52 protein-coding genes and 1 riboswitch (2 of these 53 only partly in view) are annotated in these 57,671 nt (G+C 60.1%); of the genes, 30 read left to right on the top strand and 22 right to left on the bottom strand.

Annotated features, from left to right (window positions below; translation table 11 throughout):
• Both HGP17_RS14160 and HGP17_RS14155 read left to right on the top strand, forming a co-directional pair.
• Positions 1 to 149: the 3' portion of a sensor histidine kinase gene (locus tag HGP17_RS14160; protein ID WP_168809925.1), read on the top strand. Its footprint begins 1,729 nt before the window's first position; the window shows 149 of its 1,878 coding nt (coding positions 1,730–1,878); its start codon lies off the left edge, out of view; it ends in the stop codon at positions 147 to 149.
• The gene (locus HGP17_RS14155) at positions 146 to 1,522 is read left to right on the top strand and encodes a sigma-54 dependent transcriptional regulator (RefSeq protein ID WP_168809923.1); all 1,377 of its coding nucleotides are present in this window, start codon (positions 146 to 148) and stop codon (positions 1,520 to 1,522) included. Before HGP17_RS14160 ends, HGP17_RS14155 begins: the two co-directional genes overlap by 4 nt.
• 16 nt (positions 1,523 to 1,538) lie before the next feature.
• Here the strand turns inward: HGP17_RS14155 and HGP17_RS14150 are convergent, their stop codons facing one another.
• The 3 genes from HGP17_RS14150 to HGP17_RS14140 form a co-directional block, all read right to left on the bottom strand.
• Positions 1,539 to 3,131, bottom strand: coding sequence for a hypothetical protein (locus HGP17_RS14150; protein WP_168809922.1), 1,593 nt, complete (start codon positions 3,129 to 3,131; stop codon positions 1,539 to 1,541).
• 210 nt (positions 3,132 to 3,341) lie between these two features.
• Positions 3,342 to 4,217, bottom strand: a complete 876-nt coding sequence (gene yghU / locus HGP17_RS14145; RefSeq protein ID WP_168809920.1) for a glutathione-dependent disulfide-bond oxidoreductase — start codon at positions 4,215 to 4,217, stop codon at positions 3,342 to 3,344.
• 498 nt (positions 4,218 to 4,715) lie between these two features.
• Positions 4,716 to 4,862, bottom strand: a complete 147-nt coding sequence (locus tag HGP17_RS14140) for a DUF1127 domain-containing protein (protein WP_168809918.1) — start codon at positions 4,860 to 4,862, stop codon at positions 4,716 to 4,718.
• A gap of 232 nt (positions 4,863 to 5,094) precedes the next feature.
• Positions 5,095 to 5,191, top strand: a riboswitch (TPP riboswitch).
• A 46-nt stretch (positions 5,192 to 5,237) separates the two neighbouring features.
• On the opposite strand from HGP17_RS14140, the gene thiM reads away from it, so the two are divergent.
• From thiM to HGP17_RS14120, 4 genes are read left to right on the top strand one after another with little or no spacing between them, the layout of a single operon-like run.
• Positions 5,238 to 6,041, top strand: coding sequence for a hydroxyethylthiazole kinase (gene thiM / locus HGP17_RS14135; protein ID WP_168809916.1), 804 nt, complete (start codon positions 5,238 to 5,240; stop codon positions 6,039 to 6,041).
• Positions 6,038 to 6,673: a thiamine phosphate synthase gene (gene thiE / locus HGP17_RS14130; RefSeq protein WP_168809914.1), complete on the top strand. Its 636-nt coding sequence runs from the start codon at positions 6,038 to 6,040 to the stop codon at positions 6,671 to 6,673. The genes thiM and thiE overlap by 4 nt, the downstream gene beginning before the upstream one ends.
• A complete protein-coding gene (thiD, locus tag HGP17_RS14125; RefSeq protein ID WP_168809912.1) occupies positions 6,670 to 7,491 on the top strand; it encodes a bifunctional hydroxymethylpyrimidine kinase/phosphomethylpyrimidine kinase in 822 nt (273 codons plus the stop codon). Before thiE ends, thiD begins: the two co-directional genes overlap by 4 nt.
• Positions 7,488 to 8,252: a 3-oxoacyl-ACP reductase gene (locus HGP17_RS14120; RefSeq protein ID WP_168809909.1), complete on the top strand. Its 765-nt coding sequence runs from the start codon at positions 7,488 to 7,490 to the stop codon at positions 8,250 to 8,252. The genes thiD and HGP17_RS14120 overlap by 4 nt, the downstream gene beginning before the upstream one ends.
• Positions 8,253 to 8,313: 61 nt before the next feature.
• Here the strand turns inward: HGP17_RS14120 and HGP17_RS14115 are convergent, their stop codons facing one another.
• The 3 genes from HGP17_RS14115 to HGP17_RS14105 all read right to left on the bottom strand — a co-directional run bounded on the left by HGP17_RS14115 (position 8,314) and on the right by HGP17_RS14105 (position 10,412).
• Positions 8,314 to 9,186, bottom strand: coding sequence for an undecaprenyl-diphosphate phosphatase (locus HGP17_RS14115; protein WP_168809907.1), 873 nt, complete (start codon positions 9,184 to 9,186; stop codon positions 8,314 to 8,316).
• Positions 9,187 to 9,388: 202 nt separating this feature from the next.
• Positions 9,389 to 9,601: a hypothetical protein gene (locus tag HGP17_RS14110; RefSeq protein ID WP_168809905.1), complete on the bottom strand. Its 213-nt coding sequence runs from the start codon at positions 9,599 to 9,601 to the stop codon at positions 9,389 to 9,391.
• A 106-nt stretch (positions 9,602 to 9,707) separates the two neighbouring features.
• The gene (locus tag HGP17_RS14105) at positions 9,708 to 10,412 is read right to left on the bottom strand and encodes a transcriptional regulator NanR (protein ID WP_168809903.1); all 705 of its coding nucleotides are present in this window, start codon (positions 10,410 to 10,412) and stop codon (positions 9,708 to 9,710) included.
• A 186-nt stretch (positions 10,413 to 10,598) separates the two neighbouring features.
• Between HGP17_RS14105 and oiaX the strand changes: the two genes are divergently transcribed.
• The 12 genes from oiaX (at position 10,599) to ugpC (ending at position 24,766) form a co-directional block, all read left to right on the top strand.
• Entirely contained in the window at positions 10,599 to 11,858 is a 1,260-nt protein-coding gene (oiaX, locus tag HGP17_RS14100) for a 3-oxo-isoapionate-4-phosphate decarboxylase OiaX (RefSeq protein ID WP_168809901.1), read from the top strand.
• A gap of 5 nt (positions 11,859 to 11,863) precedes the next feature.
• Positions 11,864 to 13,198, top strand: a complete 1,335-nt coding sequence (locus HGP17_RS14095; RefSeq protein WP_168809899.1) for a four-carbon acid sugar kinase family protein — start codon at positions 11,864 to 11,866, stop codon at positions 13,196 to 13,198.
• Between the two features lie 92 nt (positions 13,199 to 13,290).
• Complete coding sequence (locus tag HGP17_RS14090) at positions 13,291 to 14,118, top strand: phosphogluconate dehydrogenase C-terminal domain-containing protein (RefSeq protein WP_168809897.1); 828 nt, start codon at positions 13,291 to 13,293, stop codon at positions 14,116 to 14,118.
• Positions 14,119 to 14,284: 166 nt separating this feature from the next.
• A complete protein-coding gene (locus tag HGP17_RS14085; protein WP_168809895.1) occupies positions 14,285 to 15,319 on the top strand; it encodes a Gfo/Idh/MocA family oxidoreductase in 1,035 nt (344 codons plus the stop codon).
• Complete coding sequence (locus HGP17_RS14080) at positions 15,316 to 17,199, top strand: hypothetical protein (RefSeq protein ID WP_168809893.1); 1,884 nt, start codon at positions 15,316 to 15,318, stop codon at positions 17,197 to 17,199. The genes HGP17_RS14085 and HGP17_RS14080 overlap by 4 nt, the downstream gene beginning before the upstream one ends.
• Before the next feature lie 59 nt (positions 17,200 to 17,258).
• Positions 17,259 to 18,278, top strand: coding sequence for a dihydroxyacetone kinase subunit DhaK (locus tag HGP17_RS14075; protein WP_168809891.1), 1,020 nt, complete (start codon positions 17,259 to 17,261; stop codon positions 18,276 to 18,278).
• Positions 18,275 to 18,916: a dihydroxyacetone kinase subunit DhaL gene (gene dhaL / locus HGP17_RS14070; protein ID WP_168809889.1), complete on the top strand. Its 642-nt coding sequence runs from the start codon at positions 18,275 to 18,277 to the stop codon at positions 18,914 to 18,916. Before HGP17_RS14075 ends, dhaL begins: the two co-directional genes overlap by 4 nt.
• An 81-nt stretch (positions 18,917 to 18,997) precedes the next feature.
• Positions 18,998 to 20,251, top strand: a complete 1,254-nt coding sequence (locus tag HGP17_RS14065) for an extracellular solute-binding protein (RefSeq protein ID WP_168809887.1) — start codon at positions 18,998 to 19,000, stop codon at positions 20,249 to 20,251.
• 96 nt (positions 20,252 to 20,347) lie between these two features.
• Positions 20,348 to 21,247: a sugar ABC transporter permease gene (locus tag HGP17_RS14060; protein WP_168809885.1), complete on the top strand. Its 900-nt coding sequence runs from the start codon at positions 20,348 to 20,350 to the stop codon at positions 21,245 to 21,247.
• Between the two features lie 20 nt (positions 21,248 to 21,267).
• Complete coding sequence (locus tag HGP17_RS14055) at positions 21,268 to 22,131, top strand: carbohydrate ABC transporter permease (protein ID WP_205925984.1); 864 nt, start codon at positions 21,268 to 21,270, stop codon at positions 22,129 to 22,131.
• Between the two features lie 38 nt (positions 22,132 to 22,169).
• The gene (locus HGP17_RS14050; protein ID WP_168809881.1) at positions 22,170 to 23,684 is read left to right on the top strand and encodes a DUF5060 domain-containing protein; all 1,515 of its coding nucleotides are present in this window, start codon (positions 22,170 to 22,172) and stop codon (positions 23,682 to 23,684) included.
• A 17-nt stretch (positions 23,685 to 23,701) separates the two neighbouring features.
• Entirely contained in the window at positions 23,702 to 24,766 is a 1,065-nt protein-coding gene (gene ugpC / locus HGP17_RS14045; protein ID WP_168809879.1) for a sn-glycerol-3-phosphate ABC transporter ATP-binding protein UgpC, read from the top strand.
• A 30-nt stretch (positions 24,767 to 24,796) separates the two neighbouring features.
• Here the strand turns inward: ugpC and HGP17_RS14040 are convergent, their stop codons facing one another.
• From HGP17_RS14040 to HGP17_RS14025, 4 genes are all read right to left on the bottom strand, one after another.
• The gene (locus tag HGP17_RS14040) at positions 24,797 to 25,159 is read right to left on the bottom strand and encodes a hypothetical protein (RefSeq protein WP_168809877.1); all 363 of its coding nucleotides are present in this window, start codon (positions 25,157 to 25,159) and stop codon (positions 24,797 to 24,799) included.
• A gap of 211 nt (positions 25,160 to 25,370) precedes the next feature.
• On the bottom strand, positions 25,371 to 26,498 hold the full coding sequence (locus HGP17_RS14035; RefSeq protein ID WP_168809875.1) for an FAD-binding oxidoreductase: 1,128 nt from the start codon (positions 26,496 to 26,498) through the stop codon (positions 25,371 to 25,373).
• Between the two features lie 69 nt (positions 26,499 to 26,567).
• Positions 26,568 to 28,088, bottom strand: coding sequence for an amino acid ABC transporter permease/ATP-binding protein (locus tag HGP17_RS33925; protein ID WP_168809873.1), 1,521 nt, complete (start codon positions 28,086 to 28,088; stop codon positions 26,568 to 26,570).
• 69 nt (positions 28,089 to 28,157) lie between these two features.
• Entirely contained in the window at positions 28,158 to 28,985 is an 828-nt protein-coding gene (locus HGP17_RS14025; protein ID WP_168809871.1) for an ABC transporter substrate-binding protein, read from the bottom strand.
• Positions 28,986 to 29,170: 185 nt separating this feature from the next.
• Here HGP17_RS14025 and HGP17_RS14020 point away from each other — a divergent pair, with 185 nt between their 5' ends.
• Complete coding sequence (locus HGP17_RS14020; protein WP_168809869.1) at positions 29,171 to 30,250, top strand: LacI family DNA-binding transcriptional regulator; 1,080 nt, start codon at positions 29,171 to 29,173, stop codon at positions 30,248 to 30,250.
• 44 nt (positions 30,251 to 30,294) lie between these two features.
• Here the strand turns inward: HGP17_RS14020 and HGP17_RS14015 are convergent, their stop codons facing one another.
• A complete protein-coding gene (locus tag HGP17_RS14015; protein WP_168809867.1) occupies positions 30,295 to 31,203 on the bottom strand; it encodes a DMT family transporter in 909 nt (302 codons plus the stop codon).
• Positions 31,204 to 31,307: 104 nt separating this feature from the next.
• Between HGP17_RS14015 and HGP17_RS14010 the strand changes: the two genes are divergently transcribed.
• The gene (locus HGP17_RS14010; protein WP_168809865.1) at positions 31,308 to 32,183 is read left to right on the top strand and encodes a LysR substrate-binding domain-containing protein; all 876 of its coding nucleotides are present in this window, start codon (positions 31,308 to 31,310) and stop codon (positions 32,181 to 32,183) included.
• Here HGP17_RS14010 and HGP17_RS14005 read toward each other — a convergent pair.
• The gene (locus HGP17_RS14005) at positions 32,158 to 33,150 is read right to left on the bottom strand and encodes a GlxA family transcriptional regulator (RefSeq protein ID WP_168809863.1); all 993 of its coding nucleotides are present in this window, start codon (positions 33,148 to 33,150) and stop codon (positions 32,158 to 32,160) included. The genes HGP17_RS14010 and HGP17_RS14005 overlap by 26 nt on opposite strands.
• A gap of 106 nt (positions 33,151 to 33,256) precedes the next feature.
• On the opposite strand from HGP17_RS14005, the gene HGP17_RS14000 reads away from it, so the two are divergent.
• The 10 genes from HGP17_RS14000 (at position 33,257) to HGP17_RS13955 (ending at position 47,182) form a co-directional block, all read left to right on the top strand.
• Positions 33,257 to 34,159 carry a 3-keto-5-aminohexanoate cleavage protein gene (locus HGP17_RS14000; protein WP_168809861.1) on the top strand — a complete coding sequence of 301 codons (903 nt, stop codon included), beginning with the start codon at positions 33,257 to 33,259 and terminating at the stop codon, positions 34,157 to 34,159.
• A gap of 7 nt (positions 34,160 to 34,166) precedes the next feature.
• Positions 34,167 to 35,657, top strand: coding sequence for a carnitine 3-dehydrogenase (locus HGP17_RS13995; protein ID WP_168809859.1), 1,491 nt, complete (start codon positions 34,167 to 34,169; stop codon positions 35,655 to 35,657).
• Positions 35,658 to 35,669: 12 nt separating this feature from the next.
• Positions 35,670 to 36,830: an acyl-CoA dehydrogenase family protein gene (locus HGP17_RS13990; protein WP_168809857.1), complete on the top strand. Its 1,161-nt coding sequence runs from the start codon at positions 35,670 to 35,672 to the stop codon at positions 36,828 to 36,830.
• 4 nt (positions 36,831 to 36,834) lie between these two features.
• Positions 36,835 to 38,892 (top strand): acetate--CoA ligase family protein, encoded by a 2,058-nt coding sequence (locus tag HGP17_RS13985; protein WP_168809856.1) that lies wholly within the window; start codon positions 36,835 to 36,837, stop codon positions 38,890 to 38,892.
• Positions 38,893 to 38,898: 6 nt separating this feature from the next.
• A complete protein-coding gene (locus tag HGP17_RS13980; protein WP_168809854.1) occupies positions 38,899 to 39,681 on the top strand; it encodes a carnitinyl-CoA dehydratase in 783 nt (260 codons plus the stop codon).
• A 127-nt stretch (positions 39,682 to 39,808) separates the two neighbouring features.
• A complete protein-coding gene (locus HGP17_RS13975; protein ID WP_168809852.1) occupies positions 39,809 to 41,398 on the top strand; it encodes an ABC transporter substrate-binding protein in 1,590 nt (529 codons plus the stop codon).
• A 156-nt stretch (positions 41,399 to 41,554) separates the two neighbouring features.
• Positions 41,555 to 42,562, top strand: coding sequence for an ABC transporter permease (locus HGP17_RS13970; RefSeq protein ID WP_168809850.1), 1,008 nt, complete (start codon positions 41,555 to 41,557; stop codon positions 42,560 to 42,562).
• Positions 42,559 to 43,386, top strand: a complete 828-nt coding sequence (locus HGP17_RS13965; RefSeq protein ID WP_168809848.1) for an ABC transporter permease — start codon at positions 42,559 to 42,561, stop codon at positions 43,384 to 43,386. The genes HGP17_RS13970 and HGP17_RS13965 overlap by 4 nt, the downstream gene beginning before the upstream one ends.
• The gene (locus tag HGP17_RS13960; RefSeq protein WP_168809846.1) at positions 43,379 to 45,010 is read left to right on the top strand and encodes an ABC transporter ATP-binding protein; all 1,632 of its coding nucleotides are present in this window, start codon (positions 43,379 to 43,381) and stop codon (positions 45,008 to 45,010) included. Before HGP17_RS13965 ends, HGP17_RS13960 begins: the two co-directional genes overlap by 8 nt.
• Positions 45,011 to 45,178: 168 nt before the next feature.
• The gene (locus HGP17_RS13955; RefSeq protein ID WP_168809844.1) at positions 45,179 to 47,182 is read left to right on the top strand and encodes a CocE/NonD family hydrolase; all 2,004 of its coding nucleotides are present in this window, start codon (positions 45,179 to 45,181) and stop codon (positions 47,180 to 47,182) included.
• Position 47,183: 1 nt separating this feature from the next.
• Here HGP17_RS13955 and HGP17_RS13950 read toward each other — a convergent pair whose 3' ends face one another.
• The 10 genes from HGP17_RS13950 to HGP17_RS13905 all read right to left on the bottom strand — a co-directional run.
• Positions 47,184 to 48,104, bottom strand: a complete 921-nt coding sequence (locus tag HGP17_RS13950; RefSeq protein WP_168809842.1) for an alpha/beta hydrolase — start codon at positions 48,102 to 48,104, stop codon at positions 47,184 to 47,186.
• Between the two features lie 424 nt (positions 48,105 to 48,528).
• Positions 48,529 to 48,927, bottom strand: a complete 399-nt coding sequence (locus tag HGP17_RS13945) for a cupin domain-containing protein (RefSeq protein ID WP_168809840.1) — start codon at positions 48,925 to 48,927, stop codon at positions 48,529 to 48,531.
• A gap of 242 nt (positions 48,928 to 49,169) precedes the next feature.
• Entirely contained in the window at positions 49,170 to 50,801 is a 1,632-nt protein-coding gene (locus tag HGP17_RS13940) for an FGGY-family carbohydrate kinase (protein ID WP_168809838.1), read from the bottom strand.
• The gene (locus HGP17_RS13935; protein WP_168809836.1) at positions 50,801 to 51,529 is read right to left on the bottom strand and encodes an SDR family oxidoreductase; all 729 of its coding nucleotides are present in this window, start codon (positions 51,527 to 51,529) and stop codon (positions 50,801 to 50,803) included. The genes HGP17_RS13940 and HGP17_RS13935 overlap by 1 nt, the downstream gene beginning before the upstream one ends.
• Positions 51,530 to 51,554: 25 nt before the next feature.
• A complete protein-coding gene (locus HGP17_RS13930; protein ID WP_168809834.1) occupies positions 51,555 to 52,805 on the bottom strand; it encodes a sugar ABC transporter permease in 1,251 nt (416 codons plus the stop codon).
• Entirely contained in the window at positions 52,802 to 53,623 is an 822-nt protein-coding gene (locus tag HGP17_RS13925) for an ATP-binding cassette domain-containing protein (protein ID WP_168809832.1), read from the bottom strand. The genes HGP17_RS13930 and HGP17_RS13925 overlap by 4 nt, the downstream gene beginning before the upstream one ends.
• A gap of 71 nt (positions 53,624 to 53,694) precedes the next feature.
• Complete coding sequence (locus HGP17_RS13920; RefSeq protein ID WP_168809830.1) at positions 53,695 to 54,780, bottom strand: sugar ABC transporter substrate-binding protein; 1,086 nt, start codon at positions 54,778 to 54,780, stop codon at positions 53,695 to 53,697.
• A gap of 205 nt (positions 54,781 to 54,985) precedes the next feature.
• Positions 54,986 to 55,870 (bottom strand): AraC family transcriptional regulator, encoded by an 885-nt coding sequence (locus tag HGP17_RS13915; RefSeq protein WP_168809828.1) that lies wholly within the window; start codon positions 55,868 to 55,870, stop codon positions 54,986 to 54,988.
• A gap of 610 nt (positions 55,871 to 56,480) precedes the next feature.
• Positions 56,481 to 56,885: a DUF983 domain-containing protein gene (locus tag HGP17_RS13910; RefSeq protein ID WP_168809825.1), complete on the bottom strand. Its 405-nt coding sequence runs from the start codon at positions 56,883 to 56,885 to the stop codon at positions 56,481 to 56,483.
• A gap of 195 nt (positions 56,886 to 57,080) precedes the next feature.
• A protein-coding gene (locus HGP17_RS13905) for a PLP-dependent aminotransferase family protein (RefSeq protein WP_168809823.1) crosses the window boundary here: on the bottom strand, positions 57,081 to 57,671 show its 3' end. The gene runs 813 nt beyond the window's last position; 591 of the gene's 1,404 nt are visible here — the last part of the coding sequence; the start codon falls outside the window, past its right edge — the gene reads right to left on this strand; its stop codon occupies positions 57,081 to 57,083.

The following is a 57,671-nucleotide window of genomic DNA, read 5'->3' as shown; positions in this document are numbered from 1 at the left end:
CCCCCTTCAACACCTCCAAGGAAAAGGGGTTGGGCCTTGGCCTGGTCATTTCCAAGGACATCGTCGTCGATTATGGCGGGCGTATCGAAGTTGAAAGCAGCGGTCTCGGCACCCGCTTCACCGTTTACTTGCGCAAGGCCAAACCATGAGTGATAGCTCCCCCGTCTTTCTCATCGACGATGACAAGGATCTGCTGAAAGCAACGAAGCAAACGCTAGAACTCGCGGGCTTTGCCGTCTCTGCCTTTTCCGCCGCGGGCGAAGCGCTCGCCGCGCTCACTCCCAGCTTTGCGGGGGTCATCGTCTCCGACATCCGCATGCCGCAGATGGACGGCCAACAGCTTTTTGCCCATATCAAGGCGCTCGATGCCGATCTCCCTGTCATTCTGGTCACCGGTCACGGCGATATTCCGATGGCGGTCCAGGCCATTCAGGACGGCGCCTATGATTTCATTGCCAAACCCTTTGCGACCGACAGGCTTGTGCAAAGCGTGCGGCGTGGCGCCGAGAAGCGGCGGCTTGTTCTTGAAAACCGTTCGCTTCGCCTGTCTGCCGAGCAGGCACAAGGCGATCTGCCGCTCATCGGTCAGACGCCGGCCATCGAGCGCCTGCGGCACACATTGCGCCAGATTGCCGACACCGACGTCGATGTGCTCGTTACCGGCGAAACGGGAAGCGGCAAGGAAGTCGTCGCCAGTCTCCTGCATCGCTGGAGCCGCCGAGCGAAAGGCAATTTCGTTGCGCTCAATTGCGGGGCGCTGCCGGAGACCGTGATCGAGAGCGAACTATTCGGCCATGAGCCCGGTGCCTTTACCGGCGCTCAGAAAAAGCGCGTGGGGCGCATCGAGCATGCAAGTGCAGGCACCTTGTTTCTCGACGAGATCGAAAGCATGCCGCCGGCCATTCAGGTGCAGATGCTGCGTGTTCTTGAAATGCGGGAGGTGACGCCGCTCGGCACGAATGAGATCCGCCCCGTCGATCTGCGGGTGGTTGCGGCCGCCAAGGTCGATCTCGGCAACCCCGCACAACGGAAGGACTTTCGCGAGGATCTCTACTATCGCCTCAATGTCGTAACATTATCGATCCCGCCATTGCGCGAGCGCCGTGACGATATCCCCCTGCTCTTCGGCTATTTCGCCGAGCGAGCCGCGAGCCGTTTCAAACGCGATGTTCCCGATATATCCACCGCAGCCCGCCGTCACCTGCAGCAGCACGACTGGCCGGGCAACGTTCGGGAACTCTCGCATTTCGCCGAGCGCTTCGTTCTTGGACTTGAGAGCGCGGCAATGCCGCAAACTGCGGATGCACCTTCATCGGACGCCAGTCTTCCCCTACCCGTCCGGGTCGAGCGCTACGAGGCAGACGTCATTCGGAAAACCCTGTCGCAAAATAACGGCGATGTCCGGCGCACGATCGAAGCTCTCGGCATTCCAAGAAAGACGTTTTACGACAAGCTTCAGCGGCACGGCATCGTCCGAGGCGAATTCGCCGGTTTTGACGGCGACGATCGCAAGAGCTCCTGACGTCAGACGACGGCGCCTAAGCGCTTGCGCGCATTGCCGTCCGCGCAGATAGCCGGGCAGCCATGTCAGCTGTTCGATCAAGCACGACCATTGCCTGCTCGATCAGACCAGACAGTCCATCGGAACTTTCACAGGCCGCAACGACGAGCGGTGCGCTCAGACATATTCTCAGCGCCGCCGCCGGCATGTCGCCGAAATCGGCACAACGAACGGGTTGACCGATACGCACGGCTTCTTCGTCGCCGGCCATTGCCAATTGCTTGTAAACGGTCGCCATTTCCGTCGCCGTCAGCAAACGGCTGTCGTTGAGATCGCGCAGATAGAACGAGAAGATCGAGGGGATCTCATCCCAACAGACGGAAGGTGATGCTTTTTGTAGCCTCTGCCGATCGAGCGGGCGGCTTTCCAGCAGACGAAAGCCAGGATCATTCGAGAGCCTGGCGGTCATCGCCTCGGCGAAGGCGGAGAACACCGCATTCACCTTTTCTTCGGGTATGGCGGCAAAGCGTTCAAGCTCAAAGAGAGCCGCCTTCCAACGCAGCAAGAGACCGAAATTGTCGCGAGCGGGTAACGCCTCGCGCGCCAGCCAGCCTTCCGGCCATTCGGCCCGACCGCAATAATCGGCGAGCGCCGGCGGCACCGCGCGAGCGCGAAAACGGTTGGCCATGGCAGGGGGGCATAGAAGCGCGCCGCTGAAAATAGGCCCGGCCAGGAATTTCGATCCGGTGACCGCCACCATGAAGCCGTTTGAGATATAAGCGCGGATCGTTGCTGCGGCCAACCGGAATTGGCAGGCATCGATCATGATATCGAGCGTCGAGCCGAAGCGCTCCTTCAAACGCAGGGCCGTTTCCAGGCTGGGCGCCAGCAGACTGGTCTTGGACACATCCGTCACGACAAGCAGGCACCGAAGGCCGGCGGCACGGCCAAGCTCGATCAACCCACGCAGTTCTTCCTCGACATCCTGATCGCTGCGCAGGGAGCCATCCTTATTCCGCACGGCGATGGTGGCGTTCCGCGTCGCGTCGCCTGATCTCAGTTCCTCACCCTTGGCAACGGCCTGCTCGCTGCTGACGCGTCCCATGAAATGCCGTCCGGACGCCGCCATCATCACGCCACTGCCTGTCTCATTGCCCATCAGCGTGATGGTCATCAGCGGCCGGTCATCTTCGCGCGCCATCAGTGCCGCAGCGAAAAGATGGATGTCGGTTCCGGAAGTCGCCAATATGGCGTCGACGCGTTGTTGGTCCGCAGTATCTTCAAGGCCGAGCAGACGCAGCAGATCGGAGCGGACACGCCCGATTTCGCGCTCGTAAATTTCAACCGGCGAGATCGCATCCATCTCCGCAAGCAGATCCGCATAGTAGGAGCGAACCGCAGCGAAAGCGGCAGCGGAAATGGTCGATGCCGTAGAGGAGCCGAAAGCGAGGTCAAGCGGCCGAGGTGTCGGACCATAGCCATACATATTGAGGCCGGTCACGTCATCGCAATCCAGGCGCTCGTCACCACCCGAAATCAGCGCTTTAAGAAGAGCTTCCGTCACCTCCCGCGACACAGCACCGGCGGCTGCAGTCTTCTTCAGGGCAGTATCGTCAGCAATGTGCTGCATCGGGAAGCGTTCCTCTTCAATCCTGATCGAAAACGCCATGCGGCGCATCTATGAACCGACGATACAGGCCGGCAGTTGACCATAGGCCAAACAAGATGGAGCGAGGCTGACTTGGAGGAGATGCAGTGCGCGACGCGGTCGAAGCCGGCGGCAATAAAAACTCGCGGTCACAAGAACCGCGAGTCGATATTCATCGATCAAGCGATAAGATCAGCCGGCGGCCTCGATCTTGTCCTGCGTCTTCGTTTCGAAGTCACTGGCATCGTGACGCTCGCGCAGTTGTTCCGACGGATCGCCGGACATGCGATTGACCATCCGCCCGCGCTTGACGGTCGGACGCGCGAAGATCTGGTCAGCCCAGCGCTGTACGTTCTTGTAGTCCTGCACCTGTAGAAATTCGCCGGCGCCATATTGCCAGCCCTTGGCAAGACCGCCGTACCAGGGCCAGATGGCCATGTCGGCGATGGTGTACTCGCTGCCGGCGATATACTCGCTTTCGGCCAAACGGCGATCGAGCACATCAAGTTCGCGCTTCACTTCCATGGCAAAACGATCGATCGCATATTCGATCTTCGTCGGCGCATAGGCATAGAAATGGCCGAAACCGCCGCCCAGATAAGGCGCGCTGCCCATCTGCCAGAACAGCCAGGAGAGGCACTCGGCGCGGGCCGGCTGCTCGGTCGGCAGGAAGGCACCGAACTTCTCGGCAAGATACATCAGGATCGAGGCCGATTCGAAGACGCGCACGGGCTTCGGACCGCTGCGGTCGAGCAAGGCCGGGATCTTCGAATTCGGATTGACCTCGACGAAGCCGCTGCCGAACTGGTCGCCATCGCCGATCTTGATCAGCCAGGCATCATATTCCGCGCCAGTATGGCCGAGAGCCAGCAGCTCCTCGAGCATGATGGTCACTTTCACACCATTCGGCGTTCCAAGCGAATAAAGCTGAAGAGGATGACGACCGACGGGCAGTTCTTTCTCATGCGTCGGTCCGGCGATCGGACGATTGATATTGGCGAACTGGCCACCATTCGCCTTGTTCCAAGTCCAGATCTTCGGCGGCGTATATTCGGCAGAACCGGTCATGGGCATCCTCCTTTTCGGTGAATCAGATTGGGGGTGATCTTCGATGTAGCGCGCTAGGCTCGTCGCACATAGTGGCGCGGACCCAATTTTACGAGAGGGCCAGTCAGCGGTTTTCGGTCGAATACTCCCGGAAACAAAAAAGCCTGCCGCGGGAGGAGGTGCGGCAGGCTTTCTTCAAGAACCGAACAGCGGACGGGAGGAGGAGTGCCACTGTTCCAGCAGACGATCTTGGGAGGAGGAGAGGATCGTCTGCAAAGCGAAGGGATGCGGGAGGAGGTGCATCGCTTCGATGGATTTGAAGATACCAGACTTTTGCTCAGCGAATAGGCATTTCTTTGCAGAGCAGTTATGCGTTATGCGAAAAGCTTCAGTCCCGCTAAGAGCATTTTTTCGGCAAATCGCATCGAACGATCATGCCCTCCAGGCAAAACAAAAGCGCCTGCTCGGGAAGAGGCAGGCGCTTGGCATCAAGCAGTTTGTAAGGTGCCGTTTCGGCCGTTAGCGAGCGACGGCTGCGCGGGCGACAGTGCGGATTTCGCCGCGATCGATACCCAGATCGTGCAGTTCTCGCGTGGACATACGGCCCAGTTCGGCGACCGTCTGACGATACTTGCGCCAGTTATTAAAAGAGCGTGCTACGTTCATGATGATCCCCTTTCCTTGGGCTTTCGAAGCTGAGCTGCCGTGCTTGGCGCTCCCTGCGCTTCGATGAGGAATATATAGTCGAATCCCCCTGCATTTTGCATAGCCAAGCCTTCACTGCACCCATGCGCTTGGCGCATGGGTTATTCGAGGCATTGATGCGCGAATGCCACAGGATACGAAGCCCTTTCAGATTTTGCTGGTGACAGCATGATCCCTATCTGCGAAAAGAAGAGATGAGAGACAGGGGCGTCCGCTGCGAAGCGGGCTGAGAAGTACCCTTTGAACCTGAACCAGATCATGCTGGCGGAGGGAGTCGCTCGGGGCTTGGCAATCTCGTATGCAACCCCTCGCGTCTCGTCCGCCTGAAAGGGCGATATGCAAGACGAAACGAACCCAGCCATTCTTCTCGGTGCAATGCGTTCCAATCCGCCACTGGTGCAATGCATCACCAATTTCGTGGCCATGAATATTGCGGCGAATGTCATGCTCGCCGCCGGCGCCTCGCCGGCCATGGTGCATGCCGAGGAGGAAGCCGGCGAATTCGCCGGCATCTCCGGCGCTGTCACCATCAATATCGGCACACTCTCCGCCGGATGGCTCAAAGGCATGCTCGCGGCTGCGGGCTCGGCAAACAAGGCTGGCAAGCCCTGGGTGCTCGATCCCGTCGCCCACTATGCCACCGCATTCCGTCGGAATGCCGTAGCGGACCTGCTGGAGCTGAGACCGACGATCATTCGCGGTAACGCCTCGGAAATCATCGCGCTTGCCGGCGGCGCAAGCCGCGGCCAGGGCGTGGACAGCCGCGATCCCGTCGAATTGGCCGAGGATGCGGCAAGGCAGCTGGCCAAACGACATGGCTGCGTGGTTGCCGTGACCGGCGCCGTCGATTTCGTGACGGATGGACTTAAGGCGCAACGCATCGAAGGCGGCTCGCCGTTCATGCCGCAGGTAACGGCCCTCGGCTGCTCCCTGACCTGCCTTGTCGGCGCCTTCGCGGCTACCGCTCCGGACAATCCTTTCGATGCGACGGTCGCAGCCCTCGCCGTCTTTGCCGTTGCCGGAGAACAGGCCGGCGCAAGCGCCGATGGTCCCGGCTCGTTCTCCTGGCGCTTTCTTGATGCGCTGCAGGCTCTCGACCCGACAACACTTGCCGCCAAAGCCAGGATCATGCCCGCATGAAAAACTTCGACCTTTCGCTTTATCTGGTTCTCGATCCCGTCCTCTGCGCTCAGATCGGCATGGTCGAGACGGCGCGCGCGGCAGTCGCCGGCGGCGCCACCATCGTTCAGCTGCGCGACAAACACGCTTCGACGTCAGCGCTGATCGAGACCGGTTTCGCCCTCAAGGAAGCATTGTACGGGACCGGGGCTCTTCTCATTGTCAACGACGATGTCGAGGCGGCCATCGCCATTGGCGCCGACGGCCTGCACATCGGTCAGGACGATCGCGACATCCATGAGGCTCGGAGAATGATCGGCCCCGATATGATCCTCGGTCTTTCCGTGGAAACGGAGGCGCTGGCTTCGGCAATCGATGCCGGTATCGTCGACTACGCGGGCGTCGGGCCCGTTTTCGCCACACCCACCAAGCCCGATCACAAACAGCCGATCGGCTTTGACGGTCTTGCCGGCATCATCCGGCTTTGCCCGGTTCCAACCGTCGCCATCGGCGGCCTCAAGGCGGAGCACGCCGCTGACGTCTTCAAAGCGGGCGCGGACGGAATTGCGGTCGTCTCGGCCATCTGCGGCACACCCGATCCCGCCGCAGCGACGGCCCTTATCGCCGATGCCATCAAGGAGGTCCGCAAATGATCCGCAACGTCCTGTCCATCGCCGGTTCCGATCCCTCCGGCGGCGCCGGCATCCAGGCAGATATCAAAACCTTTTCAGCGCTTGGCGTCTATGGAATGGCAGCTTTGACCGCCCTGACCGCCCAGAATACGCAGGGCGTCTCTGGCGTTCATCCTGTCCCGCCGCAATTCGTCGCTGATCAGATCGAGGCGATTTTTGCCGACATACGCGTCGATGCCGTCAAGATCGGTATGATCGCCAATGCCCCTATCGCCAGCGCGGTTGCCGATATCCTCGCGCGACACCGCGATGTCCCCGTCGTCCTCGATCCTGTGATGATCGCCAAAGGCGGTGCGGCTCTTCTCGCCGCCGACGCGGTTGACGTTCTGGCGAGGCGACTGCTGCCGCTGGCAACCGTCGTGACGCCGAACCTACCGGAAGCGGGAGCGTTGCTGCACGAGCCGGAAGCCAGGAGCCGTGACGACATGGCACGTCAGGCACTCGCCTTGACGACACTCGGTCCGGCAGCCGTTCTCGTCAAGGGAGGCCATCTCGACGGTCATGAAAGTCCCGACGTGCTGGCCACCTCAGGCACCGTTACATGGTTCGAAGCCGCGCGCCTGCCGACAAAGAATACACACGGCACCGGCTGCACGCTTTCAAGCGCGATTGCAGCAGAGATCGCCAAGGGATTGCCGCTGACGGAAGCCATCGCCGCCGCCAAGCGCTACCTCGCTCAGTCGGTCGCAGCCGCGGGCGAACTTTCAGTCGGCAGCGGCCACGGACCTGTCCAGCATTTCCATGCCTTATGGGCAGATAGAGAAGGAGTGAACGCATGAGCCTGCCAATCAAGGACCAGATCGTCATCGTATCCGGCGCCGGCCGCGGTCTTGGCGCCGCGATAGCGACGGCCTTTGCCCGCGAGGGTGCAAGGGTCGCGCTTAACTACAGAGCGAGCCGGGAGCAGGCTGAGGCGCTTGCGGCAGACCTTGGCGACCGCACGAAGGCCTTCCAGGCTGACATACGCAATCCTGGCGATACAAAGAGGCTCGTCGAAGACGTGACGGCGCATTTCGGGGCGCCGACCACGGTCATTCATAACGCATTGGCCGATTTCAGCTTTAACGGTGACGCGCGTTCGAAGCTGGATGCCCTGAGTTGGACTGAAATGTCGGCTCAGCTGGAGACATCGTTGCAGGGAGCGCTCAACCTCATCCAGGCGGCAAGGCCTGGCATGGCTGCAGCGGGCTTCGGCAGGATCGTCACGATCGGTACGAACCTCTTCCAAAACCCCGTTGTGCCTTATCATGATTATACGGCGGCAAAGGCAGCACTGCTGTCCCTCACTCGCACGGCAGCTGCCGAGCTTGGGCCGCTCGGCATTACCGTCAACATGATTTCGGGCGGGCTGTTACGCACGACGGATGCGAGCAATGCAACGCCACAGGCGGTCTTCGACATCATTGCCGCCAATACGCCTCTTCGCCGCGTGACCACGCCGGAGGAAGCGGCGGACGCCATTCTCTTTTTCGCAAGCCCTTGGGCGCGCGCCGTTACCGGACAAAACCTGATCGTCGATGGCGGCCTGGTCTTCGGTTGAGGTATTCTCTGAAGGAGGCGGCGACCGATCGCCGCCTCTCTATTGAGACTTGGGCGAGCCCTCAGGCCCATCCCATGGTCAGGACGCCGAAGAGGATGACCGCTCCCAGGACGATACGATAGATGACGAACGGCCAGGTCGAAAACCGCTCCAGGAAACGCATCAGACCCCAGATGGTGACAAAGGACGAGATGCTTCCCACGATCAGGCCAACGATCAGGACGGACCAGGCCTCCATCGGGATATGAGCCTTGTAGAGCTCGAAGAGTTCCTTCAAGCCGGCGAGCGCGATGGCCGGCAGTCCGAGCAGGAAGGAAAACCTTGCCGCTTCATCGCGTTTCAGACCGAGAAAGAGTGCGCCTGTCAGGGTCGAGCCGGAGCGCGAAACACCGGGAACCAGCGCACCGACCTGGGTGATGCCAACGAAGAGCGCATCGATCAGCGTCATTTGTTCGATATTCTTCTTGTGGCGGCTGTAAAGTTCGGCGACCGCCAGAAGCAAGCCCATGACAAGGCAGGCAATGCCGATGACCCAAAGGCTGCGAAACGAGGTGCCGCAGGCGTTCAGCGAAGACGAAAGCAAAAGACCGGCGATCACGATCGGAACCGTTGCGATGACGATGGCGATTGCAAGCCGCATGGCTGGCGAGCACCAGTTCCTTTGCTTGATCGCGTCAAGCGACCCGAAGGTGACGTAGCGGACATCGCTCCAGAAATAGGACACGATCGCCGCAAGAGCCGCAAGCTGCATGGCAGCGGAAAATGCGGAGCCGGGATCCTGCCAGCCCAGCAAGGCGGGCACGAGGCGCATATGGGCGGTCGACGAGACCGGCAGGAGTTCGGTCAAACCCTGCACGACACCCAATATAGCAATCTTGGTATAGCCCAGGGCGACAAAACCCGTGTCTATGCCCTGCGTACAAACATCAGCCACGTTTCGATATCCTCAGTTCTTAAGGGGGGCTTTGCACCGGAGCGGTGCGATGAACTTTGCTGCGAAACAGTTTCCGGCACGACATCGACGCAGCCCAACCGGGCCTTGCCGATCCCGCATTCAGAATCGGCGCGACCATAGTCGGGCAGGCTGAACTCTATCTGAAATGAGCAACCCTATTTTTGCAAAGTCAGGTCGAATTCTAGCTTTCGTCCTCAGGCAGGGACTGCATATAGCGAATAATGCCATAGAAACCGATGAAAAGGACAACGGCGCCGATTGCCTTATGGAGATCGTGCAGCATCGTGTGATGATGCCTGATCAACAGGGAAATCAGATTATAGAAAGCGATGGCAAACGCTGTCAGGATGGGCGCCAAGACAAGCGCGGCATTTCGATGGATGAAATTGTTCATGACGCACCTCTTCACTGCACGATTGCCAGCAAGAGTGAGGAGGAATTGCGACAAATGTACGAGGCCTGGCGAAGCGCACCCAAAGGGCCTGCTTCGATGAAACACTCTATTTGGTATAGAGTGCGCGCGATCTCTCCAGATGCTTCAACACGGCCTGTTCAGCGCCATCGGCATCGTTTTCTGAAAGGCGGGCGAGAATCTCTTCATGCTCGACCAGAGTGAACTTTTCCTTGCCGGTCCAGATCAAAAGATCCGTGTGATAGGCCCTGAGCCAGGCCAGCATCGCCTCGCTGACGGCGGCAAAGATCGGGTTGCCGGAAATCTGCGCGATGCGCGTATGAAACTGCATGTCGGCGGAGATGAATTCCTCCGCATGACCGAGAGAGGAGCGCTGCCGCTCGATGATTTCCTGAAGATCGGCGATATCGGTAGAGGTTGCCCGCGTCGCAGCCTCTCGCGCCATGCCACGCTCAAAGAAGATGCGGGCGCTTTTCAGCTGTTCCAGCGAATCGGAGGATTGCGACAGCATGATCTTGGCCGTGAGATCGACTTGTCGGAAAATCGATTTCGCCGTGAGCTGCAGCACCTTCGCGCGCTCACCATGGGAGATGTTAACCAACCCCATATTGGCAAGCGACTGCATTGCCTCGCGGATCGCTGGCCGGCCTACGCCGAACCGCTCCATGAGAACTCGCTCCGACGGCATTTCGTCGCCCGGCTTCAACTCTCCCGACGTAATCAACCGTTCCAAACGATCGAAAACCTCATCGGACAGCTTTCGGCGTACAATTTGTTCGACTGGCTGGCTCATGGAACCCCGCTTGTTCAAAGCTTTCCCTCCCTTATGCATTTTTGCTCGTCGCGGCGGAAGCCCATACGCAACGGCTAACCGGTTGCCGGGCAAAAAAATCGTTGCAGAAGTTGGAATACTCATTATACCAGATTACCAGTTTGCGCCACGCGAAAAATCGTCGGCGAGAGGAGCATTCAGCCGCCCATGACCATCACCATTACGTATCGTATTGAAACGCCCGGCAGCATCGAGGCAATGGCCCGCAAGATTGCCAGCGATCAGTCGACGGGCACTTTCGTGGCCGTACCGGGTGAAACGGAGGAGCTGAAGGCGCGCGTCGCAGCCCGTGTCGTGGCAATCCGCCCCCTGTCCGAGACCGATCGTCCGACCTGGCCGGAAGCGGCAGAAGACCATGGTCCGATCCACCGTGTCGATGTCGATATCGCGTTCCCGCTGGATGCGGTCGGCACCGATCTTGCAGCGCTGATGACGATCGCGATTGGCGGCGTCTATTCGATCAAGGGCATGACCGGCATCCGCATCGTTGACATGAAGCTGCCCGAGGCCTTTCGCAATGCGCACCCGGGCCCGCAATTCGGTGTTGCCGGCAGCATGCGGCTGACCGGTGTCAGCGGTCGTCCGATCATCGGGACCATCGTGAAGCCGGCGCTCGGCTTGAGGCCAAAGGAAACGGCCGCCCTCGTCGGCGAGCTGATAGGTTCCGGCGTCGATTTCATCAAGGACGACGAGAAGCTGATGAGTCCCGCCTATTCGCCGCTCAAGGAGCGTGTCGAGGCCATCATGCCACTGATCCTCGATCACGAACAGAAGACCGGCAAGAAGGTGATGTATGCCTTTGGCATTTCGCATGCCGATCCGGACGAAATGATGCGCAACCACGATCTGGTGCTGAAGGCGGGCGGCAATTGCGCCGTCGTCAACATCAACTCCATCGGCTTTGGCGGCATGAGTTTCCTGCGCAAGCGCTCCGGCCTTGTTCTCCATGCTCATCGCAACGGCTGGGATGTGCTGACCCGCCATCCGGGTGCCGGCATGGATTTCAAGGTCTACCAGCAATTCTGGCGGCTGCTCGGCGTCGACCAGTTTCAGATCAACGGCATCAGGGTCAAATACTGGGAGCCGGACGAGAGCTTCGTCTCTTCTTTCAAGGCGATCAGCACGCCGCTGTTCGATCCTAGCGACTGTCCGCTTCCCGTGGCCGGTTCAGGTCAGTGGGGTGGTCAGGCGCCGGAGACCTACCAGCGCACCGGCCGCACCACGAACCTTCTTTATCTTTGCGGTGGCGGCATCGTAAGCCATCCTTTCGGACCAGCGGCCGGCGTTCGTGCGATCCAGCAGGCCTGGCAAGCGGCGGTCGCCGATATTCCGCTTGAGCAATATGCCAAGGATCATCCGGAGCTTGCCGCCTCGATCGCAAAATTCGGCGATGGCAAGGACGCCTGACGAAAATGTCCAATCTCCTTCTCAGCTACTATGGCGACGATTTCACCGGCTCGACTGATGTCATGGAGGCGCTTGCCTCCAACGGCGTGCCGACGGCGCTTTTCCTCGGCCTTCCAAGCGATGCCATGCTCGAGCGGTTCAAGGATTGCCGCGCCATCGGCATTGCCGGCACCAGCCGCAGTGAAACGCCGCAATGGATGGATGAACATCTGACTCCAGTCTTCACCTGGTTGAAGAGCCTGAATGCCGCCATATGCCATTATAAAGTCTGCTCGACGTTCGATTCCGGCCCCAAGGTCGGCAATATCGGCAAGGCAATCGAGATCGGCAAAACGCTGTTTCAGCAATCGGTTGTTCCGGTCATCGTCGGCGCTCCACAGCTCAAGCGATACACCGCCTTCGGCCATCTCTTCGCCGCCTATCAGGGCCAGGTCTTCCGCATCGACAGACATCCGGTCATGAGCCGTCATCCGGTGACGCCAATGGATGAGGCCGATCTCGCCGCCCATCTGGCGAGGCAGACCGCTCTCCCCGTGCGGCTTGCGGACCTTGCTACTCTGCGCTCGCCGGATGCAGACACCCTCATCGACGCGCTTGGCCAAAGCGAAGCCGGTATTCTGCTTCTGGATGTCGACGGCCATGACACTCAGGCCGCCGCCGGGCGTCAGCTTTGGCGGCTTCACGGCAAGGGCAATTCATTCGTCGCCGGCTCGTCCGGCATCGAATACGCCCTCTTGAACGCATGGCGCGACGAAAAGCTTGTCGGCGGGAAGCAGGATTTTGCCGCACCCGGCAAGGTCGAGCGCCTGGCCGTCGTGTCCGGTAGTGTTTCTCCCACAACCGAAAGGCAGATCCGCAAGGCAACGAGCGAGGGCTTCGACGGCATCGATATAGATCCGCTGGATTTGGTGGGCGAAGGGGGCGAGCGCGCGATACGGCAAGCTGCTGATGCCGGTATCGCGCGCTTGAAGGCCGGCAGAAGCGTCATTCTACACACGGCGCTTGGACCTTCGGCCGATCGCGGCGGCGATATCGATCGCATTCCGGGTGCACGCCATCGCCTCGGGCAGGCTCTCGGGACCATCCTGCGGCATATGATTGAAGAGGAAGGTCTCAGCCGCGCCGTCATCGCCGGCGGCGACACATCGAGCCATGCCTTGAAGGAATTGCGCGTCGAAGCGCTGACAACCTTGCTGCCGCTGCCGCAGACACCCGGATCGCCGCTATGTACGGCGCATGGAAGTTACGCGCCGACCAGTGGCCTGCAGATTGCACTCAAGGGCGGTCAGGTAGGGACGGATGACTACTTTGCGCAAATCAGGGACGGCCGAAGCTCATAGATTATCAGCTTTTTGGCGATGCTCCATGGCATACTCATTGACTCATCATACCAGTTGAGATACCACGGTGAGAGATTGAACGAGGTACTATCATGACTGCAATTGCTCTATTCGGCGCCGGTGGCAAAATGGGCTACCGGCTCGCCAAGAACCTGAAGGGTTCACGTTTCGACGTACGCCATGTGGAAGTCAGCGATGCCGGCAAGGCTCGCCTGAGAAATGATCTTTCCATTGAGTGCACCCCGGCAGATGCGGCTCTCGACGGCGCGGATGTCGTGATCCTTGCTGTTCCGGATACCGCCATCGGCAAGGTTGCCGCCGGCATCGTCGACAAGCTGAAGCCCGGCACCATGGTTGTCGCTCTCGACGCGGCCGCCCCTTTCGCCGGACATCTGCCGCACCGTGAAGATCTCACCTATTTCGTCACCCATCCCTGCCATCCGCCGATCTTCAACGATGAAACGGATATGCAGGCGAAGAAGGATCATTTCGGCGGCCTCTTTGCCAAGCAGCACATCGTGTCTGCACTGATGCAAGGTCCTGAAAGCGCCTATGCTGTCGGCGAGGAAATCGCCAAGGTCATCTGGGCGCCCGTCATGCGCTCGCACCGCGTTACCGTCGAGCAGATGGCGATGCTGGAACCCGGCTTGTCGGAAACCGTCTGCGCTTCGCTGCTCGTCATCATGCGCCAGGCCATGGATGAATGCGTTGCTCGCGGCGTCCCTGCCGACGCAGCCCGCGACTTTCTGCTCGGCCACATGAACGTGCTTGGCGCGGTTATCTTCAAGGAAGTCGACGGCGTCTTCTCCGACGCCTGCAACAAGGCCATCGAATTCGGCATCCCGGCCTTGATGCGCGACGACTGGAAGAAGGTGTTCGAGCCGCAGGAAATCGCCGAAAGCATTCGCCGCATTACCTGATGACATCGTGGGAGGGCCAAGCCCTCCCGCCGATACCAGCCGGAAACGGAACGGTTTGATAGCCGGGAGGAGCGATGACACTGGAATACGGGCCGATCCTCCTGTCGAATAGGCCAGACTTTCCGGCAACCCGTGACACAGATTTATATGGCAAAGGCTGGCTGATATGACGGAGATCAAGGGCGCATTGATCGGTTGCGGCTTCTTCGCGATCAATCAGATGCATGCGTGGCAGGATGTCGAGGGTGCCGATATCGTTGCGATTTGCGACCGCGACCCCGAGCGCCTGAAAATCGTCGGTGACCAGTTCGGCATCCAGCGAAGATATTCCGACGCCGCTGCCCTGTTTGCCGATGGCGGTTTTGACTTCGTCGACATCGCAACCACGGTACAAAGCCATCGTGCCCTCGTCGAAATGGCCGCGTCCCATAAGATTCCGGCGATCTGCCAGAAGCCTTTCGCCAAGACGCTCGGCGATGCAAAGGCGATGGTCGAGGCATGTGCTCAAGCCGGCATTCCCTTGATGGTGCACGAGAACTTTCGCTGGCAGACGCCAATCCAGGCCGTAAAGAACGCCCTGCAATCAGGCGCGATCGGCGAACCCTTCTGGGGCCGTTTCTCCTTTCGCTCGGGCTACGATGTGTTCTCCGGCCAGCCCTATCTGGCCGAGGGTGAGCGTTTTATTATCGAAGATCTCGGCATTCATACGCTTGATATCGCGCGCTTCATTCTCGGCGACGTCACATCCCTCACGGCGCGTACGAAGCGTGTCAATCCGAAGATCAAGGGCGAGGATGTCGCGACGATCCTGCTCGATCACGAGAATGGTGCCACATCCGTCGTCGATGTTAGCTACGCGTCCAAACTGGCGAAGGAACCGTTCCCCGAAACGTTGATCGAACTCGACGGCACATCGGGTTCGCTCCGGCTCTCACAGGGATATCGCCTCGAAGTTGCCGGCATTGACGGTGTCACGGTATCCGACGTCTCTCCGCGGCTCCTTCCCTGGGCCTCGCGCCCCTGGCACAATATCCAGGAGAGCGTTCTCGCCATTCAGCAGCACTGGACGGACCAGCTTGCCGACCACGGCGAGACGTCCACATCGGGCGCAGATAATCTGAAGACCTTCGCTCTGGTCGAGGCGGCATACGAAAGCGCCGCCAGCGGGCAAGCCATCGATATCGGAGCGATGCTGCGATGACGGCGGACATAGATCCGTTCCTGCTATACGGCACAAAAGCAGCCGAGGCACCTCCTGTACGATTGACAGCGGGCAAGTTGGCTGCGGACTTCAAGGACGGTAATCTGCGCACCATCCGTTACGATGGTGCCGAGGTGTTGCGGGCGGTCTCCTATCTGGTGCGCGATCGGGATTGGGGCACCTATGCACCTGTCATCGAAGATCTGCGCATAGAGCAGGAACCGGACGCGTTTTCCGTCAGCTATCTCGCGCGCTGCATTGGCCCTGGCGATACAGAGCTTGCCATCAAGGTGCGGATTGCCGCCAAAACGGACGAACCGTTGATCTTCGAGGCGGAAGCGCACTCCCATACGGGTTTCGAGACAAACCGTTGCGGCTTCTGCATCCTCCATCCGATCGTCGGCGTCGCGGGCATGCCGGTTTCGGTCGAGCATGTGGACGGCGTCCGCGAAAACACACATTTCCCAGATCTCATCGAGCCATGGCAGCCCTTCAAGGACATGCGCGCGATAACCCATAGCGTAACGCCAAGTGTGACAGCCGAATGCCGCATGGAAGGCGACACCTTTGAGATGGAAGATCAACGCAATTGGTCGGACGCTTCCTATAAAACCTATGTCCGTCCCCTTGCCTTGCCTTGGCCCTACCAGATCGTGCCAGACACACCTCAGCAGCAGCGTGTTGTCCTGACGATCGGCGACATGCGGCGCGCACCGGCAACCCCACGCTCCGCTATCGGCGAACCCGCTCCCGTCACGATCAGTCTTGGTACAAAATCCGGAATGATGCCGGCGATCGGGATTGTCATCACACCCGAAGAGGCCAGCACAACACTCGCCGCGCGCGACAAGCTTGCAGACATTGCGCCGCAGGAACTGCTTTTCCATTTCGATCCGAATGCCGGCCACACTGCCGACGCCTTCAATTCCTTCGCGGAGATCGTCAGGCTTCACGCCGGCGGTTCGACGCTGGAGATCGCACTGCCTTGCAATCAGCCGCCGATCGTCGAGACGCTGGAGATTGCGAGGTGGATGCAACTGGCTGGCTTCAATCCGGATGCGATCGTCATTTCACCCTCTGTCGATCGGCAATCCACGCCGCCGGGCAGCAAATGGCCGGAATGCCCCCCGCTGGAAGACGTCTATTCGGCAGCGCATGCCGCTTTTCCAGGCATGCGTCTCGGCGGCGGCATGTTGAGCTACTTCACCGAGCTCAATCGCAAGCGTGTACCGCCCGAGCAGCTCGACTTCATGACACATTGCACCAATCCCATCGTCCATGCCGCAGATGACCTCAGCGTCATGCAGACGCTCGAGGCGCTGCCTTTCATCACGCGATCAGTGCGGGCCATTTATGGCAACAAGCCCTATCGAATAGGGCCTTCGACCATACCGATGAGACAAAATCCCTATGGCAGCCGGACGATGGACAACCCTGGCAGCGAGCGCATTGCCATGGCCAAAACCGATCCGCGCCACAATGCCCGCTTCGGCGAGGCTTTCGCCTTCGGCTATGCCGCCCGTGTGCTCGATGCCGGGCTGGAATGCTTGACGCTTTCGGCATTGACCGGGCCTTTCGGACTCATTGCAGGTGAAAACGAGCCGTGCGCTGCCGGAGCCTATCGCCCGCTCTTCAACTCCGTTGCGACCCTCGCTCGCGTGGCCGGCAGCCGGTGGCGGGAGTGTCTGTCATCCGATCCCGGCTCGGTGCTTTCTTTCGTGACGGCGCGTACTGGGAGACAACGACAATTGCATCTCGTCAACGTCACCGCAACGCCCTGCCGGATCGAGCTTCAAGGCCTGCGCCTGAGTGACCGTCCGGAAAACGAGGGCCTCACCCTCGGTGCATACGAAGTCAATTCCGTGAGTTTGACGGATTGACCTGAAGTCGCAGACGCGCATGTTAGTCCCCATAATCGAAGTGATTTGGGAGGACCGGCGTGAAGACGAAGAAACTGATCAACGATGGTGCAGCCGCTGTCGACGAAATGCTGGCTGGCATCCTGGCTGCTCATCCCAAGCACCTCCGCGCTCTCGATGGCTCCCCGCGCTCGATCGTGGCGAAGAACGGCCCCCGGCCCGGCAAGGTCGGCATGGTCATCGGTGGCGGCTCCGGCCACGAGCCGAGCTTTCTTGGCTTCGTCGGCAAGGGCCTTGCCGATGCGGCTGCGATTGGAAACGTCTTCGCCTCGCCGCCGCCGGATCCGATCATCGAATGTGCAAAAGCGGTCGATAGTGGCGCCGGCGTGCTCTTCATGTATGGCAATTACGCCGGCGACGTCATGAACTTCGATATGGCGGCCGAAATGCTGGCTATGGACGATGTCGAGGTCCGCACGGTCCTGACGACCGATGATATCGCCTCGGCCCCGCCAGAGCAGAGGGACCGTCGGCGCGGCGTCGCTGGGAATGTCTTCGCCTTCAAGGCGGCCGGTGCGGCTTGCGATCTCATGTATAATTTCGATGAGGTCGAGCGCGTGGCTCGCTGGGCGAATGAGCGCACCTTCACCATGGGCGTTGCACTCTCCCCCTGCTCCCTGCCGCAGACGCTGAAACCCAACTTCGAGCTTGGCGCCGATGAAATGGAAATCGGCATGGGCATCCACGGCGAACCCGGCGTTGCACGCGACCCGCTGAAGCCGGCAGATGAGGTGACGAACGAGCTTGTCGGAAAAATCCTTCATGAGATGAAGCCGGCGCGTGGCGACCGCGTCGCCGTCCTCGTCAACTCGCTGGGTTCCACACCTCTGATGGAGCTCTACATCATCATGCGCAAGGTGAAGCTGATGCTCGACGAAGCCGGGCTGGTCATCCATCTCTCGCTGGTCGGCAACTACTGCACATCCCTGGAAATGGCGGGAGCGTCGATCACGTTGATGCATCTCGACGACGAACTCCAACGGCTGATCGATCATCCCTGTGATTGCGCTATGTTCCGCTCCGGGGATGCGCAGCAATGACAACGGTGACGGTAGACGATTTGCGATCGCTGTTTGCGCGTATTGCCGAGGCAATGACCCGTGAAAAGGATCGCCTTTGCGAGCTGGATGGCGTCATCGGTGATGCCGATCATGGCATCGCCATGGAACTCGGTTTTGTGGCTGCAGCCAAGGCAGTCTCGGAGCTGGATGCGACCGCAGACCTCACGCTGGTGTTCAACACGGCCGCCAAGTCGTTTCTCAACGCCGTTGGCGCCTCTTCCGGCCCGCTTTACGCAACGGCCCTGATGCGCGCCGGCGCCAGCGCGAAGGGGAAAGTCTCGCTGAACGACGACGACATGGTCGAGGTATTTGCAGCATTCGCGAAGGGTATTCAGGACAGAGGCAAGGCCGAAGTCGGCGAAAAGACGATGGTCGACGCCTGGGCGCCTGCGGCGACCGCGTGTCGTCAAGCCCGAGAACAAGGCCAGCCACTCGCCGGATGTCTGGCGGCCGCCCTGGAAGCCGGACAGAAGGGAGCGGAGGCAACCAAGGACATGATCGCCGCAAAAGGTCGTTCGTCGCGGCTTGGGGATCGCGCGCTCGGTCATATGGATCCGGGCGCTGCCTCGGCCGTGGTCGTGATCTCCTGTTTCAAGGATCACTTCCCGTCAGAATGATGATGACCTCATCATACCAGTTGACATGTTGACAACGATTTGTCAAAACCGCCCTCAGCTTTGCTCAGAGGAGGACGGGAGATGGCTATCAGCTACACATATGCACGGTGGTTCGGCGCGGCTGCGATTGCGGCCGCCAGCCTGGCGGCAACGCATGCCGCCGCGGAAGACCTGACGCTCTGGACGTTGAACTTCGACAACGGCGCAGCCAACACCGCGCTCCAGAAAGTCGCCAAGGACTTCGAGGCCGCCAATCCCGGCACTCATGTTGAAATCGTCCAGCGCGGCATCGATGAGCACAAGACGGCATTGCGCGTCGCCGCCGGCTCCAGCAAGGGACCGGACATCTATTTCAGCTGGGCAGGTCTTGGCCTTGGCGGCGAATATGTGAAGGCCGGTCTGTCGCTGCCGCTCGACAAGTACTACACCCAGTACAAGTGGAACGACGAGCTGCTTCCCTCCGCCGCCGCCTTTGCCGATCTCTATCCGGGCGGCAAGCATGGTGTTCCCTTCACCTTCAAGGGCGAAGCGATCTACTACAATAAGAAACTCTTCCAGAAGGCGGGCATCACCGAAGAGCCGAAAACCTACGAGGATCTGCTTGCCGACGCCGAGAAGCTCAAGGCCGCGAAAATCCCCGCCTTCACCTTCGGCGGTTCCGTCAACTGGCACGTCATGCGCCTGATGGACGTGCTGCTCGAGACCAAATGTGGCGCCGACAAGCATGACGCCCTCATGGCCATGAAGGCCGACTGGACGAAGGAGCCCTGCGCCACCGACGCGTTCGCCGAATTCGCGAAGTGGACCAAGGACTACACACTGAAGCCCTTCATGGGCATCAGCAACCAACAGTCCTATACACTGTTCGTTGCCGGCCGCGCCGCAATGATGCTGGAAGGTGACTGGCTGGTGAGCCAGCTGAGCGGCAGCAAGGTCAACCTTGACGACTATGGCGTCGTGCCGTTCCCGACGAACACGAACCGTCTCTATGGCTTCGCCGAGTACAATTACATCAGCACCAAGAGCAAGAATCCGGATCTCGCCGCGAAATTCCTCGACTATTTCCTCTCGACCAAGGTGCAGCAGGATCTCGTCGGCCAGATCAGCTCGACCTCCGTCAACAAGAATGTCCAGTACTCGAACCTGAAGCCGCTGGAGGCAAAGTGGCTGGATATCTTCAAGACCTACAGCAAGGTCTACATGAATGGCGACCAGGCTTTCCCGCTCGACGTCACGACTGAATACTTCCGGGTGATCAACGACGTCGCCTCCGGCAACATCCAGCCGGCCGACGCGGCCAAGCAACTGCAGGCCTTCATCGCGGGCCGCACCTGATCGCTCGAGGGAAGCCGCCACTTCGATTGCCAGTCGCAGCGGATGGCTTCCCTCACTTTCATGCCCACGCGTCAGCTGCCGTCGGGAGCAATCACAATGTCATTCCGCAATCGAATACATGACGCACGCGTTCAGGCGGTGATCCTGCTTGCGCCGGCCATGCTGATCTATTTGATTTTCGCGCTTTATCCGATGCTGAACGTCGTGGTGCTGAGCTTCCAGAAATGGAACGGCCTGGCGCCGGAGCGGCCATTCGTCGGTCTCGCGAACTATCAATATATCTTCACGCAGGACCCGGTCTTCTGGGTCGCCTTCCGCAACACGGTGATCTGGACGATCATGTGCGTGATCTTTCCGCCCATGGTCGGGTTGCTTTTGGCGCTTAGCCTCAATCAGAAGCTCTTTGCCCGCAATACCTTCCGCGCCATCTTCTATCTGCCCGTCATCATCGCCCCGATCGCAGTCGCGACCATGTGGAAGTGGATGTACGATCCCTTTTTCGGCCTCTTCACCGAAATCCTGACCTCCATGGGCCTGCAGGACTGGATCCAGGACTGGCTCGGCGACAAGGATATCGCGCTCTATTCGGTTTTCGTCGCCTATCTCTGGCAATCGGTCGGCTTCTCCATGGTCCTGTTTCTCGCGGGACTGCAGAACGTCTCGCAGACGCTGGTCGAGGCCGCACGCATCGATGGCGCCGGGCGTTGGAACATCTTCCGCTACGTGACCCTGCCCGCGCTGCGCACGACGCTGACCATCGTGCTGGTGCTGTCGGTCATTTCATCGCTGAAAGCCTTCGACATCGTCTACGGCCTGACCGGCGGCGGTCCGGCCCAGTCGACGCAGATGCTGGCGCTCTGGGCCTTTACGCAGGCCATGCAGATCTTCGATTTTGGCCGCGGGGCTGCGATCTCGGTCGTCCTGCTGCTCATCACCATCGCCATCGTCATTCCCTACCTGCGCTGGACGCAGAAGCATGAGGAGGCCGAACAATGACGGCAGCATCGGCAACATCGATGTCGGACGGTTTCGAGACCATCGCCCCGGCAAAGCGCAAGCGCGATCCTGTCTTGATCGGCCTGTGGATCGCACTCCTCATCGTCGCTGCAATCTGGCTCGCACCGTTCGTCTTCATCGTCTTCACCTCGCTGAAGACACAGGCGGATGTGACGTCGACCGGCGCCTTCATGCCGCCGCTCGAGCCGGCCTTTGAAAATTATTCAAGCGCCTGGGGCCGCGGCAATTTTGCCAATGCCTTCCTGAACAGCGCCATCATCACCGTGATCAAGGTGCCGCTCGGGCTTATCCTCTCGGCGATGGCGGCCTATGCTCTCGCCAAGATCCGCATGCGGTTCAGCAAGCTGCTGTTGCTCCTCGTCGTCTTCGGCACGATGATTCCCTTCCAGGTCATGCTTGCCCCGCTGTTCACGCTGGTCAATTCGCTCGGTTTGATCGATACCTATCCGGGCGTCATCCTGCCCTACATCGCCTTCGGTGTGCCCTATCAGGTTTTCATTCTCTACGGCTTCTTCAGAGGCATTCCGAAGGAGCTTTCAGAGGCAGCCCTGATAGACGGCGCAAGCCATTTCACCATCTTCCGCCGGATTTTTTTGCCGGTGTGCCTGCCGGTGCTCGCAGCACTGCTGATCCTGGATTTCGTCTCGACATGGAATGAGTTCGCCATGGCGCTCGTGCTGCTGCAGGACCAGCACATGTGGACGCTGCCGCTCGGGCTCATGTCCTTCCAGGGCCAGTTTTCCAATGATTACGGCCAATTGAATGCGGCGATCGTCATGACGGTCCTGCCGGCCACCATCGTTTATCTGATTTTCCAGCGCTACTTCGTCTCCGGCCTCACCTCCGGCGCGGTGAAGGGCTGAACGGTCGCACAATCCATACATCTTCCGAGGAGAACATCATGTCCAACGCGTCCGTCGAAAAATGGGGAGTCTTCGAAGCGGCCTTCAACGGTCCTTCCGGCGGCAACCCTTACCTCGATGTGGAGTTCGATGCCGTTTTCAGTCAGAACAGCCGCGAGATCCGCGTGCCCGGTTTCTATGACGGCGACGGCGTCTACCGCGTTCGCTTCATGCCGGACAATGAAGGTGATTGGTCCTTCCGCACACGGTCGAAGACATCTGAACTGGATGGCAAGACCGGCTCCTTCGTCGCGACCAAGCCGTCCAAGGGCAACCACGGCCCCGTGCACGTCCACAACAAGTTCCACTTTGCCTATGCCGACGGCAAGCCCTTCCTGTCGTTTGGCACCACCTGCTATGCCTGGACGCATCAGCCGCTCGACATGCAGGCCCAGACTCTCGAAACGCTGAAGAAGTCACGCTTCAACAAGATCCGCATGGGCGTCTTCCCCAAGGACTATCCCTATAACGTCAACGAGCCGCTTTACGCCTGCTTCGAAAAAGGCACCGACGGCAGGCAAGATTTCGATCGGCCGAACCCAGTCCTCTTCCGCCACTTCGAACAACAGGTCGCAGCGCTCTGCGATCTCGGCATCGAAGCCGATATCATCATGTTCCACCCCTACGATCGCTGGGGTTATGCCGATATGTCGGCCGAACAGGATTTCCGCTATGTCGCCTATCTGGCCGCCCGCCTTGCCGCCTATCGTAACGTCTGGTGGGCGCTTGCCAACGAATATGACTTCCTTCTCGACACCAAGCCGCTGCAGCAGTGGGATCGTTATTTCCACATTCTGGAAGAAAACGATCCCTACGGCCATCTGAAGTCGATCCACAACGGCGAGCCGACGATGAACTTCGATCATCGCAAGCCCTGGGTCACCCATACCTGCATTCAGAACTGGGACGTGAAACGTACACAGGAATGGCGCGAGGCCTATGGCAAACCGGTCGTCAACGACGAGCCGGAATATGAGGGCAACATCATCCAGTCATGGGGCAACCTGACGGCTGAAGAGTTGGTGCATCGCTTCTGGATCACAATGACGCGCGGCGGCTATGCCGGCCATGGCGAAACCTATTCGCATCCGGAAGATCTAATCTGGTGGGCGAAGGGCGGCGAACTGCGTGGCGAAGCCTGGAAGCGTATCGGCTTCCTGCGCGATCTCCTCGAGCAGGATGTCGTCAATGGTCTTGAACCCATGGCCTCGTTCGGCGAATGGCCCTGGACCCGCGTTTCCGGCGCCCGCGACGGCGATGTCAGCTACGTCTATCTCGGCGAACATCAGCCCGTCGTCTGGTCCACCGGCCTGCCGAAGGACGGAACCGACTATGACGTCGATATCATCGACACATGGGCGATGACGATCACGCCCGCCAAGAAGGTAGAAGCGCCGATCCCGCATCCGACGCGCCATGGCGCGATCGTGCGCGGCGGCAAGGCGGATGCCGCCTTCGGCGTGGAGTTGCCTGGCAAGCCCTATCAGGCCCTTCGCATTCGCAAGAAGCACTGACTTAAGGAAAGAATTTCATGTCCGGATTGACCATCAAGAATGTCAGGAAGTCCTACGGCGCGGTACACATCATCCACGGCGTCGATGTTGAAATCTCGGACGGCGAATTCGTTATCCTCGTCGGCCCGTCGGGCTGCGGAAAGTCCACGCTGCTGCGTATGATCGCGGGGCTGGAAGACATCACCGGCGGAGAAATCTCGATCGGCGAGCGGGTCGTCAACGACCTGCCGCCGAAAGATCGCGATATAGCGATGGTCTTCCAGAACTACGCGCTCTACCCGCAGATGACGGTGGCTGAAAACATGGGCTTTGCGCTGCAGCTTGCCGGCGCCAAGCGCGCCGAGATCGAGCGGAAGGTTGGCGAAGCCGCAACGATCCTCGGCTTGGAACCGCTTCTGAGCCGCAAACCCGCCCAGCTTTCGGGAGGCCAACGTCAGCGCGTCGCCATGGGCCGCGCCATCGTGCGTGACCCCAAGGTCTTCCTGTTCGACGAACCTCTTTCGAATCTCGACGCAAAGCTGCGCGTGAAGATGCGTGCCGAAATCAAGGCGCTGCACCAGCGACTGAAGACGACGATCGTTTACGTCACCCACGATCAGATCGAGGCCATGACCATGGCTGACAAAATCGTCGTTCTACAGGGCGGTAAGGTTGAGCAGGTCGGTTCACCGCTCGAGCTTTACGATCGTCCGAAAAACGTCTTCGTCGCCGGCTTCCTCGGGTCGCCCGCCATGAATTTTCTCGAGGGCAAGCTTGCCGGCGGCGCTTCTCCGGAATTGATACTCCCGACAGGCACACGCATCCGGCTCGCCAGCGCCCCCAGTCAATCGGATGGTCGGGAGGTTGTTGTGGGGATTCGCCCGGAGGATATCTCCTTCGCATCGGAAGGCGGCGTACCGGCAAAGGTCACGGTCGTCGAGCCCACCGGCTCTGAGACCCACGTAGCGCTTGATCTCGAAGGCAAGGAATTGACCTGGGTCATGCGCGAGCGCGCGGAACTGGTGCCGGGCCAGACCATCCAAATCTCGCTTAAAATCCCGAATCTGCACTTCTTCGATAAAGCCAGCCAGCAACGGCTGTAGGAACTCGTTAGAGAATGCGTGGCGCTGAGTTCACTCAGCCGCCCGTCTTTGCGTGCCGTTCATGACGGCAAAGACGCGTTTCACGAAGGCATCGCCATCAAACTGGCGGGCGGCCCCCTCGGTCACATGGCCGGGGCGGTCGAAGATGAAGGTTTCGACATTGACGACGGGCAGATTCAGACGGTTACGCACCAGACCGATCATAGCCGTGTGCGTTATCACCAACTGGCAGCCGTTCGGTTCAAACCACTCCTGAAGCCCGGTCGTCGGTATCGCCTGTACGGTCAGACCCTGCTGCGACAGGACGGCGCCAATACGGGAAGCGACTTGCTGATTGTCGAGACAGATCAGCACGTCGGTCTGCGAAGGGGATGGCGCATGGTTAGCCAGCATCAAGCAACCTCTCGTTAATCACGAGCCGAATATAATGATTCGCGGCGTAACAGGGTGTTATTAGTTGTTACATTTTGTTTCAGAACGATGATCAGCTTAGCCGTCATCGCCCCATCCGCAGTTGCTATAATACTTTAAATTTTGGCTGTAGTTTGTTGATATAATGGCGGACCTCGCCAATATCGGCGAGGCTCACCCAAGTCAAATTCGATTATCCGGCAAAACGCTCCGGCCGGAAGGTGGCGAGGAGCGGATGACGCTTGCCGCTTGCGATCTCGTCGGCAAGCAGTTCACCGGCAATCAGGCCAAGCGTGGCACCACTATGGCTGAAGGCAACAAAATAGCCCGGTATTGCCGGCAATTCGCCGAAAACAGGCTCGCCGTCGCCGGGTATGGGCTTCGGGCCGACACCGTAATCACCGACCTCGAGCGCCGGGTTTCCTTCCAGCACCGTCGAGGCTTCCCGCAGGAGACCTTCAAGCGTTGAGGCCTTGATCTCATAGCTTCCGTCGTCCTTCACGATGACCTCTTCTTCCGACCAGGCCGAATCCAGGGCAAAAGCACCATCTGGCGTTGGCCGGATGGCGACACGCGGTGTGTTCAGTACCGCTTTCAGCGAATGCTTGATCGGCTTCGTTCGAACAAGGAGCGCGATCGGCGTATCGTCGCCGATATGCTGGCCAGCCTCGGCAACAATTGCCGGCACCGCGCCGCCGGCCGCCAGCAAAACGGCGTCTGCCGCCCAATGATCACCGTTCGCAGTCGTGACACCGCAAGCTCGGCCATCCCTTACATCGATCGTTGCTCGGCCGGCATCCGTGATAACCTCGCCGCCCAGCGCCCTGAACTCTTTGGCGAGAACATCGATCAGGGATGGAAGATCGACCCATCCCTCCCCCGGATTGAAGATTGCGCCCTGCCGGGTCACACGATCGGCATCGACGCCGGGCGTGACCCTGGCAATCTGATCCGGCTTGAGCAACAGCGCGTGATAGCCAAGGTCGCGCTCGTAGTCGAAGACGGCGGCGATGTCGTTGGCGGCCTCATCCGCATCCCAGGTCAGACCGCCGTCAAATCGCAACCAGCTCGCATCCGGATATCTGGCAGACAGCGTGCGATAGCGATCAAGACCGGCAAGACGCAGGCAATGATAGGCATCGGAGCGCCGACGCGCCGAATTGAGCCACGCAAGCGAGCGCCCTGATGCCCCGTTTGCCAGCGGACCATCGTTAATCAGCGTGGTTTGAACGCCAAGCCGCGCCAGATGAGCGGCCGTGGAAACCCCGAAGATGCCGCCGCCGACGACAACGACTTTCGAAGGACGAGTGGAAGCATGCATGTTGAAAAACCTTGTCAGTGGTGGATGTTGTGATCGAAGGACCGTCGGAAATCCGACGGCCCGCGTGCGTCAGAGAACCTCAGCAAGGAAGCGCTTCAGGCGTTCGCTTTGCGGGTTATCGAAGATTTGCTGCGGGGGGCCGGCTTCAACGATACGGCCCTCGTCCATGAAGACGACCTGATCGGCGACCTTTCGAGCAAATCCCATTTCGTGGGTGACGACCGCCATCGTCATGCCCTGACGCCCGAGATTGGCCATCAAGTCGAGCACGCCTTTCACCAACTCAGGATCGAGCGCGCTTGTGACCTCGTCGAAGAGGACAACTTCGGGGTCCATGGCGAGAGCGCGGGCAATGGCGACGCGTTGCTGCTGACCACCAGACAAGCCGGCTGGCCGGTGATCCTTACGACCGGCGAGCCCCACTTCCGCAAGGCGGGTCTCGGCGATCCGGCGGGCTTCACTCTTCGGGATCTTCTTGATCTTCGTCAGAGACAGCATGACGTTTTCAAGCGCGGTATGGTCCGGAAAGAGATTGAAGTGCTGAAACACCATGCCCACACGCCGGCGCAGGCTTTCCGGTCTCATGGACAGAATGCTGTCGGCATCGAGCTGGATGTCACCGCGCTTGGGCTCCACCAGACGGTTGATGCACCTGAGCAAGGTCGACTTGCCCGAGCCTGACGGCCCGATGATGCAGGTGACTGTACCTCTGGCAATATCGAGATCGATACCTTTCAGGACTTCCAGATCGCCATACGCCATGCTGAGGTCTCGGATCTGCACCGCCCCGCCCTTGAAGCGTGGAGCGTTAGCCGCGGGCGCGCCCGAGGCCTCCTCAAGCTCGCCAACCTCGACAAGACCGCTCGTGGTACCGGAGCTGCGGCCCTGGCGACCAAGGCGCAGTCTCGTATCGATGTAGTTGACCAGATGCGTCAGCGGAACGGTGATCACCAGATAGAAGACACCGGCAAGCAGCAAGGGCGACAGGTTACCCGTAACAACAGCCTGATCCTGGCCGACGCGAAAAATCTCGCGCTCGGAGGCGAGCAGCCCGAGAAAATAGACGAGGCTCGAATCCTTGACGTTGCCGATGAACTGGTTGACGAGGGCCGGCAGAACGCGCCGTATCCCTTGCGGAATGACGATCAGCCGCATTCCCTGCCCGTAGCTCATGCTGAGCGCGCGGCAGGCCTCCATCTGACCACGCTCCACACTCTGGATCCCCGATCGAAAGATCTCGCCGATATAGGCGCCCGCGATCAGGCTGAGCGCGATAATCCCAAGCGGGAAAGGCGATGGGCCAAAAAGTTCGCGACCGATGCGTGCGAAGCCCTGACCGATGATCAGGATCGTCACGATTGCCGGCAGGCCGCGAAAGATATCGGTATAGATCCGCGCCGGCAGGCGCAGCCAACGCGACTGCGAGATGCCCATCACGGCCAGTATCATGCCGATGACAACGCCAAGCACGGTGGAGGCGGCCGCCAGGATCAGTGTATTTTTCAGTCCGACCGTGATCATGCTCGGCAGGACTTCGGCCATCGCATCCCAGTCAAGGAAGCTGCGACGGAGGTTCTCAAGCCAATCCATTCAATTCCCCATGAAACTCGTCAGGCAGTTGAATACCGCCGCCCGGCAGGGCCGGACGGCGGCGCGGCCTTACTTCTTGGGAAGATACTGATCGGGCATCGGCGAACCCGGGAACCACTTCTCATAAAGTGTCTTCCAGGTGCCGTCCTGCATCGCTTCATGCAGCGCCTTGTTCAAAGCCAACCGGAAAGCGTCGTTGCCCTTGCGAACGACGAAGCCTGCCGGGGCATCGAAGGATGGAATGTTGACGGCGATCTTCAGCGTGGGATAGCGTTCGCCATATTGCTTGGCAGCTTCGTAATCGAGGAAGTGCGCGTCGATAGTGCCATTGTTCAACGCGGCGACGGCCGAGTTGTTGTCCGGGAACTTGACGAGGTCCGTGCCCGCGAAATTCTTCGTGGCATAAACCTCCTGCAGCGTGCCCTGCACGACGCCGAGGCGCTTGCCTTTCAGGCCATTCGCATCCTTGATCGCGGCATCTGAGGTCAGAACCGAGAGATAGCCGGCAAGATAGCCATCCGAGAAATCGACCGTCTTCTTGCGTGCCTCGGTGGTCCCGATGGCGGCGACGGCGACGTCGAAGCGCTGGTTGGCGACAGACGGCAGCAGAGCCGAAAACTCCTGGCCCGTAAACGTCACCTTGTCCTTGGGAAAGCCCATGCGCGAGGCAACGTTCAGGAAAAGCTCGATATCGAAGCCGGTGAATTGCCCATCAGCGGTCGTGAACGTGTAGGGCTTGGAATCCCCCATGGTGCCGACGCTGATAACGCCTGGATCGATCAAGTTATAGGGGTTGTCGGCGGCAACCGCCGGACCGACGCTTGCTGCGACGAGATAGGCCAGTACACCGGCACGCACGGGCGCGGCAATGGCCGAGAATATTCCAGATAATTTCATGTTCGTTCTCCGCTCTGAAGGATGCTCTTGTCGGCATTCATGCATGCGCGTCCGCGTCTCCGCTCATAGATCAGCAAGAGAACATCTGGACAAGAGACCGGTCTCATGTAAAAAGAGACCGGTCTCATTGCTATTTGTTAACTTGAGATTGACCGTCCGTCAACAACTCTTGTAGTCGTCATCCAATGGAAGAGCCCCTCACCCCGAAACGCTCCGTCACCGTCGCCGATGTGGCCAGGGCAGCGAATGTCTCAAAGGCGACCGCCGCACGCGTGCTTGGCGGCTATGGTGTCGTCAGCGACAAGGTTCGAGAACAGGTGCTTGCCGCCGCCGCTGCGCTGGAATACCGCCCGAACGAACTTGCCCGAAGCATGACCACGGGCAAATCCGGCATCATCGGGGTTGTGGTCGGCGATATCGAGAACGCATTCTTCAGCCTCGCTGTCAGAGGGATCAGCGATGTTGCCCGCATGGCCGGCTTCAATGTCATCATTGCAAACTCCGGCGAAGAGCTCGACGCGGAGAAATCGGCGGTCGATCTACTGATTGGCAAGCGTGTCGACGGCCTGATCGTCACGCCCGCGCGCTGCGATCGGATGGAGCATCTCGACGATATCCGCCGTGTCGGCGTACCACTGGTTCTCTTTGACCGAACCATTCCCGAACTCGGGGTCGACGCGGTGACCGGTGACGATTTCGACGCCGCCATGATCGCCACCCGCCATCTCCTGGAGATGGGACACAGGCGGATCGCCTATATATCCGCCATGGACACCGACGCGGAATTCCTGCGCGACAGCACAAATATCTCGAATTCCGCCGTGCGCGAGCGCGTCGATGGCGTACTGCAAGAACAGGCGAATGCCGATATCGAGAAGGCGCGCCACTACGTGCGGCTCGGTGCAATAGACCAATCGAAGACGGATAGCGTCGTCAAAAGCTTGTTGCAGGATGCCGCCCCGCCGACCGCCCTGATCGCGTCGGACAGTCTCGTCGGTCTTCGTGTCTTCAAGGCACTGCAGGCGCTGGGATTATCCATCCCGCGCGACATCTCGATGATTTCTTTCCTGGACGCCGACTGGACAACCGTCACGACGCCCCCCATCACCGTTGTCGATCAGCCGGTCTACGAGATGGGCAAGAGGGCAGCCGAACGGTTGATATTGCGCCTGAACGGCAAGGATCTGCCGATTGAGCGAACAGCGATCAAGACGCATCTGATCCGGCGCGGGTCGGTCGCCGCCCCATTTCAGGGTAAGGGGTAGAACGCCCGGCGGATAGCGCCGCGCCGGGCCTTGCTACCAAGAATTCAAGCCGGCATGCGTACCCGACGACCGTGCCTGAGATCGATAGCCGTGTGCCAGACGATCGTCGCGAAGATGATCGCCCCGCCGATAAAGGTCGCGACCGGCGGCACTTCGGAAAAGAAGAGCCAGACCCAGAACGGCGTCAGGACGATTTCCATCGAACTGATCAGTGCAGCATCCGCCGCTGGCATTCGCCGCGATCCGAAGAGAAAAAGCACGAAGGCAAGCGCAAAATTCGTCGCCCCGAACGCTGCCAGCAAGAGCCAGTTGTTGATGTCCAGCGAACCCGTCGAGGCAAAGGGCACAAAGAGAACGAATGTCAGAAGACCGCTGACGACGCTCGATGGCAGGATCGGAATGCTGCGGTCCATGCGGGGTATGACGATGATCAGCGCAAAGGTGACCGTCATGCCGAGCGCCAGCAGGTCGCCGATACCCGTGCCGCCGCCGATCGACGAGGCGACGATGACCGCGACGCCGACAAGGCAGACCGCACCGGCCACCAAGGTGCGCTTTGCAACGCGCTCCTTCAGCATGGTCCAGCTGAGAAACGCGGCGATGAATGGCGCCGTCGCATAAATCATCGTCACGTTCGCGACCGTGGTCGTGTAGAGCGCGCCAATGAAGCAGGCCTGGCTGATCATCTGGCAGGCCAGCATCGCGAGCCCGGCCGGATGGAGGATCGATGCCCATTGCCGCTTTGAAAACCCACCCTCGAGGAAAAAGCTGGGTATCAGCAGGAAAAGGCCGCCGAACAACGATCGCCAGGCGATCGCCGTCCATATGTCCGTGGTCAGAAGGCGTGCGTAGATGCCGCTGCAGCTCCACGCGAGCATTGCTGTAGCCACGAGTAGAACGCCCCTCTCGTATTCGCTGGCAAAAGCGGAGCGGGTCGAAAACTGGTATGTCATGTATGGACTCAAGAAGTGAGGAACGCTCCTTCTCTGCGCCGATATTTGACATCAGGCAAACGAATAGTAGAGATAGAAGCCATCAGAAATATTTGTGGCGTGCCATGCGCGAACCCATCGAAAGCGACCTGCTCCGGACGTTCCTCGTCATCACCGAGACATCCAATTTTTCCACGGCTGCTCAACGGATCGGCCGGACCCAATCGGCCGTCAGCGCTCAGATCAAACGGCTTGAGGACACGATCGGCGAAACGCTCTTCGAGAGAAGCGCGCGTGGGGCCGTTCTGACACGCGCCGGCACGCAATTGCTTCCCTATGCGCAACGTGTGATCGAGCTTCTGAACGAGGCCGCGGCGAATATCCGTACCAAGCCGCTTGATGGCCCCGTTCGCATCGGAATTCCCGAGGAGTATAGCCAGACTGTGCTGCCGGCGGCACTCGCCGCCTTCGCGGTCCGTCACCCCGCTGTCGAGGTCACAGTTTCCTGCGACTACACGGCGCATAACCTGGCTGCACTTGAAAAAGATGAGCTCGATCTGGCTGTTGTTTTTGACTGGAGCAGCCAGACGAAAGGCGAGATTCTCTGCATAGACCCCACCGTCTGGGTGACATCCATGGTGCATCGCTTGCATGATGCCGTGCCCCTGCCGGTTGCGACCTATCGCAATTCGACATGGGCGCGTGACTTCGCTTTGCGCTCGCTCGAACAGCAGGGCCGGGCCTATCGTATCGCCTTCATCGCCGATACGAGCTCGGGGTTGAAGAATGCCGTATCGGCCGGGCTTGCCGTGACGACCCTGTCGCGCAGTAACATTCCGCACGGATGCCGCGAACTGACGAGCGATGACGGCTTTCCACCGGTCGATTCATCGCGCGTTGTGCTCCGCCGCAACCCCTATCATTCGAGCGAGGCAATTCGCGAACTGGCGGAGATGGTGCGTGAAGCGTTCCAGCCTATGTCGGCTCTGCTGCAGGCATAGTGCGACGTCGCAACCTTCGACGTGTGCCCGAAGGACTTTCGGAAAAACTGGCGCGATAGCTGCGGGAAAAGGCCGAAGCCGAATTGAAGCCGGTCGCAGCGGCAATTTCCGCAAAGGAGGCCTTCGTCTCGATCACCTTGCGCCGTGCCGCGTTCAACCGCAACGCCAGATAATGCACATGTGGCGCAGCGCCAATACTCTCCTGGAAAAGTGCTTGTAGATGACGCGCGCTGACGCCGATGCGGCGCGCAAGGCGACTGAGCACCAGCGGCTGCTCGATATGGTCTTCCATCAAGCGGATTGCTTGGGCAACACGCGGATCGCGCATCCTGAGGCCGGCCGTCGACGGCGAAAGTTCTCCTGCACTTTGCGTGCTTGCCGGCTCGTAGATGAACAGGCGGCTGACCTCCAGCGCCAGCGAATAGCCCTGACGTCGCCGGATAATCTCCAGCATGAGATCGACCGTCGGCAACGATCCCGCTGTTGTAATCCGCTTGCCGTCGATGACGTAGCGATCCTTCGCGGCGCGCACCTGCGGATAGGCCAGCGCGAAATCGTCAAAATCCTCCCAGTGCACAGCGGCTGCGGCATTGTCGAGCAGGCTTGCTTCGGCGAGCAACCATGTCCCGGATTCGATGCCGGCGACCATCGAGCGATGACGCGCGGTCTGTGATAGTTGCATCTTCAGGGCCTGCGTCGCGCTGCGTCGCCAATTGTAGCTGGCGAGCACAAAGAGCGGCGCCACCTCCGAGGTCGGTCGGAAGCTGGAACAGGCTGGCACCGGAATCTGGCTGGTCGTTTCTACCGGCAGACCATCCGGCGTGAACAGACGCCATCGATAAAGCTCCGCGCCGGAAATGCGATTGGCTCCGCGCAAAGGTTCGATCACCGACGCAATGAGGATCAGGTTCGTCTCCGGAAGGATGAGGAGGTCGATGTCGAGTGTCTCGTTGGCCGATGTCAGCATTCAGCAATCCTTCGATCGTTCCGAAACTGTATCGAATGTCTCCGATAATGCAAAGCATGAAGGCGTCTCATGGCTCGTAATGTCCTCAATACGAGGGAGAACAAAAATGCCTCTTGCGATGAATCGCGACGTCTTCATCACCTGTGCCGTGACCGGCGCCGGCGACACGGTTTCCAAATCCAGCCATGTTCCGATCACTCCCAAGCAGATTGCGGACTCCGCGATCGACGCCGCCAAGGCTGGGGCGGCAGTGGTTCACTGCCACGTCCGGGACCCTGAGACGGGGGCTGCCAGCCGCCGCAACGAACTTTACCGGGAAGTCACGGATCGCATCCGTTCGGCCGATATCGATGTCGTGCTGAACCTGACCGCCGGCATGGGCGGGGACCTGATTTTCGGTGATGTCGAAAGCCCGCTGCCATTGAACGCCAGAGGGACTGATATGGCGGGCGCCTCCGAGCGTGTCAGCCACGTTGCCGAATGCTTGCCCGAAATCTGCACGCTCGATTGCGGCACCATGAACTTCAGCCTTGGCGACTATGTCATGACCAATACGCCTTCGATGCTGAGGGCGATGGCGAAAAAGATGACCGACCTTGGCGTTCGTCCTGAGATCGAGGCCTTCGATACCGGTCATCTCTGGTTTGCCAAGCAACTTGCCGAGGAGGGCTTGATTGAGGATCCGGTCCTCATCCAGCTCTGCATGGGCATCCCCTGGGGGGCGCCCGATGACCTCAACACCTTTATGGCGATGGTCAATAACGTTCCCAACAGCTGGACCTTCTCGGCCTTTTCCATCGGCCGCAATGCCATGGCCTATCCGGCAGCAGCTGTCCTTGCCGGCGGCAATGTCCGCGTCGGGCTGGAAGACAACCTCTATGCCGGCAAGGGTATGCTCGCGACCAATGCACAGCTTGTCGAAAAGGCGGTGCAAGTCGTCGAAGGCATGGGGGCCCGCATCATCGGCCCCGGAGACGTCCGCAAGAAGCTGAAACTGACGAAACGCTGAGGCCCCGATGACCAAGATCAACAAGGCGGCCTGTATCGGCGGCGGCGTCATCGGCGGCGGATGGATCGCCCGTTTTCTGCTCGCCGGCATCGATGTCGATGCCTACGACCCGCATCCGGAAGCAACCCGGATCGTCGGCGAAGTTCTGGCAAATGCCGAAAAAGCCTATGCGATGCTGACCGGCGCGCCGCTTCCGCCGCGCGGCAAGCTTATATTCCGGGATACGCTGGAGGCAGCCGTCGCCGGTGCCGACTGGATCCAGGAAAGTGTGCCCGAGCGGCTTGATCTCAAGCGCAACGTGCTGACACAGATCGATGCCGCCGCAAAACCGGATGCCTTGATCGGCTCCTCCACATCGGGGCTGCTGCCGACCGACCTGCAACGCGACATGCGCCACCCGGAGCGCCTGTTCGTCGCCCATCCCTATAATCCCGTCTATCTGCTGCCGCTCGTGGAAATCGTCGGCGGCGAAAAGACCAGCGCCGCGACCATCCAGGCGGCGATGGAGCGCTTGCCGCCCATCGGCATGAAAGGCGTTCATATCGCCAAGGAAATCGAGGCTTTCGTCGGCGACCGCCTGCTGGAAGCGCTCTGGCGCGAAGCGCTGTGGCTGATCAAGGATGATATCTGCACCGTCGAGACGCTTGACGATGTCATCCGCTACTCTTTCGGCCTGCGCTGGGCGCAGATGGGCCTGTTCCAGACCTATCGCATCGCCGGTGGCGAAGCGGGCATGCGTCACTTCCTCGCGCAGTTCGGCCCTGCCCTGCAGTGGAACTGGACGAAGCTGATGGATGTCGTCGATCTCGACGATGCCCTTGTCGAAAAAATCGGCCAGCAGTCGGATGAACAGGCTGACGGCCTGTCGATCCGTGAGCTCGAGCGTATTCGTGACGAAAATCTCGTCGGCATCTTCCAGAGCCTGAAGGGAAGCCATGGCGGCAAGGGTTGGGGCGCCGGCAAACTGCTGAAGGAGTTCGAGCAGCATCTTTGGGCAGCCGGCGGAGACCGGAAAGAAACGCCGGACGTTGCGAGACCACTGCGTCTGATCGACACCAAGGTCAGTCCCGCATGGGTCGACTATAACGGTCATATGACCGAGCATCGCTATCTACAGGTCTTCGGCGACACGTCGGATGCGCTTTTGCGCCTGATCGGCGTCGATCTCGATTATGTCGAGCGCGGCCATAGCTACTATACGGTGGAGACCCATATTCGCCATCTTGGCGAAGCCAAGCTCGGACAGGCCATCCATTCGACCGCACAGATCCTCGGATCTGATGAAAAGCGGCTGCATGTCTTCCATGCGCTGCACGACACAGCGAGTGGCGATCTGATCGCCACGGCGGAACAAATGCTGCTGCATGTTGATGCGAAAGCAGGTCGAGCCGTTGCCGCACCGGAGGAGGTGCTGGCGAAGCTGAGGCCGATTGCCGAAGCGCATGCAGCCTTGGCCACGCCGGAGGGAGCCGGCCGTCATGTGGGACAAAAACGCTAGGAGGAAGCGATCGTGAATTTCGGACTCAGCGAAGAACAGGAGATGATCGTCAAGACGGTCAGGGACTTCGTGGAGACGGAGATCTATCCGCACGAAAACGAAGTCGAGCGCACCGGTATCGTGCCGCCCGAAATCGGAGACGACATCCGTCGCAAATGCATCGAGCTCGGATTCTACGCCTGCGGTTTCCCCGAGGAAATCGGTGGCGCCGGACTTGATCACCTCACGTTCACCCTCGTCGAGCGCGAACTCGGCCGCGGCTCGCTGGGGCTCACCGTCTTCTTCGGGCGACCATCCGGCATTCTAATGGCCTGCGAGGGCGAACAGCGCGACCGCTATCTTTTGCCTGCGGTGCGTGGCGACAAAATCGACGCGCTCGCTATCACCGAACCCGATGCAGGTTCCGATATGCGCGGCATGAAATGCGCGGCACGACAGGATGGCGATGATTTCGTGCTCAACGGCACGAAGCATTTCATCTCGCATGCCGACGTCGCGGATTTCGTCATCGTCTTTGCCGCGACCGGTGAGGAAGACACCCACCGTGGGGTCAAAAAGAAAATCACCGCTTTCCTGGTCGATCGCGGCACTCCGGGCTTCGAGATTCTGAAGGGTTACGACTCGGTTTCCCATCGCGGCTATCACAACTCCATCCTGAACTTCACCGACTGCCGCCTGCCGACATCGCAGGTGCTGGGCGAAGTGCATCGCGGCTTCGATCTTGCCAATCAATGGCTCTACGGAACACGACTGACTGTCGCCGCGACCTGCGTCGGCCGTGCTCGTCGCGTCTTCGAACTCGCCCTGCCCTATGCAGCCGAGCGCAAGCAATTCGGCAAGCCGATCGGCGCCAATCAGGGCGTCTCCTTCAAGCTCGCCGACATGATCACCGAGATCGACGCGGCCGACCTGCTGACGCTGTCGGCCGCCTGGAAGCTCGATGCCGGCATCCCGGCCAATCGCGAGATCGCCTCGGCCAAGCTCTATGCTTCGGAAATGCTCGCCCGCGTCACCGACGAGGCAATCCAGATCTTCGGCGGTATGGGATTGATGGACGACCTGCCGCTCGCCCGCTTCTGGCGCGATGCCCGCGTCGAGCGCATCTGGGACGGCACATCGGAGATCCAGCGGCATATCATCAGCCGCGACCTGCTTCGGCCATTCGGAGCATGAACCCATGACGCAGCGCTCGCTCGACCGCCTGATCCGACCCAGAACGATCGCCGTCTTCGGCGGTCGCGAAGCAAGACGCGTCATCGAGCAATGCGATCTGATGGGATTTTCCGGCGAAATCTGGCCGGTGCATCCGACACAGGAGAGCGTGCTTGGACGCCGCTGCTATCGGTCGGTTGCCGAACTGCCTGATGCGCCGGATGCTGCCTTCGTCGGCGTCAACCGGACGCTGACTATCGACATCGTCAGGGATCTCGCAGCCAGAGGCGCAGGCGGCGCTGTTTGCTATGCCTCGGGTTTCAGCGAGGCGGTTGCGGAGTTGTCCGACGGAACGGACTTGCAGCAGGCGCTTGTCGAGGCGGCCGGCGCCATGCCGATCGTAGGGCCGAACTGCTACGGCATGATCAACGGCCTGGACGGCGCCCTGCTCTGGCCCGATCAGCATGGCATCGTCAGAACCGAGCGCGGCGTTGCTATCCTCACCCAATCCTCCAATATCGCCATCAATCTCAGCATGCAGAGGCGTGGCCTACCCATCAGCTATCTGATGACGGCAGGCAATCAGGCACAGACAGGCTTGTCGGACCTCGCACAGGCCGTCCTTGAGGACCCGCGCGTCACGGCAGTCGGCCTGCATATTGAAGGCTTTGGCGATATCCGGGCGCTGGAAGCCCTCGCCATGCGCGCCAGAGAGTTGAAAAAGCCGGTCGTTGCCCTGAAAATCGGCAAGTCCGAACAGGCGCAGCGTGCCACCGTCTCGCATACGGCCTCGCTTGCCGGGAGCGATGCAGTGGCCGGCGCCGTTCTGGACCGTCTCGGCATCGGCCGCGTCGCGACGTTGCCTGAACTCATCGAAACGCTGAAACTGCTGCATGTCACGGGTCCGCTTAACAGCAATGCGATCTCCTCGATGAGCTGTTCGGGCGGTGAGGCCTCGCTGATAGCCGATGCTGCCGTCGGCAGGACTGTGGAATTTCGTGCCCTGAAACCCGAACAGCTTCCTGCCCTGCGCGCAAGCCTCGGCCAGATGGTGACGCTCTCCAATCCCCTTGATTATCATACCTTCGTCTGGGGCGATCTTGCACGGCAGACGGAGGCATTCAGCGCCATGTTTGCGGGTGGCTATGCCCTCAATCTGCTGGTTCTGGACTTTCCGCGGGAAGATCGGTGCGATGGGGCAGACTGGATGATCACCGTCGCCGCCGTTGCCGAGGCCGCCAAACAGACGGGTGCACGAGCCGGCATCCTTGCGACACTGCCGGAGAACATGCCCGAGGCGATCGCCGTGCAATTGATGGACGCCGGCATCGTGCCGCTCTGCGGTATCAGTGAGGCGCTTGCAGCGGCAGATGTTGCCAGCGGCATTGCCAATACCTGGAAGAAGCCCCAGCCGTTCCCACTCATCAGTGCGCGCATCCAGGCGGGCGACATCGTGACCTTGAGCGAGGCAGAAGCCAAGGCCGAGCTTGCAGCCTTTGGCCTTGCCGTCCCACAGGGCAGAACCGCAGCAATAGCAGACGAAGCGGCCGATCAGGCTGAGCGATTGGGATTCCCTGTCGTGCTCAAGGCACTCGGTGTCGAGCACAAGTCCGATGTCGGTGGCGTCAAGCTCAACCTATGGGATAGAAACGCCGTCAAGGACGCGGCTGAAAACATGGCTGCCGTCGCGCACGGCTTCCTCGTGGAGAAGATGATCGAGCGCCCGCTTGCCGAGCTGATCGTCGGTGCGGTCCGCGATCCGGTCGTCGGCCTGACCCTGACGGTCGGTGCGGGCGGCATTTTCGTGGAATTGCTTGAAGATTCGGTCGTTTTGCCGCTTCCGGTGACGAAAGCTGCGGTGCTGGAGCGGATTTCGCGATTGAAGGTTCGCAAACTGATCGAGGGATATCGCGGCAATGCAGGCAGCAGCCTCGAGATCGTTGCTGATGCCATCCTATCAGCGGCAGAATATGTCGTTAAGAATGCCGCACAGCTTGAAGAACTGGACATTAATCCATTGATGGTCCTACCGGAATCCCGTGGTGTGATTGCGGCGGATGCTCTCATCCGGCGAAGGAGGTAGCAGAAGTTGCAAGACCCCATTCGAACCCGACGCGAAGACGGCATCCTCGAAGTGATCGTCGACAGGCCGAAGGCAAACGCCATCGATCTGGCCACGAGCCGCGTGATGGGGCTGATCTTCCGCGATTTCCGCGACGATCCGGAGTTGCGCGTTGCCATTATCACCGGTGCGGGCGAGAAATTCTTCTCGGCCGGCTGGGATTTGAAGGCGGCCGCAGCCGGAGATGCTGTCGATGGCGACTATGGTGTCGGCGGTTTCGGCGGCCTGCAGGAATTGCGCGATCTGAACAAGCCGGTCATCTGCGCCGTCAACGGCATCTGTTGCGGCGGCGGGCTGGAGATCGCGCTTTCGACCGATCTGATCCTTGCCGCTCCGCATGCGACTTTCGCATTGCCCGAGATCCGCTCCGGCACCGTTGCCGACGCTGCATCGATCAAGCTGCCGAAACGCATTCCCTATCACATCGCCATGGACATGCTGCTGACCGGACGATGGCTCAACGTCGAAGAGGCGCATCGCTGGGGCTTCGTCAATGAGATCGTCATGGCCGACAAGCTGATGGATCGGGCATGGGAACTCGCGCGATTGCTCGCAAGCGGACCGCCGCTGGTTTACGCGGCGATCAAGGAAATCGTTCGTGACGCAGAAGGCTCGACATTTCAGACTGCCATGAACAAGATCACCAAACGGCAGTTTGCGACCGTCGACAAGCTCTACTCGAGCGAAGATCAATTGGAAGGCGCACGGGCTTTCGCCGAGAAGCGAGCCCCAATCTGGAAAGGAAAATGAGGAGCGGCGGCAACCGCTGAATTTCCCGCATGATCGCGGGCAACAGGCTTCAGGCGGAAGAGGAACCGAGACCTAAAGTGGCTTGCCCGGGTGTTTTGTCAACACGGCAAGAAGAAGGAACAGGGGAATGAACGACTACGCGAAATATCTCGCAAGCCGCGTCACCGCGGGTGGGCTCAGCCGCCGCGAATTCATGGGACGCGCAATGGCAGCCGGCGTAACTTTGACGCTCGCCGACAAACTCTTTACCGAAAGTGCGATGGCAGCCGAGCCTAAGCGTGGCGGCCATCTTAAGCTTGGCCTTGAAGGCGGCGCTGCAACCGATTCAAAAGACCCGGCAAAATTCCTATCGCAGGTGATGTTCTGCATCGGCCGCTGCTGGGGCGACATGCTGGTGGAATCCCATCCTCTGACGGGTGCGGCGGTACCGTCGCTCGCAGAATCCTGGGAACCGTCGAAGGACGCGGCCACCTGGACCTTCAAGATCCGCAAGGGCGTGAAGTTCCACAATGGCAAGGAACTGACGATCGACGACGTCGTCGCCACGCTCAAGCGCCACACCGACGCGAAATCTGAATCCGGCGCCCTCGGCGTCGTCAAGTCGATCAAGGAAATCAAGGCCGACGGCGACAACCTCGTCCTGACGCTCACCGAAGGCAACGCCGACATGCCGTTGCTGCTGACCGACTATCACCTCGTCATCCAGCCGAACGGCGGCAATGATGATCCGCTCGCATCGATCGGCACCGGCCCCTACAAGATGGTCAGCTTCGAGCCCGGTGTACGCGCGACGTTCGAACGCAACAAGGACGATTGGCGCACCGATCGCGGCTTTGTCGACAGCGTCGAGATCATCACGATGAACGATGCGACGGCGCGTATCGCCGCACTGTCTTCCGGACAGGTTCACTACATCAACCGTGTCGACCCGAAGACGGTGGATCTCTTGAAGCGTGCGCCCACAGTCGACATCCTGTCGACCGCCGGTCGTGGCCACTATGTCTTCATCATGCATTGCGACAAGGCGCCCTTCGACAACAACGATCTGCGCCTGGCTCTCAAATACGCCATGGACCGCGAGACGATGGTCAAGAAGATCCTCGGCGGCTACGGCAAGGTCGGCAACGATTTCCCGATCAACAGCACGTATGCTCTCTTCCCCGAAGGCATCGAGCAGCGCGCCTACGATCCGGACAAGGCTGCCTTCCACTACAAGAAGTCGGGTCACAGCGGCTCCGTGCTGTTGCGCACCTCGGAAGTCGCTTTCCCGGGCGCCGTAGACGCGGCCGTCCTCTACCAGGAAAGCTGCAAGAAGGCCGGCATCAACATCGAGGTCAAGCGCGAGCCTGGCGATGGCTATTGGACCAACGTCTGGAACGTTCAGCCCTTCTCCACGTCCTACTGGGGTGGCCGCCCCACGCAGGACCAGATGTATTCCACCGCCTATCTCTCGACGGCGGACTGGAACGACACGCGCTTCAAGCGCCCCGACTTCGACAAGCTTCTGCTACAGGCCCGCTCCGAACTGGACGAGGCCAAGCGCAAGGAGATGTACCGCACCATGGCCATGATGGTGCGCGACGAAGGCGGCGTCATCCTGCCGATGTTCAACGATTTCGTGAACGCCTCCAGCAAGAAGGTGAAGGGCTACGTCCACGATATCGGCAACGACATGTCGAACGGCTACGTCGCCACCCGCGTCTGGCTGGACGCCTGATGCCCGAAGCCGGGCGACAACGCCCTCATCTCTGACAGAGCCAGGACCGCGAAAGCCTTTCGCGGTCCTCCCGACGTTTAGGCGATTCCAGCATTGGGTCCGCGACGGCGTTCCGTTTGGAATCGCGTAAAACAACAAGAGCGCGAGGCATCGGCCATGTCCAATCTGCCCCCCGGAAACGTTCTCCCCGGGCTGAGGTTCAAGCAGCGCTTTCCGCTGCTGTCCCTCATTTTCGAGCGTTGCCTGCTCAGCATCGTCCTGCTTTTCGCAGTCTCGATCCTGATCTTTGGCGGCCTTGAAGCACTCCCTGGCGATTTCGCCACCACCTATCTCGGCCAGTCGGCAACGCCGCAGGCCGTCGCCAACATCCGCGAGGAGCTTGGCCTGAACCGCCCGGTCGTCACCCGTTATGTCCAATGGCTCGGCAATGCCGTGCAAGGAGACTTCGGCACATCCTGGGCCAGCAAGAATTCTGTCAGCGAACAGATCGGTAAACGCCTCGGCAATTCGCTGTTTCTGGCCGGCTTTGCCGCGTTGATCTCGGTTCCGCTGGCCGTTTCTCTCGGCATGCTCGCCGTCCATTTCAGAAACCGAATGCCGGACAAGATCATCAACGTCATCTCACTGGCGGCGATCTCCCTGCCCGAATTCTTCATCGGCTACCTGCTCATCATGTTCTTCTCGGTGAAATTCGGAATCGCGACATTTCCAGCAACGGTTTTCGACGGCATGGGTTTTGTCGAGCGGTTGCAGGCGATTGCCCTGCCGACGGCGACACTGGTTCTCGTCGTGCTGGCTCACATGATGCGCATGACGCGCGCGGCAATCCTGTCCGTCATGTCCTCGGCATATATGGAGACGGCCGAATTGAAGGGCCTTTCCGCCTTCCGTGCCATCGTCAAGCACGCCGCCCCCAATGCTCTGGCACCGATCATCAACGTGATCGCGCTGAACCTTGCCTATCTGATCGTCGGCGTCGTCGTCGTCGAAGTCGTCTTCGTCTATCCGGGTATGGGCCAATATATGGTCGATGCAGTGACGGTGCGCGACATGCCCGTCGTCCAGGCCTGTGGCCTGATCTTTGCAGCCGTCTACATCTTTCTCAACATGACGGCCGATATCCTCGCCATCGTCGCCAACCCACGTCTGAGGCATCCGCGATGAGATTGAGAGACATCCCCATCACGGCCTGGGTTGGCATCATCGGTATTTTGATCGCCTTCATCTGCGCCATCTTTGCACCCTGGATCGCCCCCTATGGCGAGACGGAAGTCGTCGGTAACGTCTGGCAGGCCGCGGACGCACAATACTTCTTTGGCCTCGACAATCTCGGTCGCGATATTCTGTCGCGTCTGATCTACGGCACCCGCACGACGCTGTCCGTCGCGCTGGCGGCAACGATTATCTCCTTCTCGCTCGGCATTATCCTCAGCTTCACCGCCGCGGTCTCGCGCGGATGGATCGATACTATCTTTTCGCGCTTCAACGACTTGATGATGTCCATCCCGACGCTGATCTTCGCGCTCGTCGTGCTGGCCGTCCTACCGCAAAACCTAATCGTGCTGATCCTCGTCATGGCGATCCTGGACTCCACCCGCGTCTATCGTCTCGGCCGCGCCGTGGCGCTCGATGTGGCGGTTATGGAATTTGTCGAGGCGGCGAAGCTTCGCGGCGAAGGCAAGATCTGGATCATCTTCCGCGAGATCCTGCCGAATACGCTGTCGCCGCTGCTGGCGGAATTCGGGCTACGCTTCGCCTTTTCGATCCTGTTCCTCTCCACCCTGTCCTTCCTCGGCCTCGGCATCCAGCCGCCGGCAGCCGATTGGGGCGGTATGGTCAAGGACAACAAGGACGGCATCATCTTCGGCATCTCTGCCGCGCTCGTGCCGGGCTCCGCCATCGCGGCGCTGGCAATCTGTGTCAATCTGGTGGTCGACTGGCTATTAAGGCGAACCTCCAGCCTCAAGGGAGGACGTGGCGATGCCTGAGCTTCTTTCCGTTCGCGACCTCAAAATCGAGGCAACGAGCTATCCGCCCGGCGAGCCGCCGAAACGTGTCACCATCGTCGACGGCGTCTCCTTCGATCTTCAGAAGGGCAAGGTGCTCGGGCTGATCGGCGAGTCCGGTGCCGGCAAATCGACCATCGGCCTTTCCGCCCTTGCCTACGGGCGCGGCGGAGCCGAAATTACCGGCGGTCAGGTGCAGCTCGACGGCACCGACATCCTGCCCCTTGGCAAATCCGGCATCCGCAAGATCCGTGGCGCGCGGGTCTGTTATGTCGCACAGTCGGCGGCCGCCGCCTTCAATCCCGCGCATCGGCTGGGCGATCAGGTGATCGAGGCTACCGTGAAGCACCGCCTGATGGCGAAGGAGGAGGCGAGGAAGCGCGCGCTCTATCTTTTCCAGGTGCTCGGCCTGCCTAACCCGGACACCTTCGGCGATCGCTATCCACACCAAGTCTCCGGCGGCCAGCTGCAGCGCGCCATGACCGCGATGGCGCTCTGCTCCAATCCCGAGCTGATCGTCTTCGACGAACCGACGACCGCGCTCGATGTGACAACGCAAATCGATGTGCTGGCGGCAATCAAGCACGCCATCGAAGAGACCCATACCGCCGCCCTCTATATCACCCATGACCTTGCCGTCGTCGCGCAGATTTCCGACGACATCATGGTGCTCAGGCACGGCAAGACGGTGGAGTACGGCAGCGTTCAGCAGATCATCGAGGAGCCCCGACAGGACTACACCCGCGCGCTCGTCAATGTCCGTCAGGAAGCGCGCGCCGAAGCCACCGATCAGTCGAACGCGCTTTTGAAAGTGGAGAACATCAGCGCACAATACTCGAATGGTTTCAAAGTATTGCACGATGTTTCTCTACACGTCCCTAAAGGGCAGACATTGGCTGTGGTCGGTGAATCTGGGTCCGGCAAGTCAACGCTCGCCCGTGTCATCACCGGTCTGCTGCCGCCGAGCGACGGGCGGATTTCCTTCGACGGCAAGTCTCTGACACCGGCCTTGAAAAGCCGCTCACGAGAGGAGCTGCGGCGCATCCAGCTGATCTACCAGATGGCTGACACCGCGATGAACCCGCGCCAGACCGTGCGCGATATCATCGGCCGCCCTTTGACCTTCTATGACGGTCTGCGCGGTGCGGCGAAGACAGCGCGCGTGAAGGAACTGCTCGACCAGATCGAGATGGGCAACGGCTTCATCGACCGCTATCCGGCAGAGCTTTCCGGCGGCCAGAAGCAACGCGTCGCCATCGCACGGGCGCTAGCGGCAAAGCCGGAACTCATCCTCTGCGACGAGCCGACATCGGCGCTCGATCCGCTCGTTGCCGAAGGCATACTGAAACTGTTGCTGAAACTGCAGGAGGAGGCGCATCTCTCCTACGTTTTCATCACGCACGACATCGCTATCGTAAGGGCTATCGCCGATAGCGTGGCCGTGATGCACCGTGGGCGGCTCGTTCGCTTTGGGCCGAAGTCCCAGGCGCTTTCGCCACCGTTCGACGACTATACCGACCTGCTGCTGAAATCCGTGCCTGAGATGGAGATCGGCTGGCTGGAGCGAGTGTTGACAACACGGAAGATGGAGAGCGCCGGAAACTAGAGCAATTCCAGGAAAAGTGCATGGCAGGTTTTCCGTCAGGAATTGCGTGAAAGCAAAGAGATAAAACACTTCAGAGTTTCCATGAAAAACTGAAGCGCTTTAGAAGGCTCGACATCTTCGACCCGAAGCCCAAATCTGACCATGCCGACAACATCGGAATAGAAAGCCATGACTGAACGCAGCTTCACGATCATCGAAAATCACTGGATCACCCTCAAGGATGGCACGCGCCTCGCCGCACGGATCTGGATGCCCGGTGGCGCCGATAGCGACCCCGTACCGGCGGTCTTTGAATTCTTGCCATATCGCAAGCGCGACGGTACGAGCCTGCGCGACGAATCCACCTATCCGGTCTTTGCGGCAGCCGGTATCGCCGGCGTGCGTGTCGATATTCGCGGCTCCGGTGAATCCAGCGGCATCATCGACGGCGAGTATACCGAACTGGAGCTCGCCAATGCCTGCGAGTTGATTGCCTGGATCGCGGCGCAGCCCTGGTCGAACGGTTCGGTGGGGATGATGGGCATCTCGTGGGGCGGCTTCAACTGCCTGCAGGTCGCGGCCCTCAAGCCGCCGGCCTTGAAAGCGGTGATTTCCATTGCCTCCACGGTCGATCGCTACAATGACGACATTCATTACAAGAACGGCTGCCATCTCTCAGCACAGCTTTCGTGGGCGGCGACCATGCTCGCCTACCAATCGCGCTCACCCGATCCGGCCATTGCCGGCGACGACTGGAAGCGCATGTGGCTGGAACGCCTCGAGCAGGAACCATTCTTCATGGAGGAATGGCTACAGCATCAGCGCCGCGACGATTTCTGGCGGCACGGCTCGATCTGCGAGGATTTTGCCGGCTTCGATGTTCCCGCCATCGTCATCGCCGGTTGGGCAGACGGATATCGCAACACCCCGCTGCTGGCCGTCGAGGGGCTCGGAGATACGGCGAAAGCGATGATCGGCCCGTGGGTGCACAAATATCCGCATTTCGCCTGGCCGAAACCACGCGCCGATTTTCACGGCGAGGCGATTGCCTGGTGGAACCGTTGGCTACGCGGCGAGCAAAACGGCGCCGAAACCATGCCATCCGTCCGCGCCTATATTCTCGATGCCGTAAGGCCCGCCACGCGCCGCGATTTCGATCCCGGCTTCTGGATTGCCAAACGGGATTGGCAGCCGCCCGAAATGCAGTGCTTCTATGTCGAGCAGTTCGGCACATTGATGGAGGGCATGCCCATCCCGCATGCGCCGGAACATCCCGCCTACCTGCGCTCCCCGCTCGACACGGGCACGGCCTCCGGCGAATGGTTCACCTTGAAGCCCGACGCGGAACTGGCGATCGATCAGCGCCTGGATGATGCGGGTTCCCTCACCTTCCAGACCGCGTCGTTGATCGAAGATCACGACTATCTCGGACGGCCGGTGGTGACATTGACGCTCAGATGCGATGCCGAAACGGCCAACCTCTGCGCAAGGCTGGTCGATATCCATCCCGACGGGACGGCCACGCGCGTCTCCTTCGGCGTTCTCAACCTCGCCCATCGCAGCGGCAATGCCGCGCCGAAGCCGCTGCCAAAGGGGGAAAAGGTCCAGGTCACCCTCGTACTCGATGCCTGTGGCTATCGTTTCCGCAAGGGGCATCGCATCCGCCTGTCGCTGTCGACGTCTTACTGGCCTATGGTCCTGCCGCCGCCGGAAAACCCCGGATTGACGATCGACATTGCATCCATCGGGCTTGGCCTGCCCTTGCTCGGCACGTACGAACCGATCGACATCAAGCAGCCGGACAATCCGGATCCGCTGCCGAAATACACAGAACACGCGCCGGCCTCGACAAAACGGCAGGTGGTGCGAGATCTTTCCGCAGGCCTTACTCGCTATGAAATTCATGAGGATACCGGCCTTTTTGAACATCCGGATACAGGTCTCGCTACTCGACAATTACGCGAAGAGGTCTGGTCGATCGCACCAGACGATCCGCTATCGATGACAGGTGTATCGACTTGGACCTGCGACATGCAGCGCCCAGGCTGGTTCGTGCGCACGATCGCGACATCGTCCATAGCCTGCACGGCAAAGGACTGGATCATCAGCGCTTCGGTGGTTGCCTACGAAGGCGAAACGCAGATTTTCGAAAAGACTTTTGAAGAGAAGCGCATCGCTCGCGACCTGATGTAGTTCAGCGTGAACCCGTAAACCGGCTTGCCGCCGCGCAGACGGCGGCAAAGCCATTGCGTGCGCCGTCGCTCATATGTCGTGCTCGCAGCCATGCATGCACCATTTGCGGTTCCTCGCGAAACCAGACCTCGACCCCGGCTTGCGCGAGCCGCGCCGCAAAATTGCGGCCGTCGTCGCGGAGCGGATCGTAGTGCGCCACAGTCATAAAGGTACGTGGCAGATCGGCGACGGACGACAAGGCGAGAGGTGCCGAAACGGGATCCCCCTGTGGCGCTTGCAGAATTTCCCGGTAGTAGGCGACATCGGCGGTCGTCAGCCCGGGCGCCTCCGCCATTTCCACATAGGAACCTGAAGCCAGATCCCCACCCAAGGCCGGATAGATCAAGATCTGGCCGTCAATCCCCGAAAGCCCCTCGGATTTCGCCCGCACGGCCAGGCCTGCAGCGAGGTTGCCGCCGGCACTATCGCCGATCAGCACGACCTTCGTCTTCTGTGCGAGCAATTGTTTGAGGACACTGAAGCAATCGTCGGTCTGGGCCGGCCAGCGATATTCCGGCGCCAACCGATAATCGACCGAAATCAGCTCCGCGCCAGCATGATCGGCAATCTCGGCGCATATGGCGTGATGGCTCTGAAGCGAACCAACGACGAAGCCGCCGCCATGGAGATAGAGCAATTTCGTGTCGGTGCGGATTTGGGCGGGCACATAATATCGGACCGGGATCGCACCGGAAACAACATCATCCCTGATCTTCATGTTCTCTGGCAGCGGGCGGTCGAAGCGTGCGCACAATGCGTCATACCATTGCCGCTGCTGCGTGATCGAGGCTGAGACCGCGTCCGGCGGGTAAAAGGAATCGCAGATCTCCATGAACTGCAAGATGCCCGGCTCAGTGGGCATGGGACGCTGCATGGAAGCCATTGGATATCCTCGCTCGTGCACGTCTACACAGGATAGCGCAGGAGCTCGAGTTAATGCTGATCTGCCTACGGCCGGCCTCGCCGCAATGGCGACATCGTCCGGTTTTCAGATCGGTTTAGTCAGCCGCAATCACACTCTTCGACGGCAGCGAGAAGCCTGTCGGCATTTGCATGCACTGCGCGTTGGACCAGCTTAACGCCGCAAGCGCGAGAGCCGCGCCAATTACTAGCCGAAGCATCATATTCCCCCATCTGCCTGCCATCACGGCGAGCCGAGAGTCTCGTGCATGGTCAACAAGGAGCCCGAATCAAGGCGATACGGACTCCACTTGAAGCAAGTCGTGAAGCCGGCTTATGGCAAAGCCATGGCACGCAAGAACACATGCAAGTGATCGGCGTCGGACGCGCAACCTCAATCGCTGCGTTCACCTTGCCGTATATTGATCATCCGTCACATGCTCCAGCCATTCGACAACCTTGCCGTCGAGATGCTCCTGGATCGCGATATGTGTCATGGCCGTTGTCGGCGAGGCGCCGTGCCAGTGCTTCTCACCGGGCTCGAACCAAACGACATCGCCCGGCCGGATTTCCTCGATAGGACCGCCTTCGCGTTGAACGAGACCGAAACCGGCTGTAACGATCAGCGTCTGCCCACGCGGATGCGTATGCCACGCAGTTCTTGCGCCCGGCTCGAACGTGACGCTGCCCGCCGCACCTCGGCGCGCATCGTTGGCGGCAAACAAAGCGTCGATGCGTACCGTACCGGTGAACCAGTCGGACGGCCCTTTGGCGGAAGGCTGCGTACCGTTCTTCTTGATATCCATAGTGGTGTCCTCTGCTGATGCTGGCGTAGCGGCACATGTCCATCGGAGACAATTTAACCCACCATCCAAAGAGCGGTAGGGGCTTGTTCATGCATGGACTTATGAATCGGAACGATAAATCGCTTTTCCAGCGCCAAGCAAATGAGCAAGCCGTTCGCTGTTGAGAGCGCTCGCATCGCTTTGCATATCCTTAGACCAATGGCGAGGATACACCTTGAACGCCTTAACGGCTCGATGACAGCTTAGCCTGCCATCAGCGCGCGAATATTGCGATCGGCTGACTGCAGCAGCTCGAAGGCTTTGTATCGGCGTTCATGCATTAGCTTGATTGCACCATCGGCCGGCTCGAAACGTTTGGCGAGCCGCGACATGACGGCCATCGCCTCCAAAAGCGAGCCGCAATGTCCGCCGGCCGTCGCTCCGAGCATGGCAGCACCGAGAAGAACCGGTTCCTCCGTATCCGCAACCGCAACCGGTGTCGCCGTCGTGTCCGCGAGAAGCTGCCGCACAAGCCCACTCTGGGCCGCGCCGCCGCTTGCGATAATGAGATCGCGGGCAATGCCATACTGCGTGAGTTTTTCGAGCAATTGCCTCAGGCCGTAGCCGATTCCGCAAAGCCCGGCGATATAAAGGGCAACGAGATCATCAATGCCGGTTTCCAACCCAAGGCCGGAAATGACTGCGCGCGCATCCGGATCGGCGTAGGGTGACCGGTTGCCGAGGAATTCGGGAACGACCTGGATCGATTGCGCAAGCTTCACCGCATCGGATGCACGCCCGCCGGCTTTTGTCGCCTGCCGGTCGAGCCACGCGACCAGCGAAAGACCCTCGGCTTCAGCCTTCTGGCGGGCTTCATCGGTTGCCGGATGCATGGTGACGAGATGATCGATCGCGGCGCCGGCAGCCGACTGGCCACCTTCCGTCAGCCACAGGCCCGGCACCATCGCGGAAAAATAAGGGCCCCAAACGCCGTCGACAAACACTGCCTCTGCGCTCGAGGCCATCGAGCAGGCCGAGGTGCCGAAGATATATGCAAGCCGGTTCCTGACATCCGCACCGCCGTCTGCTCCCTGCCCGCCCAGCGTCCCGACACCGCCGGCATGGGCATCGATGAGCGACGCGCCGACGGGCGTTCCCAAGGCAAGACCGAGATCGCGCGCCGCCCACTCGTTCAAGCCCGCGCCAAGCGCTGCGCCCGGCTCGACGATGTCCGTTCCGATACGCACGAAACCTTCATCCGCGAGTTCGCCGAGGCCAATATCCTTGAAATATTGTGCGTCCCAGCGCTTCTCATGAGCGAGATAAGTCCATTTGCAGGTTACTGTGCAGACTGATCTCTGCAGCGAGCCGGTCGCTCGCCAAGTGAGATAATCGGCCAGATCGAAGAAATGGTCGGCGGCTGCGAAAGAATGCGGCAGGTTGCGCTTCAGCCAAAGCAGCTTCGGCGTCTCCATCTCGGGTGAGATCCGGCCGCCGACATAGCGCAGGACGGCATGATTGCCGGCGTTGATCTCCGCCGCCTCGCCAGCCGCACGATGATCCATCCAGACGATGATATTGCGATGGGCATCGCCCGATGGCCCCACAGCCACGGGGCTGCCATCCGCCTTCACCGCGACCAGCGAGCAGGTTGCATCGAAGCCGATGCCGCCGACATCCCTGGATGCGATCTTCGCCGCGGCGACAGCCTCTTTGACGCTCTCGCAAACCGCCTTCCATATCTGCTCGCTCGACTGCTCGACGATGCTGCCGGCCTCATGCCAGATGGTGATCGGCCGCTTGGCGGCTGCGAGCAAATGGCCATGCGCATCGAAAACGCCCGCCCGGGCGCTGCCCGTGCCGACATCGATGCCGATAAAATAAGGTGCCGTCATCAGAGATCCGTACTCAAAGGCAGGATCACGAGATCCCGGATTACGATATTACGCGGTCTGGATAGCATGAAGACCACAGCTTCCGCCACTTCCGTCGCCTCCATCAGACCGCCGGCGGCAATCGCCTCGTCCAGTTTAGCCTGTGGCCAGTCGCTGATCAGCGCCGTCACCACCGGACCCGGCGCCACGGCGCCGACGCGGATGCCGTGCTTGGCGACCTGACGACGAACCGTATGCGTGAAGGCCTGAACGGCATGCTTGGATGCCGTATAGATCGGCTCCCATACCACCGGCACCAAGCCGGCGATCGAGCTGGTCATGATGATATCGCCGGTCTTGCGCTCGATCATGTGGGGCAGCACCATCCGGACCGATCGGAACGCCGCGTTGATATTCAGATCCAACATCCGGTCCCAGGCATCCGGATCGCCTCCCGCGACCTCGCCGCCGATATAGGCGCCGGCATTGGCATGGAAGATATCGAGCTTGCCGAACTTGCCGAGGATCTGCGGCATCATCGTCGCCACGCTCTCGGGGTTCAGGAGATCGACGACGACGGGAAAGGCATTCGGCCCGAGCTCGGCGCAAAGGCTTTTCAGGCTGTCCTCGGCCCGATCGACGAGGGCGACGCTGGCGCCCTCGCTCAATAGCGACTTGGCGCATTCCAGGCCAATTCCAGACGCGGCCCCGGTGATGGCGGCGACTTTGCCGGCAAAATCCTGTCTCATAACAATCCTTACCTTCTTGAAGAAATCAGCCGCGCCCATGCGAGGCGCGGGAACGACGGGCGAGCGAGTCGACGATGACGGCAACGGCAAGAACTGCGCCTGTAATCATGTAGCGAAGCGCCGACGACAGATCGAGCATGGTGAGGCCGCTGCCGATCGACTGGATGACGATGATGCCGAGCAGAGCGGAATAGGCGCTCCCACGGCCACCAAACAGGCTCGTACCGCCGATGACGGCTGCTGCAATTGCATTCAGATTGACGTCGCCGCTGCCCGCCTGCTGGCTGGCCGACGCCAGGCGCGCAGCCGCCAGCACGCCGCCAAGGGCCGCGAACATGGCACAAAGCACGAAGGCGCTGGTATAGATGCGCCTGACATTGATACCGGCACGGCGCGCAGCCTCGCGATTGCCGCCAACGGCAGACATCGAGCGGCCCCATTGCGTGCGCGTCAGCGCGTAATCCATGACGATAACAAGCACGACAAAGAGAGCGAACATCCAGGGAATGCCGCGATCCTGATTGAGATAGAAGGCGACGAATTCCAGAGCCACGGTGATGACAGCCGCCTTCACCAGCAATCCTCCGACCGACGGTGCCGAGAGGTTTGCCTGCTTGCGTCGCCGTACCGCGCTCAAGCCGCTGATCAGCATGACCGCACCCGGAATGAGCGCGAAGACATAGGCAAGCGGACGCGGGATGACCAGCAACTGGCCAAAGTTCACGATCGCCGAGCCATAGGGCAGGTTGATCGAGCCAGTCGCACCGAGCAGATAAAGCTGCATGCCCAGCACTGCGAGAAGGCCTGCCAATGTAGCAACGAAGCTCGGCATGCCCAACCGATTGAACAGCACAGCGTAGATGGCACCGATCACGCCGCCGACGACGAGCGCGGCCAGGATAGCCAAAACGACCGGCCAGCCTTCGTTCACCCAGAGCATGCCGACCATGGCCGAGGCAAAGCCGCTGATAGAACCAACGGAAAGATCGATCTCGCCGACCATCAGCACGCAGACGATGCCGAGCGAGATGATGCCGGCGGTCGAGGCGTCGAACAGCAGGTTGGCGAGGTTGTTGCTGGAAAGGAAGGTCGGGTTGAGCGTGCCGAAGACCGTCCAGATGATGACGAGACCAACGACGACCGGCAGCGAGCCCAAATCGCCGGAGCGGACTTTATCGATCGACGCGCGGATGGTGGCCGCAAGCCCGGTGTCGTGGTTGACGCGGACATCGCTGCGGTCGAGCAGCATGGTGGATTGCTTGCTGTCCTGGCTCATGGCTGGCCCCCTTCTCTCTGTTCCTGCTGGGCCTGACGCCGCCCCGCCCGGCGCGACACGGCATTTTCCGTGGCTCCGGTGATGGCGCTGACGAGTTCCTGGTTTGACGTGTCGGGATAGAAGATCCCGTTGTTGCGGCCGAGGCGCAGCACGACGATACGGTCGGCGACGGCGCGGACGTCCTCCATGTTGTGACTGATCATGATGACGCCGAGGCCTTTGTCGCGGACGCGTTCGATGAGGTTCAACACCTCGGCTGTCTGCGCGACGCCAAGTGCTGCGGTCGGCTCGTCAAGCATGATGAGCTTCGGCTCGAGCAGCAGCGATCGGGCGATCGCCACCGTCTGTCGCTGGCCGCCCGAAAGCGATGCGATCGGAATGCGAACGCTTGGGATTCGGGCGGCAAGCTCGTTGAGCAGCGTCCAGGCGCGAACTTCCATCGCGGTTTCATCGAGCTTCATCGGGCTCATTTCCCGACCCAGAAAGATGTTGGCAACGACATCGAGATTCTCGCAAAGCGCCAGATCCTGAAAGACCGTAGCTATGCCGAGATCGAGCGCAGTTGACGGATCGCTGAGCGTGACCTGCTTCCCGCGAAATGTGATCGTGCCTGAACTCGGCTGGTGCACGCCGGCCAGAACCTTGACGAGTGTCGATTTGCCGGCCCCATTGTCGCCTACAAGTGCGACGACTTCACCGGCATGCACATCGAGGTTGATATCCGTCAGTGCCGAGACGGCGCCGAAGTGTTTGGAGATGCCTTTGAGGCTGAGCACAGGCTCGCCCGACGGGGCTCTTTGGTCGGAAGCGTCACTCATGACTGGCCACCTTCTCGGATTGAAATAGGACGAGTTTCCGGCCGCCGACGCGGCCGGATCTGACAAAAGGCTCAGCTGCCGATGCCGAGCTTCTTGCAGCCGTCGGCATAGCGGTCGATGCAGAGCTGTGCCGGCGTCTGGATCGGCTTGTCGTTGACGGTCTTGTCGATGATCTCGGCCTTCAGATTTTCAGAGGTCACCAGGGCCGGCGTGAAGAGCTTTGTCGGCGTATCGAACAGCTTCGTGTCGGCCTTCGGCGCCTCGCCCGATAGCAATTCGATGGCGACGTTGGCAGCAGCCGCAGCCACAATCTCGCTCGGCTTGGAAATCGTATTGTACTGGTCGCCGGAAATGATGAGCTGCAGGCCAGCAATGGTGGCGTCGTTGCCCGTTACCGGCGGGACGGGATCATAGCCGGCCGCCTTGAAGGCGGCGACAGCAGCACCGCCCGTACCGTCATTGGCAGCGACAACGCCGAGGATCTTCTTGCCGAAGCGGGTGATCTGGCCGCTCGCCCACTGCTGCGCCTTCGGCGGCGCCCATTCCGGCGTATCGAATTCCGCCAGCACCGGATAGCCGCCGTCGGCGAGACCGGCATGGATACCCTTCTTGATCAGGCCGGCGGCTGCATCCGTCGGCGAGCCGTTGATCTCGAGAAGGCCGCCGTCACCCGCTTTCACGCTTTTGGCCTTCAGGTGATCGACCAGTGACTTGGCGATCATTTTGCCGATCTCTTCGTTGTTGAAGGAGACGTAGTAGTCGGCGGCAGCCGACGGGATCGGGCGGTCATAGGCAATGACCTTAACGCCCTGACTCTGCGCCAGCTTGACGAGCGAGGCGGCGGCCGTCGAGTCCACCGGATCGAGCACTATCGCCTTCGCACCCTGCGAGATCGCCGAGTTGAACTGCTGCTGCTGACGCGAAGCGTCGCCATTGGCATTCTGATAGATGACCTTGCAGCCAGCGCAGAGCTTCTTCATCTCAGCCTGGAAGCCTGGGAAATCGTGCTCTTCATAGCGTGTCGAGCTCTGGTCCGGCATCAGGAAGGCGACGGTCGCGTCCGTCACCTTGGCCGACTGCGCGAAGGCGGAAGTGCCGGCCAGAACTCCGGCAGCAAGCACGGCGGCGCCTGCGATTTTCAGTGTGAAATGCTTCATTGGAATTTCTCCGTTCCAAATGGTAATAGTTTCCCTCGATCATCACGGCTGTTCGCACGCGATGCTCTTCTTTGGTGGTTCGCCGAGAGCGGCCATGTGACCGACGCGACTGTAAATTTTGGACAAAGCTTTTCCTTCGAGCGGCAAAGATGCCTGCCCGTTCGCTTGCCTCAAATCGTGATACTCCTCCCTGTCCTCCCTTTTGTTAGGCGGCCTCCACCGCGCGTGCGTGCTGTGCCAAAAGCGATCTGAACCGTGAGGGCGCCATGCCCTTCTGATCCAGAAAACGCCGATTGAAATTCGAGATATTGTTGAAGCCTGCTGCAAAGCAGATGTCGGTGATCGTCATCTCGGCCTTGCTCATTAGCAAATGGCAGGCGAAGTTGATGCGCAGCCGATTGACGTATTGAACAAGCGCCATGCCGGTGTGACGGCGGAAGCTGCGGGAAAAGGCGCTCGGGCTCTGGCCCGTCAGTTCCGCGAGATCGCATTCGCCGAACGGCTCTGTCAGATGCGCATTGATATAAGCCAGCGCCTGGTTGACACCCGCAGACATGAAGCCGGAAGGATCCGGCTGATAGCCGGCACTAGCGAGCGTACGCGTATCTTCGGCGCGGCTCATGGCATCGAGAATATTCATGAAGAGTTCGATCCGGCGAATGCCCGATGCCTCGACCAACTTTCCGAGGATCGGGCCGACGACGATGGCCGTCTCAGGCGTGAAGAGCGCACCCCGACGGCTCGTCTCCAATATGCCCGTGCAGGCCGACAGTTCGGGAAAGACCTTGCTGGCGTCGGCAAAGAAGGATTCGGAAAATTGCAGCACACGACAGCGCAGCGGCAGGGTGACGCCGGCGGGCACGTCGCTCACCCAATTATGCGGCAGGTTCGGACCCGTGAGGACCAGATTGCCGGGCTCGAACTCGCCGATGAAGTCACCGATGAAATATTGACCCGTCGTTGTGACGACATGGTGGATTTCATATTCGGGATGAAAATGCCAACGAACCGTGCGGTAGGGATAACCGTGCTCCCACGCCTTGAAGGATTCCCCGCTGCCGATCGCGACCACTTCCAAATCGGGATTCATCAGCCAACCTCCTTTCGTCCGTCCGCATGCTGCTAGGGCTGCGGCGCCTCCTCCCAGAGGCCATCACGTCGTCCATGAGGTCAAATCTACGCCTTGCGGCAACCTGCCGCTACTACGCCCTGTACGCTTAACCGATACTTTTTTGACATGGAGGGTCGCTTATTTGCCCGAATGTGCAGTGCGGGATGAGCGCTGCAATGCCGAAGCACTGATATCAAGCGCGAGGCGCAGAGAGTCTGCTTAGAACTGACAGCGATCTACGGCCAGCGTGCCGCTGGTCAGCCCCCACCCGCAGACCGCTGGCTTTGTTATTTCTTCTTGTCCTGATCGTGATGCCACTTGATGGCGAAGAACATACCCGTGCCTAACACGACAACCTTGAACGCAATGAAGACGATAGGGAACCAATCCCACATTTTGATATTTCCAGGCTATTACTTGACGCTATGTATCGTGAGGATCACCACCTCAAATTGCTGCTTCAGCAGCCTCATTTTTTCAAATCATCGTCGAATCCAACTTCGATTATTGCAGTCTCTGTCACGGCGCAGCTGCGCCATCATCCATCTCGGCGTGGCGGTGAGCAGTTCAAGATGAATTCCTGCAGACCTTAGTTCGCCGAGTGCGGGGGCTCGGTTTCCGGCAGGCGAACGAGCTTGCCCTCTTCTGCCTTGTAGAAATACTGGCTCGCAACCAACCAGCCTTTGAGCGGCCGAAGCGGTGGAATGCAGGTCGCCAGCATAAACGGCCCCGTCACCAGGAAATGAACCCAGATCGGCGCAGAAAAGGCGACTTCGAGCCAAACACCAAGCAGCACGCTTGGAATGCAGGCAAAGCAAATCACGAAGAAAGCCGGCCCATCGGCAGGATCGGCAAAGGAATAATCCAGACCACACGCTTCGCATTCCTTGCGAAGGGTCAGAAAACCATCAAACAGACGGCCTTGCCCGCAACGGGGGCAACGGCAACGAAGGCCGGTCTGCAAAGGGCTCAGCGGCGGATAATCGGCGTCCATAGCGGCACCACTCCTGAATCAATAACAAATGCGCATGCAATCAATTAATCCGATTGGATGCATTCAATATAACTACAATGAATGCAACATGCGAGTCTATTCGCCAGAATGACGCAGGCACGCTGAAGCGAACGTGCCTAGCGCCGTCGCATCTAAGCCGATCTTTTTCCGGTCAATCGCGAATGCCGCAAACGGCTAAAAGAAGGATGCCGCCATTTCCGGCGGCCCTTCCAGGGCGTGCGCCATGAAGTCCAGCGCGCTACGCAACGCCTCCCTGCCGATCGGGCCGCCCAGGCAGACGCGAACCGCCTCCGGAGCGGCACCCTCCACCGTAAAGGCATCGCTCGCCACGACGCCAATTCCCGCATTGCGCATGTGGCTGCTGAACGTCGCGCGCGTCCAGCCATTGCCCAAAGGCAGCCATATATTGAAACTGATCGGATCGGCGCGATAGCTGCCGGAAGGCAATATATCCGCGACCATCTTCTGGCGTGCAGCAGCCTCGGTGCGGATAAAGCGCAGAATGCCATCAGCCGTTCCGTCCTCGATCCAGCGGGTCGCAAGCGCCGTATTGAGCGGCGATGCCATAACGTTGCTGCTGCGCAGAGCGCTGACAAAAGGCCATGTCGTCTTCGTATCGGGCGCGACGACGAAGGCGAGACGAAGTCCTGCACCGAGGCATTTCGCCAGTCCGCCGATATGCCAGGTGATATCGGGCGCTATCGCACCAATCGGCGCCGGCGCATCCAGGGGAATGAAGCCATAGGCATCGTCCTCGATGACAGG

The sequence above is a fragment of the Rhizobium sp. P38BS-XIX genome, from assembly GCF_012641435.1.
Classification (GTDB): Bacteria; Pseudomonadota; Alphaproteobacteria; order Rhizobiales; family Rhizobiaceae; genus Rhizobium.
This window is presented reverse-complemented; position numbering and strand designations above follow the sequence as displayed.

Coding starts and splice junctions, on each gene's coding strand:
- HGP17_RS13920 (WP_168809830.1), bottom strand. CDS start 54,780: ATGAAGCATTTCACACTGAAAATCGCAGGCGCCGCCGTGCTTGCTGCC.
- HGP17_RS14040 (WP_168809877.1), bottom strand. CDS start 25,159: ATGCTGGCTAACCATGCGCCATCCCCTTCGCAGACCGACGTGCTGATC.
- HGP17_RS13915 (WP_168809828.1), bottom strand. CDS start 55,870: ATGAATCCCGATTTGGAAGTGGTCGCGATCGGCAGCGGGGAATCCTTC.
- HGP17_RS13985 (WP_168809856.1), top strand. CDS start 36,835: ATGACGCAGCGCTCGCTCGACCGCCTGATCCGACCCAGAACGATCGCC.
- thiM (WP_168809916.1), top strand. CDS start 5,238: ATGCAAGACGAAACGAACCCAGCCATTCTTCTCGGTGCAATGCGTTCC.
- HGP17_RS13930 (WP_168809834.1), bottom strand. CDS start 52,805: ATGAGCCAGGACAGCAAGCAATCCACCATGCTGCTCGACCGCAGCGAT.
- HGP17_RS14110 (WP_168809905.1), bottom strand. CDS start 9,601: ATGAACAATTTCATCCATCGAAATGCCGCGCTTGTCTTGGCGCCCATC.
- HGP17_RS14025 (WP_168809871.1), bottom strand. CDS start 28,985: ATGAAATTATCTGGAATATTCTCGGCCATTGCCGCGCCCGTGCGTGCC.
- HGP17_RS14150 (WP_168809922.1), bottom strand. CDS start 3,131: ATGCAGCACATTGCTGACGATACTGCCCTGAAGAAGACTGCAGCCGCC.
- yghU (WP_168809920.1), bottom strand. CDS start 4,217: ATGACCGGTTCTGCCGAATATACGCCGCCGAAGATCTGGACTTGGAAC.
- ugpC (WP_168809879.1), top strand. CDS start 23,702: ATGTCCGGATTGACCATCAAGAATGTCAGGAAGTCCTACGGCGCGGTA.
- HGP17_RS14080 (WP_168809893.1), top strand. CDS start 15,316: ATGACGGCGGACATAGATCCGTTCCTGCTATACGGCACAAAAGCAGCC.
- HGP17_RS13955 (WP_168809844.1), top strand. CDS start 45,179: ATGACTGAACGCAGCTTCACGATCATCGAAAATCACTGGATCACCCTC.
- thiD (WP_168809912.1), top strand. CDS start 6,670: ATGATCCGCAACGTCCTGTCCATCGCCGGTTCCGATCCCTCCGGCGGC.
- HGP17_RS13960 (WP_168809846.1), top strand. CDS start 43,379: ATGCCTGAGCTTCTTTCCGTTCGCGACCTCAAAATCGAGGCAACGAGC.
- HGP17_RS14095 (WP_168809899.1), top strand. CDS start 11,864: ATGTCCAATCTCCTTCTCAGCTACTATGGCGACGATTTCACCGGCTCG.
- HGP17_RS33925 (WP_168809873.1), bottom strand. CDS start 28,088: ATGGATTGGCTTGAGAACCTCCGTCGCAGCTTCCTTGACTGGGATGCG.
- thiE (WP_168809914.1), top strand. CDS start 6,038: ATGAAAAACTTCGACCTTTCGCTTTATCTGGTTCTCGATCCCGTCCTC.
- HGP17_RS13925 (WP_168809832.1), bottom strand. CDS start 53,623: ATGAGTGACGCTTCCGACCAAAGAGCCCCGTCGGGCGAGCCTGTGCTC.
- HGP17_RS13965 (WP_168809848.1), top strand. CDS start 42,559: ATGAGATTGAGAGACATCCCCATCACGGCCTGGGTTGGCATCATCGGT.
- HGP17_RS14010 (WP_168809865.1), top strand. CDS start 31,308: ATGCGCGAACCCATCGAAAGCGACCTGCTCCGGACGTTCCTCGTCATC.
- HGP17_RS14060 (WP_168809885.1), top strand. CDS start 20,348: ATGTCATTCCGCAATCGAATACATGACGCACGCGTTCAGGCGGTGATC.
- HGP17_RS13945 (WP_168809840.1), bottom strand. CDS start 48,927: ATGGATATCAAGAAGAACGGTACGCAGCCTTCCGCCAAAGGGCCGTCC.
- HGP17_RS14105 (WP_168809903.1), bottom strand. CDS start 10,412: ATGAGCCAGCCAGTCGAACAAATTGTACGCCGAAAGCTGTCCGATGAG.
- HGP17_RS14000 (WP_168809861.1), top strand. CDS start 33,257: ATGCCTCTTGCGATGAATCGCGACGTCTTCATCACCTGTGCCGTGACC.
- HGP17_RS13935 (WP_168809836.1), bottom strand. CDS start 51,529: ATGAGACAGGATTTTGCCGGCAAAGTCGCCGCCATCACCGGGGCCGCG.
- HGP17_RS14050 (WP_168809881.1), top strand. CDS start 22,170: ATGTCCAACGCGTCCGTCGAAAAATGGGGAGTCTTCGAAGCGGCCTTC.
- HGP17_RS13995 (WP_168809859.1), top strand. CDS start 34,167: ATGACCAAGATCAACAAGGCGGCCTGTATCGGCGGCGGCGTCATCGGC.
- HGP17_RS14120 (WP_168809909.1), top strand. CDS start 7,488: ATGAGCCTGCCAATCAAGGACCAGATCGTCATCGTATCCGGCGCCGGC.
- HGP17_RS13970 (WP_168809850.1), top strand. CDS start 41,555: ATGTCCAATCTGCCCCCCGGAAACGTTCTCCCCGGGCTGAGGTTCAAG.
- HGP17_RS13940 (WP_168809838.1), bottom strand. CDS start 50,801: ATGACGGCACCTTATTTTATCGGCATCGATGTCGGCACGGGCAGCGCC.
- HGP17_RS14015 (WP_168809867.1), bottom strand. CDS start 31,203: ATGACATACCAGTTTTCGACCCGCTCCGCTTTTGCCAGCGAATACGAG.
- HGP17_RS13975 (WP_168809852.1), top strand. CDS start 39,809: ATGAACGACTACGCGAAATATCTCGCAAGCCGCGTCACCGCGGGTGGG.
- oiaX (WP_168809901.1), top strand. CDS start 10,599: ATGACCATCACCATTACGTATCGTATTGAAACGCCCGGCAGCATCGAG.
- HGP17_RS14065 (WP_168809887.1), top strand. CDS start 18,998: ATGGCTATCAGCTACACATATGCACGGTGGTTCGGCGCGGCTGCGATT.
- HGP17_RS14055 (WP_205925984.1), top strand. CDS start 21,268: ATGTCGGACGGTTTCGAGACCATCGCCCCGGCAAAGCGCAAGCGCGAT.
- HGP17_RS14085 (WP_168809895.1), top strand. CDS start 14,285: ATGACGGAGATCAAGGGCGCATTGATCGGTTGCGGCTTCTTCGCGATC.
- HGP17_RS14005 (WP_168809863.1), bottom strand. CDS start 33,150: ATGCTGACATCGGCCAACGAGACACTCGACATCGACCTCCTCATCCTT.
- HGP17_RS14140 (WP_168809918.1), bottom strand. CDS start 4,862: ATGAACGTAGCACGCTCTTTTAATAACTGGCGCAAGTATCGTCAGACG.
- HGP17_RS14020 (WP_168809869.1), top strand. CDS start 29,171: ATGGAAGAGCCCCTCACCCCGAAACGCTCCGTCACCGTCGCCGATGTG.
- HGP17_RS14035 (WP_168809875.1), bottom strand. CDS start 26,498: ATGCATGCTTCCACTCGTCCTTCGAAAGTCGTTGTCGTCGGCGGCGGC.
- HGP17_RS13910 (WP_168809825.1), bottom strand. CDS start 56,885: ATGGACGCCGATTATCCGCCGCTGAGCCCTTTGCAGACCGGCCTTCGT.
- HGP17_RS13950 (WP_168809842.1), bottom strand. CDS start 48,104: ATGGCTTCCATGCAGCGTCCCATGCCCACTGAGCCGGGCATCTTGCAG.
- HGP17_RS14155 (WP_168809923.1), top strand. CDS start 146: ATGAGTGATAGCTCCCCCGTCTTTCTCATCGACGATGACAAGGATCTG.
- HGP17_RS14090 (WP_168809897.1), top strand. CDS start 13,291: ATGACTGCAATTGCTCTATTCGGCGCCGGTGGCAAAATGGGCTACCGG.
- dhaL (WP_168809889.1), top strand. CDS start 18,275: ATGACAACGGTGACGGTAGACGATTTGCGATCGCTGTTTGCGCGTATT.